Here is a 57,671-nt window from a genome sequence, read left to right on the forward strand (position 1 = left end):
CCTGGGAGGTCCCGGCGCGCAGCCGCCTCACCGTGAGCGTGAACGACGCGGTGGGGCCGGACAAGGACGTCTCCATGCGCGTCACCTCCGACTACGCGGTGGTGGCCGAGCGTCCCATGTATTTCGATTTCGCCGGCCATTTCCCCGGCGGCCATAACGTCATGGGGGCCGCCGCGCCCGCCACCTCCTGGTATTTCGCCGAGGGGACCACCCGCGCCGGCTTCGTGGAATACCTCACCCTGGCCAACCCCGGCGACGCGGGCGCTCAGGTCACGGTGGAGTACATGCTGGGGAGCGGGCAGGGGGACAACGTGGTCCAGACCTGGGAGGTCCCGGCGCGCAGCCGCCTCACCGTGAGCGTGAACGACGCGGTGGGGCCGGACAAGGACGTCTCCATGCGCGTCACCTCCGACTACGCGGTGGTGGCCGAGCGTCCCATGTATTTCGACTACGGGAGCGCGGTTTGGAGCGGCGGGAGCTGCGGGCCTGGGTACGACGCCGCCGGCGGGGCTTTTTAGGGCTGGAGGCGGGACCGATAGCGGATGACCGGGGGAGATGCGGCGGTATGGGAGTGTTGGAAAGGCATCACCGTGAGGGATGTGACGGCATGAAGGTTATAGGAGGGGCCTGCCGGACCAGTGCCCCGGCTGGCGAGCACGGGAGCGGCGCGGAAGGAAGCCCGCGCGCCAGCCGGGACCGGAGCGGCGCGGAAGGAAGCCCGGGCTCCGGTCGGCGGCCCGGCCTTTGGGTGGCGTTCCTGGTCCTGGGGCTGGCGGCGGTGCTGCTGCTCGTGCCCGCGGCGGAAGCGCGCGCCGACGAGGGCCGCATCGTGGTCGAGCTGCAGGGCTCTTCCGCCACCTCCACCCATACGGGCAGCAACATCAGCGGCACCAACAACATCACCCGGCAGCCGTACAAGTTCGTGCAGGAGCGCTGGGGGAGGGATTTCCATTACGTACTCAGCGGCCTCTCCCGCGGCTCCTACAGCATCGAGTTCAGTTTCTTAGAGCCGGTGTACGCCCCGGGTCAACGAAAGTTCACCGTCTACGCCAACGGCGACAAGATCCCGTCCCTTACCGATGTGGACATAGCGGCGAAGGTCGGCCTCAACGCCGCCTACCAGGTGACGGTGCCCATCGTGGACACCAGCGACGGCAGGCTGGACCTCTGGTTCAATTCCCTGGATGGGAGCAGGGAGGCCACCATCTGCAATATCAGGCTCATCACCGTCGGGGAGACGGCGCTGGAGATCAACGTCATGGAGAACCGCCACTGGAGCGCCTATCCGCTGCGTTTCGTGAACGGTGAGGGACAGGACGTGCACGAGGCCGTCCTCGGCCGCCTGGGCTCGCGCTTCATGATCAACCCCGTGCCGCAGCTGCTGGGCTGGCGCCAGTCCCCCCTGGGCACCTGGACCGAGGACCTCTCCGAGCTGGTTCTGGCCTTCAAGGACGCGCAGGGCGACATCCGCTGCCTCCCCTTCACCGACCGTTACCCCGTCTTCTCTGACATAGACCAGGAGTTGACCCTGACCGGGGTGTCCTACGCCTGCTCCGACCCGGCCCTGTCCTTCCAGGCCACCGTCACCCTCACCGCCCCCTTCTACCCGCAGGACGCCAAGCTCTCCTCGGCCCCCTTCTTCTACGTGACCATCGCGGTGCAGGGGGACCTCGGCGGCGGCGAGTTCATCCTGGTGCGGCCGCACAAGGACGACAACACCGGGGCCGCCGCCCCGGTGGCGCTGGGCGGGGCCTCCTCCGGGTACAAGTACCGCACCAGGTACTCTTACGCGGACGAGAGCCGCAACAACGACCCGGCCGCCTACGGCGTCAATTTCTGGGAGAGCGTGGCCGTGGACGACGCCACCGGCGTGGCGCTGAGCTATGCCGACATCACGGACACGGGCTGGATCTGGGACTCGCCGGCGGGATATCCCCTGCCCTACGCCCACAAGGTCTACACCTTCGAGCCCCAGGGCTACTCCGGCCTGCGCTGGACGCCCGGCGGTAGCAGTGACGAACTCACCGTGGTGCTGGCCAGCCACACCAACGCCAACGTGCTCACCGTGCGCAAGGGAGCCAGCGACGTCCCCCACTCCTTCCTCTACCGCAAAGCGGCGGGGCCGGACCTGGCCTCCATCGAGGAAGTGGCCGATTACGCCCTCGGGGCGGAGCGGACATCCATCGAGGACAAAACGGCCTTCTTCGACGGCATACTGTCCGATACCTACGTCTCCCCCATGCCGGAGTCGGAGCGCGACCTCGCCGCCTGCGCCCTGCAGAGCTTCATCATCAACGCCTGGTGGGTGAGCGACGTCGCGGGGGAGGAGTGGTTCAGTGTCTGGGAAGGAAACTGCATGTTCCATTCCACCATCGACGTCGAGTACAACGACGCCTGGTTCTACCTCTACTTCTGGCCCGACCTCCTGGGGAAACTGCTGCAAGAGTGGCCGGGATTCGAGAAGTCCAACGCACAGGGTAAGTACCTCTCCCACGATATGGGGTGGATACAGAACGTCACCGGTATGGCTTACTCGCACGATATGCCGGTGGAGGAGAACGCCGACTACATACTGCTGCTTTACTCCCACTGGAAGACCACGGGGGACAGCGCCTTCATGAGCGGCCTCTTCGCCGGGGTGAAACAGTACACCCGCTTTATCTGGAGCTGCGACAGCGACGGCGACGGCCTGCCCGACCTGAACGTGGCCAACACCGTCGACACCGGCTCTCCCGCCATCCAGAACGCACGCAACCAGACCTACCTGGGGGTGAAGGCGCTGGCCGCCTACCGGGCGGCGGCGGAGATGGCGCGGGCCCAGGCCTCCCCCGACAACGCCTTCATCGCCGCCTGCGAGCAAAGGATACGGCTGATCAACCTCACCCTGGAGCAGAAGCTGTGGCTGGGCGACCACTTCGCGGTATGCCTGGACCCCGACGTGCCGCGGCTCGACCGCGAGGCCTATTCCCTCTATGCCTCCAACGGGCTGCTCTACCTGCTCGCGGCGGGCCTGGACAGCGGGCTCACGGCGGACAACCTGGAGCGCTTCAAGCAGGATATCGCCACCGCCGCGTCCAGGACCGGGCGCCGTTATGGCGACGTGCATACCAGCATAGCCAACGAGAACCAGTGGGTGTCGCAGAACCTGTGGAGGGACGCCCTGGGCTACTGGCTGGGGACGGAAGGCTGGCCGCAAGGCCAGCAGGAACGCCTTGGCCAATACTGGGACCTTCAGCACTACTACGCCACCAAGAAAAACGGCGGGTTCTGGGACGTGATCCTCTACCGCGACTACTACTTCCACGGCACCAGCGAGGCGATGAGCCTCGGATTCGACGACCCCGCCCAGGCCGACGCCTACGTAAAGGAAGCCGGCATGGAGGCCGGGGGGGCGCGCGGCGCCTACAACATGGACTCCACCTACTGGCAGATCCTGGGTTATTACCCCCGGGGCACGGCGCTCTTCGCCTGCGTGAGCGCCCTGGGGCGCCTGCGCCTGGACCGCGCTTCCGGCTACCTGCTCTACGACCCCGCCCACACACCGGGGCGCGTGCCCGTCTTCTCCTGCGCGAATTGGGGTCTGCCCGAAGATAGGGCGGAGGAGCGCATCCCTGTGCTGGTCTTCGACGCCGCGGGGGGCGCGCAGAAGGTAAACGGCGGCCTGCTCCCGGCCCAGGTGGGCCGCTCGCAGTACCGGCCGGTGACCGGCCTTACGGCGCAGCCCTTCTCCTGCTCGCCCGGCTCCAGCGGCCCCCGCGGCCAGATCCAGGTGTCCTACAGCGACCCCACCGGAGCCATAGAGAGGGCGCTGGTACTGTCAGGCACGGAGACCATCAGGGAACTGACGCCCGGTCCCGCCGGGCTCACCTGGGACGGCAGGGACGCATGGGGCCAGCCCGCGCCGGACGGCACTTACACCCTCTACCTGGAGACAGAGTCGGCGGATCCAGCTGTTTATACCCCTCCCGCCACCCTGCGGCTGGGGGTGAACACCGACCTGCCCTCGCCCTCCGGAACGTGGTACCTGGCGGAGGGGTACACCGGCGCCAACGCCACGGGGGGAGAATTCGACACCTTCGTGCTCATCCAGAACCCCGGCGACATCGTCGCCACCATCGAGGTAACCTTCATGCAGCCCGGCGGCGGCAACACCCCGCGCTCCTATTCCCTGCCGCCCCATTCCCGCTTCACCATCCACGTGGACGCCATCCTGCCCGCGGCGGAGGTGTCCACCTTCATCGCATCCGACCAGCCCGTGGTGGCCGAGCGGGCGGTGTACTTCAACGGATGGCTGGCAGGCCACGACACCATCGGCGTGAACTCTCCCTCCACCACCTGGTACCTGGCCGAGGGGTTCACCGGCGCCGACTTCGACGAATGGGTACTCATCCAGAACCCGGGCAACGCGGACGCCGCGGTGAATGTGCAGTTCCAGACCCAGGGCCAGGGCGTGGTTGACCGTTCCTACACCCTGCCGCCGCGCTCGCGCTTCACCATCCACGTGGACGATATCCTGCCCGACGCCAACGTAAGCACCTTCGTGAGCGCCAATCAGCCGGTGGTGGTGGAGCGGGCCCAGTACCTCAACTTCATGCGCAGCGGCACCTGCTCCATCGGAGCGCGGTCCCCCTCCTATACCTGGTATTTCGCCGAGGGCTACTCGGGGTCCGGTTTCGAGGAATGGCTGCTGCTGCAGAACCCCTGGGACACCGATACCTCCGTCGACCTCTTCTTCATGCAGCCGGACGGGACCAACAGCACCCTGCGCGTCGTCGTTCCCGCGCGCAGCCGCTACTCCGTGCCCGTGCACGCGGAACTCCCCGGCGTGGAGGTCTCCGTATCCGTCTCGTCACAACGGCCGGTGGTGGCCGAACGCGCCATGTACTGGAACGGCCGCAGCGACGGCCACGCCACCCTGGGCACTCCCACGCCCGAAAACACCTGGTATTTCGCCGAGGGCTACACGGCCGAGGGCTACGAGGAGTGGCTGCTGGTGCAGAACCCCTGGGAAGGCAAGGCCACGGTGAGGATCGATTTCATGCTCACCGGGGGGGAGACAGACAGCACCACCGTGGAGGTGGCGGGGCGCTCGCGCTTCACCCTCAACGTGGGCAGCGTGGTGGGGGCCGCGGAGGTGAGCATCAAGCTTTCCTCGGATTTGCCGGTAGTCGGCGAGCGGGCCATGTACTTCCGGGAGCGTTCCGGCGGCCACTGCTCAATAGGAGCTATCGAATAGTCTATCTTCTTGCTTCTTCTTCAGCGAGGAGCACCATCTACGAGGACTACATCCAGTTAAGAGGGCCGTTCTGGGATCGCCCCATCGCCATAGATTTGCTTACCAAACCAACGTCACGCTGGTGCTTGTCCAACAGGCTTGTGAGCTTTTTAATAGCTATTTCACACAGGCGCTTTCGTATTGATGATTTCTATTCAAAATGTCCTATTCTTCGATCTTGTCCTTGTATCCCCTGGGTGTCACCAACCTTCTTCGATAAGGGATATTTAAATAGCTGGCTATTCTTCTATGCTTTTCTAGAATATTTTGAGGCATCTCTTTGTATACTGGCCACCACAGATCACGAAATACGATTTTGTACAACATGGGCCTCCATCGTTTCTCGAGAATACTCTCCTCCTCGACCCTAACAAATATCAGGTATTTATCCATCCTTAGGGAGTAATTTGAATGCACGAAGCAGAGTTCAGCTATTTGATCGATCCTGCAAGTGATCTTCTTCCCGGGCAACCATGGCCCCACTCTCCTCAGAGTGACCATTCTAGACCCCTTATCAATCACCAATATGTTTAACAATCTACCCTCTGAGTAAGCGCCTATCACCAGGAGAACCATTGTAACTGGGATGAGCCATAACAGTTCATATGAATCCCTGGAAATAAGAGACAGGATCGCAGCTGTCAATCCTGCAAGAATAATAAGAATTACTATGTACGATATGATTGCATCGTACAAGCAACATCTTATTACCATCCTTTCTTCAGACTCTTCAACAATTTGAATCTTGTACATAGGCCAACCTATTCATTCAAATATTATGTCAAGCACTAGACTACCAACATCTGCCATGTTACCGATATTGCCAGGGATTAAGCCAACACCATTCGCTATTGTCTTTGACCAATATTCCTCAGCGCTCATATCATGGAGTATCCAATAATGGATACTATCCTTAGCAATGGATGCTACACCGCAGGCAACTGAGAGGGGCGTGCATATCACATCTCCAATTAGACACCCTGCATCAAACGCGTAACCAAGGATTGAGTCGAGTATACCACCACCACGCTTTTTTACGTGAGCATGGGGAAGGGCACACCCTAAACCATAAGAGAGCTGACTCATTACGTGCTCTAGTGATCCTGTTACAACCCCGCCTCTTATCCCCACCGAGGCCAGGCTGCCCCAGTTGAAGCCAGCGAGGCCAGAGACGCCACCACCTGCGCCACTCGCGCCGTTCAGTGCCAAGTCCACGCCCGCCAGCATGCTCCTCATACCGGCCCGGGCGGCGTTGATGCCGGCGATGGCGGCTTGGATGCCGGCATTGGCGGCGTTGATGCCGGCGATCGCCTGGCGGATGCCCTGGTTCGCCATGGCCAAGCCAGCGGCGATCTGGGCTTGTCCGAAATCGCCCATGCCAGCCAGCATGGAGAAATCGATGTTTATATTCATGGAAGATTGCCCCGTGGGGTCCACGCTGTTTATAGGGTTGTTCCCGCAGTACTGGTAGGGGTTTAAAGTGATGGGGCGGGATTTCGCGCCCGGGTGGGGGTCCTTGGTGAGGAACCTGCGCATCTCGGGTGAGTAGTACCTGGCGGGCATGTAGTAGAGGCCGGTCTCGGAATCTCGGAAGTAGCCGGCGTAGGCGTAAGGGCAGAAGAGTGAGTCGTAACCGGTACGGGAGGTCTCCTATGTGACCCTGCCCCAGGGGTCGTAGGTGAACCTCTTTGCCCAGTTCATGTTCTCGTCGGTTACGTAGATGACGTCTCCACGGGCGTTTGAGTGCAGGAAGAAGGTCTTCTGGCCCGCGCCCAGGTCCTGGGTCATGGCCACGGGGTGGCCCGAGAGGTCGTAGGCGTAGGAGCGGATGAGGTTTCCTGCCGCATCCGTCTCCGCGAGCACGTTTCCGCCCGCGTCGTAGTGGTAGAAGACGGCGTAGGTCTGCACGGTGTACTGCCCCTGTGCGTCTCTTTCGTAGGCGCACTTGGAGCAGCGCCTGCCCCGGGGGTCGTAGCCGAAGGCGAGCTTTATGTTCTGCGTATCATTGGTGGCGGAGGCGAGCCTGGTCCCCCGCTCATAGGCATAGGCCCACTCCCCGTCCGAGGTGAGGTTTCCGCATGTGTCATAGGTGAAGCCGGTGTCCGTGCACTGGTTGGCGGCGTCGTAGGCGTGGGTCTCGCCTCCTCCCAGCGTATCTACCGCGGTTAGGTTGCCGTTGCCGTCGTAGAAGTACTTCTCGCTTGCCGTGATCAGACCGGCCGTCTTCTCGGTCCAGGAGGTGAGGCGGCAGAGCTCGTCGTAGGCATAGAGGTTCCTTATGTTTCCCTGCACCATGCAGGTGACGTTGCCGATGGCGTCGTACGTGTATTCGGTGAGCGAGCCTGAGTCTGCGAAGGCGGAGGATACGCTGGCCACCCTTCCCGCCGCGTCGTAGGTGAGGGAGGTCGGATAGGATACGTTCGGGCTTGTGGGGACGCTGTTATGAAGCGTGGACAGCCTGCCCTGGTCGTCGTAGGCGTATGAGATGGCGCCATGACCAGCGGGAAGGGTGAGGGAAGCCTGTTCGCCCGTGTCCCGGTAGGCGTAGGTCACCTGCGTGCCGCTTCCCCAGCCGCTCTTGGAGTAGCCGAGCGAGGTGAGTCTGCCCGCCTTGGTGTAGGCGTAGGTGCTGGTAAACCCCCCGGCGTAGCTGGAGGAGCCGGATAGCAGGCGCGAGGCCTTGTCGAAGGAGAAGTTTAGGGTGATGCCGGTTGCCGAGTCGCTCACCTGGGTCATCCTGCCCGCCCCGTCGTAGGTGAAGGCGTAGGGGTTGGTGAGGTTGCCCTGGGGGTCGCGGAAGGCAACCTTGTCCAGGGTGCCATTCTTGCGGTAGGCGTAGTAGACCTCCCAGCTCAGGAGGGGATTGTTAGGGCCATCGGGGTCGGGGTAGGTCACCTTCTTCACCCCGCCCACCTCGTTGTATTCGACCTGGACCTGTCTTGCCAGGGCGTCGGTCTTTTCCGTCACCTGGCCCAGGGGGTTGTATTCGTAGCTGGTCTCCTCCCCCTTGTTGTCGAGGAACCACAGCAGCCTTCCCGCCTTGTCGTAGTGGTCGTAGTCGGCAGTGTAGGCCTGGATATCCTCTCCGTCAGCGTCATGCACCAGAGGAGAGACCAGGCTGGTCAGCTGGGAGAGCTCGTTGTAGGAGTAGGTGAAGCAGTAGGTATTGTCGGTGGGACCATCCGAGCGGGCGTCCCGCGCTTTTCTCACGTTGCCCACCGGGTCGGTGGTCACGTAGGTGGTGGAGTAGCCCCCATCGGCATTGGGCGCGGTGACCTCATTCGCATAGTTCCCCCGGCTGTCGTAGGAGGTGGTTACGTCCTGCGGCATCTCGGTGAGGGAGACGTCGTAGAAGGTCGCCTGGGTGTAGTCGCCCGCGCACAGCTCCAGTTTGATCTCCAGAGTCGTAGCGTCCCCGCTGTCTATGATCTTGAAGGCGGTGGCGGGGGCATCGGGCACGCCGGGCGTGCCGGCGTCTCCTATGCCGTAATCGCTTCCGCCTATGTAGCCGCGCACGCTTCCCTCGCTGGCGTACTGCCCCCCGCATGATGCGCGCGCCCCTTCTCCCTCGCCAGCCGATTGGACCAGCAGGCGCACGAAGAAGAGATAGCGGGTGTTGGGCTTTACCTTGACGGTCTGGGTGGCGAAGTTGTCGCCGTCAAACGTCAACTCCGTGGGAGTGAAACCGTAGGCCGGCTTCAGGTAGTTCTGGTTGTCAATGCTCCAGCCCGTAGGACAGTCCCCGTCCCAGGTGCGGAAGGAGGAGTTCTCGACGGAGTTGAAGGAGGTGTCGCGAGTCCCGTAGAAGAGCTGCACGGCGTCGAACTCCGCCCAGGCGTCCTGGCCCGTCTCGGTCACCTTCATGACCAGCTTGACCTCGATGGAGTCTATGGGGGAGGACTTCTCGAAGGTCAGGCTGGTGCGGTTCCATTCGAGGGAAGGATTGAGCTTCACAGACCTCGCGGTGACTGGACTTCCCCCGGAATCGAGCACCCGGTATTCCAGCCACAGCTCCCGGTTCGCGCATGCGCTGTTGCGATAGGAAAAAGCGAGGGTGATATTCGCATCGTTTTCCATGATGCCAGGCAGGTCGACCTCTTGCTTTATGGCCATCTGCCCGGTATTTGTGTTTCCCTGGACTTCCAGCCTCTGCACCCTGCGCCCGGCGGCGGCACTGTCCGGGGGGTCTACGGTGTAGACCTGGTAGTCGGTAGCGCCCACTGGATTGAGATTCTCCTCGGCGGTCCAGCCGTCTGCCACTCCGCTTAAGTAGTCGTTATCCTTTTCCATGGAGGGGTTGGTGATGTGATTTATGTAAGGGGCGGGCAGGGCCACCGAGAGCCTGCTGTTCTCGGTGGCCTCGTCCCGCAAGACCACCGTCTGGGCGTCGTTTGCCTCCGTGGTCTTGAAGTAGCTCTGCCCGCCGCCGTATTCGATGCTCACCTTGTCCCCGTCGGGGGAGGTGACCTGGGTGGGGTTGTTCGAGGCGATGGCGGAGGCGGTGTAGTCGGTGGTTGCGGTGGCTTTTTCGGTGGAGTTCAAATCGTCCGTCAACCGGGTCACGTTGCCCCGGCCGTCGTAGAGCATGCTGGTGCTCCCCAGCGGGGTCGAGAGGTCTGAGTAGTCGGTCGTGCAGGTGACCTGGTGGCAGGCGTTCCAGGCGGTATCAGAGCGGCTGAGGCCGCCGGTGCCGTCCGGGTTCACTCCCCCGTACTTGCCCGTGGTGTGGCCGGCTGAATCGAACACGTATTTGGCGCAGATATTTATGCTCGGGGAGCCAACGTAGTTGCTGACGGAGGGGGAGGAGACGACGGTGCTGCCGCTGCCATAGGTGATGGTGGTCTTGTAGGTGTTATCGGCAGAGGAGGTGCTGCGGGGGTCGCGGTAGGCGGTGAGCTTGCCGTCCGAATAAGCGTAATAGGACTTGCGGGTGAGGTCCGTGTCCAGGCGGGTCTCTACCTGGCTTACGAGCTTGGGGTTGTAGGAGTGGTAGGAGATGGCCGTCCAGTGGCCGCCGGGGCTCAGGGTGACCTTGGAGAGCCTGCCCCCGGCGCCCGCGTACTCGTAGCTCACGCTGCGGGGGTCATGCCCGCCCTCATCCGCCCAGCTCACGCCCTCTAAGGCCTGGGTTATCTTTGCCCCGGATACCCATATGGGAAAGGTGCGTCCCGAGGCTTCGGTCACCAGGATGTCGTCATTCGCGGCGCCCCCATCGAAGTTCTTGCCGTACTCTATCTTCGTCTTATTCACATAGTTGCCGGTGCCGCCGTCCGCGCGGGCTGGGCCGGCGAAGTAGATGAGCTTGCCGTTCCCGTCGAAGAACTGCATGCCGCCGCTTGTCCCGATGACGCGGTAGCGCCAGTTCTTGTTGTCGTCGGTATCTGCGGGGTCGGTGTAGTCGGGGTTTTTCTCCACCCGGAAGTAAGCGCCCTCGGGACAGACGAAGAGGTTGGCTTTCTGCGCTTCACAGAGGAGGTAGGAAGTGCCTCCTGAGTCCCAGTAGGCCAGCCAGCCGTTCCCGTAGTCTTTTACCTTGGTATCCAGGTTCGAGAACCATCCGGGGCCGAAGAGGGTTGCCTGGCCCGACGGGGCCCCGCTGTTGTAGGTGCGGGCAAGGGAGAAGGCGCCCCGGCCGGAGACCGCGAGGTCGGTGGCGGATGCGGTGGCGTTTCCGGTCACCAGGTTCGCCGCGAGCCCTCCCATGCGCGCGTGGCTCATCCAGGAGGGGCCGGAGAGGCGGGCCGAGTCGGTCCTCTCTGCGTCGGTGGGCAGCTGAGCGGGGGCGACCACGGTGATATTTCCCTCTCCCGGGTCCACGCCTTTCTCGTCGAACAGGTACTGATCTTTCTTCTGCATGGAAAGGCTGAGTTCGTAGGTGTTTGCTATGGTCGGGGCGGTTATAGGAAGGCTTATGGAGATGGTCTCGCCCGGCAGCACGTCCCGGGGGAGGTCGATGCTTCCCTCCCCGACCTTGGTGCCAGTCCACTCCGATATCTTGTATGAGAGCTGCATGGGATTAGTGGGATCTGAGGTCGAGCAGTACCAGATATTGGCCCCGGTGTTCTTCACGTAGACGCTGCAGGCCTTGGTATCCCCGGTTATGAACTTCGTGGGCGCTTCGTCTAAGCTGTAGAGACAGCCGAGGGAGGTATAGGACATCTCCAGGCGGGGATCATATGTAGCGCTCTCGCGCGCATCTATGCGGAGCGCGCCGTTTGCGCTCTCGTCTCTACGCAGCCCGAAGCCCCGGTTGCGCGCGCCGCCGTTCTCCTCTCCCCGCACCCACTCCTGGGCGAGGGAGGTCGCGTCGAAGCTCGCCCAGGAGCCCGCGCTTACACTCTGGGAGGAGATGAGGCTCGTCCCGGGACGGTTGTTCCAGGTGACGGCGTCTTCGGCCCAGTCGCCGTTCACGCGGTGCAGGTAGACGGTCATGGGATTGCCGGAGCTGGTGTAGTAGCAGTGAGCCTTGAAGGTGGCGGCCGAGACGTCCGCGCCCCTGTTGTAGGCGGAGTTATAGCCCATCTCGTGAATATGGTAGCGCACGTCGAAGCCGACCAGGCCGCGTGTGGTGTTCCCGGACGATATCCAGCGGCTGAGCGCCAGGTGGTAGCGGGAGTAGGTGGAGTCGTATGTATTGTATGGGGTGCCGAAGTTGGTCGTGGGGTATAGCTCCGAGACGTAGGCGTCTCCCCGCAGGAGGGTGCCGTCCGGGTTGCCGCTGTAATAGGGGTAGATGGCGGGGTCTATGAAGACGGGGTAGACGCGGGCGGGGTCCGCGAGCCAGGCGGGGTCCGCGGTGAGGGTAAGGTGGGCCTTGCCATCCTTGTCCTTGGTTATGTCCATCTCCACGCTGGTGCTCCGGGGGGCTCGCCCGTCTCTTTATCCCTGCTCGAGTCGCACATCAAAGGTGCGTAGATGGTGAAGAGCTTGCTCCCGTCCTCTTGGCTCAGGAAGTGAATGTTTCCAAGCTCGTCCCACTCTGCGTCCATGCCTTCCGTGTCCAGCTTGAAGTCGAAGGCGTTAGGGGATGCGGGGCTCTGGAGCTTGATCAGCTGCTCGATGGTGGAGGAAAAGTGGATAAACTCCAGGCTGTAGCCCTTTTTGCTATCGTAATAGTATGCCTGGTTGCCCTCGGCCACGCAGTCAAGCGCGGGGGGTGCTTCGGTAGCAGGGGTCTCCTCGCCGGTCTCGGGCACTCCGTCCTTTACCTTCTGGTCCTCTTCATTATCCCCTTTGTAGTCCTTCTTCGCATGGCCCGCTAGGTGGAGCTTGGCCTTCTTATCCCCTATCTCCAGGGAGCAGGTCTTGCCGGAGTCGGACGTCTGGGCGAGCCGGAAGGAAAAGAAGTTGGAGGCGTTGGCGAGAGCGTAGCCGTCCACTTCGTCCGGTACGAGGTTTGAATTTATCTCCCGCCAGCTGCCGTCCCCGTCCTGCCAGTTTATAGGGGCGGTGAAGATCTCCCGGGTGAAAGTGCCGTCTGGGTTCTGACGCGTCTTCGTATAGGGGTCGCTGGGTGCGGTCATCTCCTCCGCAGAGATAGCATCCGTCCCGGGGAAGATGTCCTCCCCCATGGTAGTCGAATCGATTATCTCGGTCGCTTGCGCATCCGCGCTTGTATCCGGCTGCACTTCCTGTGCCAGCTCCTGTGCCCTCGCTGCTGCGCCAGAAAACAGCGACAGTGGCGAGAGAAGGAGCAGCAGAATGACGGCGATAACGATACTGGACCTTGCGAATCCGCGGTTTTTCATCTCGACCCCCCATAGAATATGAAAGAACACGCCTGCCCGAGAATCGTGAGTGCAGTTTGCTTCCCCATACGCCCCATGTATGTCAGCTACCGGAGCAAGCCCGGTTCTGAAGATGAATATATATATGGGGGGTGGGTGTCAAGGGGGGATTATCCGATTTGCCTATCTGAAGGGACTTATCTTTTATCCAAGAACCGGGTGGCTTTCAGGGCCAGGGTGGGGTCGTAGATCTCCGGTGACTGCACGAACTCCACCCTGGGATCGATGCCGGTGGCCTCGCGCACGCGGCTGACCACCTCGGCCTCCAGGTCCTGGCGCATCCTTCCCGCCACGGAGAGGCGGATGATGAGGCGGTCGGGGCTGAAGTGATTGTCCGGCTCCTCCTTCTCCACCACCAGCTGGTATTCGACCATCCCCTTCACCCCCACAAGCTGGTTATGGATGGCCTCCGGGTTGACCAGCTGGCCCCCGACGCGGATGACCTCCTCGGCGCGGGCCGCGTAGGTCGAGCCCATGCGCACCACCAGCCGCCCGCCGCTGCGTCCGCAGTGCGGGCAGGTCCCTGTTTCCCAGGCCGCCAGGTCGCCCACGACGTAGCGCAGCAGCGCCGTCCCCCTGCGGTCTATATGGGTCACCGCGAGCAGGCCGACCTCGCCGTCGGGGAGGGGCTCGAGGCTGTCGGGGTCGAGGATCTCGACATGGTAAAGGTTGGGAGCGGGATTGTGGTTGCCCCCGAACTCGCAGCACTCCACGAACGAGCCCTGGCATTCCGTGGTGATGTAGCCGTTCATTACGAACACGTCGCGGGCGTCCGCGCCCAAGAGGTGCTCGCGCATCTCGTCGCGCATAGCCTCCGGCACGGTGTCGCCCAGGGCCATGATAATACGTATGGACGAGAGGTCGGTGCCGAGCTGCTCTCCGCGCAGGATGAGCCTGCGCTCGAAGCGTCCCAGACCCGCGAGCACGCTTACCTGGTGCATTTCCGCCAGTTCCAGCACTTCGTCTATGGTGCGATGCAGGGGAAAGCCGGGCGCGTCCTTACCCGCCACCGCGTTGACCAGCTTCATCCCCGCCGCCGAGGCGAGGTGGATGGCGCGGTAAAAACCAACATGGGGCAGGCTCCCATACGGGAAGAGGTTGAGCAGCGTATCCCGGGGCGTCAGCCAGGTGATCTCCGCCTTGCGGCGCTGCTGCAAACTGAGGTTAAACATATCGTAGGTGGTGTTGAAGAAGGGAGCGGGGGCGCCGGTGGTGGTCCCCGAGGTGTAGGTTATCTCGTAAGTGACGTCCAGGGGCTGCGGCTGGTCAAACACGGGCAGGAAGGCCAGGGGGTCGGAGAGATAGGATTCCTTGGAGGTCACGGGCAGGCGCCGCAGGTCCTCCAGGGTACGGATGCTGTCGACCGCGATCTTCTCGCGCCTGAACATCTCGCGGTAATAAGGGCTCCAGGCCGCAAGCATCTCCAGTTGCCGGCGCAGGTTGCGCTCCTGCAGCCCCTTGAGCTCCCCCGGGTCCAGCCACAGGGGGTTGTCCGAGTCGCGGGCATACATGGGCCAGTTCGCCACGAACTCCCTCACCCGCTGGGGCGATATCTCCCCGATCCTCATGGGCCGAGCTACCTCCCTGTGATCACGTCTGCTGCAACGGCATAATTATATATGTTTCGCTATGCGCATTTAACACGGATTGTGATGACATGTACCGGCCCGGGTGTCGTCTATATCAGAAATCCTTTCCCGAGACCCTGAGTTGATTGGGTAATGCCTTCATCTGCGCTATCCCTTGCCCGAGAACTACCGGGTCGGTCGCAGGAACCGCGCATAGGAGTGGCTAATGTGAAGAGCCTACGCCCGGGTGTCGTCTATATCAGAAATCCTTTCCCGAGACCCGGGTACAGCAGGTAGTGCCCTCGTCTGTGCTGCCACCAGCCCGGGGAACTACCGGGTCGGTCTCCGTGAGGCCTTGCGAGCGGGACCGTTACCCGGAGGCCCCGGGCCGGAAAAGCACCCTGGAGCATTACCCCCAGGCCCGGTCTCGGGAACCCTAGCGTTTCTTGAGGTCGCAAAGGAGGATGGTGAAGTCGTCCTCCACCTTGCCGCCGGTGAAGCCCTTGAGAGTATCCACCAGCCCGTCGACGAAGGCGCGCGGCGCCCGGGAGCCGGCGTGGCGGAGGTAGCGCCTGAGGCGGTTCTCCCCGAACATGCGCCGCCGCGAGTCCCGGCATTCGACCACCCCGTCGGTGTAGATGACGATGCGATCCCCGGGCTCGAGCTGGACCTCCTCCACGTCCAGGTCGGGTTCCTCGAAGGCCCCCAGTATGGTGCGCTTCTCGGAGCCCAGGGTCACCAGCTCGCCGTCGCCCCGGATGAGCAGGGGGTCGTTATGCCCCGCGTTGACGTACCGCAGCTTCAGGCTGCGCAAGTCGATCTCGCCGTAGAAGAGGGTGATGAAACGGTCCTCCAGGCGGTTGGGGACGATGGCGCGGTTGGCCTTGCTTACCACCTCCAGGACGTCGCCGCGCTCTTTCGCCTCCGCCCGGATGACGCTCATGGCCAGGGTGGCCAGGAGAGCGGCGGGTATACCGCTCCCGGTGGCGTCTCCGATGACCAGCATGAGGCGGCCACTCTCCTCCCAGAAATCGTACCAGTCCCCTCCCACGATGCGCGCCTGTTCCTGGTGGGCGAGGACCCGCGCCACGCGGTTCTCCAGTGGACCCTCGGGAAGGAGCGCCCCCTGGATATGTGAGGCGATGTCCAGCTCCTTGTCCACCAGGGCCAGGTGCTGCAACCGTTTCTCCTCGCTGATATCGCGAAAGACGCAGACCACGTTCTCGATCTGGCGCTTGCGGTTGCGGATCACCGAGAAGGAGCCGGCTATCCAGACCTTGCTGCCGTCCCGACGCTGGTATTCCATCTCCTTGACCCTCACCTTTTCGCCGCGGAAGGTGGCGCTCACAGGGCAGTCCTCGCGCGTGCAGGTGCCCGGCTCCAGCCCGGTCTCGCCGTAGAGTATGGCATGGACGTGCCTGCCCACCGCCTCGTCCTCGCCCCAGCCGAAGAGGGCGGCGGCTGCGGGGTTGAAGAGGGTGATGTTGCGGTCCCTGTCCACCATGAATATGGCGTCGGGGCTGGCTGAGATTATGACCTCGCTCCGTTCCCTCTCGACGAAGACGCGTTCGCTGGCCTCCAGCTCGCGCAACCTCCTCTCCCGCTCGCGCACGCGCTCCCGCAGCCTCACCTGCTCGATGGCGATGGTCACCTGGTCCAGGATGACCGCGATCATCTCCCGGTCCTCCTCCTCGAAGAGGCTGGTTTTCGCGTTGCTGCCGATGGCCAGCACGCCGCTCACCCTTCCGCCGTAGATGAGGGGCGCGATTATGCACGCCCGCAACTTCAGGAAACGGGCGTACCCGGCGTTGATCCTGGGATCGACGAGCGCGTCCTCGGTGGTTATCACCTCCTGGTTCTCTATAGCGAGTATGGTCGCCTCGTCCAGGTCCTCCAGGGTCCAGGTCTCGTTCTGGAGGTACTTGGTCATGGTGGAGGTCAAGCCGTAGCCGCGGGCGAAGTCGAGCTGCCCCGTCTCGGTATCGTAGAAGAAGAGCAGGCACTTGTCCGCCCCCGATATCATCACCAGGCTGCGCACCAGGATCCCCATGGCCTGGTTGAAGGACATGGCCCCGGCGATGGCCTCGGCCAGCTCTTTCAGCTCCACCGTCTGGCGCCGCCTCTTCCTCTCCATCTCGAAGAGCCGGGCGTTCTCGATGGCCACACCGGCCTGGGGCGCGAAAGCGGCAAGCAGTGCCATGTCCAGGCGGTTGTAGCTGCGCACCTCCACGTCGTAGAGCTCCAGCCCCCCGATGGGCTGGCCGTCCTTGAGGATGGGGCAGGAGAGCACTGAGCGCACCCTGCCCCCGCGCGCGGAAGAGGGCAGGCTAAGACCGCGCAGGCGGGTATCCAGGGCGGTTACGGGGGCGTTCTCCTCGATGGCCTGTGAGAGCAGCGAACGGGCGAGGAAGACGCGGCGCCCCTTGGCCCAGGGAGTGCCCAGACCTACCTGGGAGACCAGGCGCAGCTCCTCCTTCTCCTCGTCTAGCAGGTAGACGGCGCCCATGGGTGTCTGCATGATGCCCGCGGCCACCTCCAGTATCTGCAGGAAGACGCGGTCCAGGTCCATGGTGGAGGTGATGGTCATGCCCACCTCCAGCAGGCCGTGCAGCTCGCGGAGCTGCCGGTTGATCATCTCGTCCTTGGTCTCCGAGTAGGCGGCCGAGAGCGCCGCGATCAGGTTTGAGTTGAGTTCGCTCTGGGTGTCCAGCAGCCTGCGTAGCTCCTGGGGCTCCAGGTCCATCTGCTGCACGTCCGGTATGACCCGGTTCCAGATGATCGACTCCACCAGGTATATGGCCCGCACCAGGTCTGCGAAGGGGATGCTCTGCAGGGAACGGTCCCGGCCGATGGTGCGGGCGAAGGCGTAGAGGTCCTCGCGTCCCGCGCCGGCCTCGGCCATGAACTGGGTGGTGCGCAATGCCAGCTTCTTGATGAGTTCCTGGATGTCCTTCTTGGCTTCGGGCGACAGCCCCGCATAGGTGGGCAGGTTGGCCTCGAAGGCCTCCTGCATCTCCCCGACCAGGGCGTCGAGATGCGCGGAAATGGTGCTAGACAGTTCCTTGAGCATCATTGTGAACCACCTTGGAGAGAAGACTTCGTCCTCTAAGAAGTATATATCATGTATGCGGTATGCATATACGTCTGCCAGGCCGTGTTCCTATGCCTCCATGAAGTCCCGCGGATACGGCCTCGCCTCCAGGTGGCCGAATAGATCGATACCTGAAGTGATGGAAGTCTTTCTTGCCATAGAGGGAAGCATATAATCATGCGCCAGTATTCAGATCGCCTGCTGGCAACAATCCTGGAAACAGGTGGTCTTTGAGAAGGAAGGGGGCGCTCATACATAGTCCCGGGAGAGAGATCGAGGTTTGCGGTCTTCGGATCTGGTACCAGCGTAAGGGCGAGGGGCCGGCGCTCGTGCTCCTGCATGGCGCTTTAAGCGACAGCAGGGAATGGCGCAGGCAGCTTGATGGATTGTCCGATGATTTCACGGTAGTAGCCTGGGATGCCCCGGGCTGTGGCCGCTCATCTGATCCCCCGGATACCTTCCGGTTGCCCGACTACGCCGATTGCCTGATGGGGTTCATCGATGAACTGGGCATGGAACGGCCGCACGTGCTGGGACTGTCGTTCGGTAGCAGCCTTGTCCTGGAGTTCTACCGCCGCTACCCGGACGTCCCCGGGAAGCTCGTGCTGGCCTCGGCATATGCAGGATGGGCGGGATCTCTTCCTCACGAGGTGGTTGAAGAGCGTCTGAAAATGGCGCTGGAGGATTCAGAGAAGCCGCCCGGGCAGGTCGTCGACGCATTCATCCCGACCATGTTCTCGGGACCGGTATCCGCCGAGGTGATGGAAGAGACCGCGGCCATCATGTCCGGTTTTCATCCTGCCGGTTTGCGTGCGATGGCCAGGTCTTTCGCGGAGGCGGACCTGCGAGACGTATTCCCGCATATCGATTCACCGACCTTGTTCATCCATGGTGAAGAAGATAAACGTTCTCCATTGCAGGTGGTCAGAGGGTTCCATGCCAGCATGCCCGCATCAGAGCTGGTAATCATCCCCGGCGTCGGCCATGCGGTCAACGTGGAGGCACCCGAAGCCTTCAACGCCGCGGTGCGCGGCTTTCTCCTCGAGCCGGATCCCCGCGCATGATCAGCGGAGGCTGGAACGGGCATTATTGGTGGCTAATAGGGAATGAGCCCGCCCGGGTGTCCCCTATTATTAAACCCCCGGCCCGGGTATTGTGTGCTCGGGCATGCCCTCATCTGCGCTGCCCCTCGCCCAGCAATTATTAGGTCGGTAACAACTGAGGGTTGGTGGTTTAAATCTGGAACGGGCATTATTGGTGGCTAAGAAGAAAAATCTCCCCCGGGGTGTCGCTTATAATACCCAACCAGCCCGAGAACTGGGAGCCGGTCCGAAGCGATTCGCTTGTGCTACCCCTGCCCAGGAACTACAGGGTCGGTCTCCGCGAGTCCGCGAGCGGGACCGTTACCCTGAGGCCTGGGCCGGAAGCGCACCGCGGTGAGAGGACCGTTACCCCTGGGCTCGGGCCGCCTCCTCCTGCATGGACTTGATCTTCATGAGCTGGGTGCGGTAGGAGCGCTCCATCTCGTCCAGCTTCATGGTGATATAGGTCACCGTCTCCTCCAGGGAGGGGATGAGCACGTATTCCAGGGCGTTGACGCGGCGGCGGGTCTTCTCGATCTCGATGGCCAGCAGGCGGATGTTGTTCTCCAGCTCCGCCAGGGAGACCAGCATGGGGATAAGCTCGCGGTAGTGCTGCAGGGCCGCATCGAAGGCCATGGGGGTGGTGGCCAGGCCGTAACAGCCGTAGCCCCCTTCCATCTCGACCTCGAAGTGCGGCACCTTCACGCCCATGATGCGGTTGTCCTCGATGCCCAGGAAGAGGGTGGCGCAGGGCACCGCCAGCGCCTCCTCCACCTCCTCCGTGGTCACCTCGGAGCGGGCGATGGAAAAGACGGTATAGGCCTCCATGAGCTTCCCCTCGACCTCGTCGCGCAAGCCCGCGCTCTCCTTGATCAGGCCCATGAACCGCTTCATCAGCTCGTCGAGCTTGTCCTTGAGCAGCTTGTGGCCGCGCCTGGCGATGGCCGTGCGCCGCCGCAGCTTGAGCAGCTCCATACGGTTGGGGTTTACGTTGATCCGCGCCAACTAGCGGCTCACCCCCGCCTCCATGTACTTGTTTATCTGTTCATCCTTGACGCGCTTCAGCTCGGAGCGCGGCAGAATCTTCAGCAGCTCCCATCCGATGGCCAGGGTCTCCTCGATGGTGCGGTTCTCGTATTCCCCCTGCCGGATGAAGCGCTCCTCGAAGGCGTCGGAGAACTGCACGTACAGTTTGTCCTCCACCGACAGGGCCGCCTCGCCCAGGATGACCGACAGCTCCCTGGCCTCCTTCCCCCGGGCATAGGCCGAGAAGAGCTGGTTGGAGAGGCCGGAGTGGTCCTCCCTGGTCTTGCCCTCGCCGATGCCCTTCTCCTTGAGGCGCGACAGCGACGGCAGCACGTCCAGGGGCGGATATATGCCCCGGCGCTGCAGGTCGCGCGAGAGGATGATCTGCCCCTCGGTGATGTAGCCGGTGAGGTCCGGGATGGGGTGGGTCTTGTCATCGTCGGGCATGGAGAGCACGGGTATCTGGGTGATGGAGCCCTTGGCCCCCTTTATCCGGCCCGCCCGCTCGTAGATGCTGGCGAGGTCGGTATAGAGGTACCCGGGATAGCCGCGGCGCCCCGGCACCTCCTTGCGCGCCGCCGATATCTCGCGCAGGGCCTCGCAGTAATAGGTCATATCGGTTAGCAGCACCAGCACCTGCATGTCCTGCTCGTAGGCCAGGTACTCCGCCGCGGTGAGGGCCATGCGCGGGGTGGCGATGCGCTCGATGGCGGGGTCGTCGGCCAGGTTGATGAAGAGCACGGCACGCTCCAGGGCCGCCTGGGTGCGGAACTCGCGGATGAAGAAATCCGCCTCCTCGAAGGTGATGCCCATGGTCGCGAAGACCACCGCGAAGTCCTCCGTCTCCCCCAGCACGCCGGACTGGCGGGCGATCTGGGCCGCGATGCGGTTGTGCGGCAGGCCGGCCCCGGAGAAGATGGGCAGCTTCTGCCCGCGCACCAGGGGGTTCAGGCCGTCTATGGCCGAGATGCCGGTCTGGATGAAGTCGGTGGGATAGTCCCGCGCGAAGGGGTTTATGGGGCTGCCGTTGATGTCCAGCTTCTTCTCCGGGATGACGCGGGGACCTTTGTCGATGGGGCGCCCCAGGCCGTCGAAGACCCTGCCCAGGATGTCCTTGCATACCGGCAGCTCCAGGCTGCGCCCGGTGAAACGCACCCGCGTGCCCGCGATGTTCAGGCCGCTGGTGGTCTCGAAGGACTGCAGCAGCACCACGTCCTCCTCCACCTCCAGCACGTTGCCCAGCCCGATGGAGCCGTCCGGGAACTCCACCTCCACCAGCTCGTTGTATTTCGCTCCCTCCACCCCCTGCAGGAGGATGAGGGGGCCTACGATCTCCTTGACCGTGAGATATTCCTTTACCATGGGTGGTCTCCTTCCCCCGCTGCCTCAGCCCGCCGCCTGGACCTGGGCGCCCTCCGGCTCCGTGTCCGCGGCCCGTGCGGTCAACTGGCTCGCGACCTCTTCCTCCAGCGCGGCGAACCTGTCCAGCTCCTCCTCGGGGATGAACTTCGCCCGCGCTATCTCCTCCTGTACCGGCAGTCCCAGCAGCTCATCTACGCTCCTGCCCTTCGCCAGTTCCTGTCCCGCCACGGTATGGAACCTCATGATCAGTTTGAGGAGCAGGAACTGCTTGCGCAGCGAGGTGAAGGCGTCGGCGTCGTCGAAGGCGTTCTGCTGCAGGAAGTCCTCGCGCAATGACTTGGCCGTCTCCATGAGCAGCCTCTCGACGTCCGAGAGGGCTTCCACGCCGATGAGGCGCACTATCTCCTGCAGTTCCGCCTCGCGTTGCAGGATGGACATGGCCTCTTCGCGCAGGGACGCGTAGGTGGTGTCCACCTCGGTCTCCCAGTATTCCTCCGTCTGGTCCATATAGAGGCTGTAGCTGTTCAGCCAGCTGATGGCGGGGAAGTGGCGGGCGAAGGCCAGGCGGTCCTCCAGGGCCCAGAAGACCTTGACCACGCGCAGGGTCGCCTGGGTCACCGGCTCGGAGAGGTCGCCGCCGGGCGGGGAGACCGAGCCGATGGCGCAGATGGAGCCCTCCCTGCGTTCCTTGCCCAGGCAGACCACGCGGCCGGACCTCTCATAGAAGGCCGCGAGGCGCGTCCCCAGGTAAGCGGGATAGCCCTCCTCCCCGGGCATCTCCTCCAGGCGGCCGGATATCTCGCGCAGCGCTTCGGCCCAGCGGGAGCTGGAGTCGGCCTGCAGGGTGACGTCGTAGCCCATGTCCCGGTAGTACTCCGCCAGCGTTATCCCCGTGTACACCGATGCCTCGCGGGCCGCCACCGGCATGTTGGAGGTGTTGGCGATGAGCACGGTGCGCAGCATCAGCGGCTCTCCGGAGTAGGGGTCGGTCAGCTCAGGGAACTCCTGCAGCACGTCGGTCATCTCGTTCCCCCGCTCCCCGCAGCCCACGAAGACCACGATCTGGGAGTTGGCCCACTTGGCGATGGCGTGCTGCAGCACCGTCTTGCCGGAACCGAAGGGCCCCGGGACGCACGCCGTGCCGCCCTTGGCTATGGGGAAGAAAGTGTCCACGATGCGCTGCCCGGTGACCAGGGGTTCGGTGGGGGGCCGCTTCTCGACGTAGAGGCGCGCCCGGCGCACCGGCCAGCGCTGCATCATCTTCACCGCGACCTCTCCGGACGGCGTCTCCACCGCCGCCACCGTGTCCTCGACCGTGAACTCTCCCTCCACGATGTGGGTTATCTTCCCCTCCACGCCGACCGGCACCATGATGCGGTGGGTGATGACCTTGGTCTCCGGTACCGTGCCCAGGACGTCTCCCGCCTCCACCGCGTCGCCGACCTTGGCCAGAGCCCGGAACGGCCACTTGCGCTCCCTCGCCAGCCCTGGCTCCTCCACGCCGCGCGTGACGTAGTTGCCGTATTTATCCATGATCGTGTCCAGGGGCCGCTGCACGCCGTCGTAGATGGAGGTGAGGAGGCCGGGGCCCAGCTCCACGCTGAGCGGCTCCCCAGTAGTGACCACCTCGTCCCCGGGGCCGATGCCCGAGGTCTCCTCGTAGACCTGTATGGAGACGCGGTCCCCGCGCAGCTCGATGATCTCACCCATCAGCCGGTCGCTCCCCACCTTGACCAAGTCATACATCTTGGGATCGGGAAGCCCCCGGGCAACCACGAGCGGACCTGCCACCTTAACTACGTGTCCCTCGCTCATTAGCTTTGCTCCTAATCTCTGTCTCTCGCTCTTAATGCCTATGGATAAGGCCCCGCGAACAGCGGCCGTTCAGTCCTCGATCACGGAACCCAGCGCTTTCTCCACCCTCTTCCTTATCCTCGTCTTGCTCAAGCCCGTCGATCCGCTTACGGACGGCACCGCGAGCACCACCGGCAGGTCCTCGAGGGCCGGGAAGTCCGGCACCCTCTCCAGCAGGACCTCGTAAACGGGCTCGGTTATCATCACCACCGCGTAGTCCTCGCTGGCCAGCGCGCTCCAGGCCTCCGGCCCGTCCTGCGGCGAGGCGACGGGGTAGACGTCCACCCCCAGGGCCCGGAAGCCCGCGACGGAGGTGAACCCGCCGATCATCGCCACCTTCGATTTCTCCATGCATCTTCCTCTTCCGCCGCCATTGCGCCTGGCGGCATCACTCGATATACAGTTTCCGCAGCGTCCTCTCCAGCGTGTCGGGAGAGATGTTGTGCAGCTTGGCGACGAGGATCATGCGCACGATAAGCACCTCGTTCTCCCGCGCCCGCAGGTACGCGAAGATGGGCTCCACGCCCACCGACACCCTCTTCATGCCCCGCACCAGGTCCATGAGCAGGTCGTCGCTCCTGCGGTCGAAGTCCGTGAGCCTCACCAGCTTGTCCGGGCTCTCCGCGATCTCGATCAATTGCGAGTAATAGGTGTTGGCCTCGAGCTTCTTCGCCATGACCTCCGGGGGGTCGCTATAGAGGTCCAGGAGGTCGGAGGCGGGGACGAAACCACCCTTGACAATCGTTTTCTCGAGGAATTCCCTGTCCTTCGAGAGCAGCCGCGCCCTGATCACCAGCTTGAGGTTGGAGAGGTCGATGGACGCGCGGGCGTAATCGATGACAAAGGGGCTGCCCTCGCGCCTGGCGAGGAACAACCGGTATGAAAGATAGTGGCTTTCCAGCAGGGTATCCAGCTGCTGGGGCGAGGGCTGCTCCAGCGCCTCCTCCATGGCTTCCTTGTAGGGCGAGGGCAGCAGCGCGGGGTCTTCCAGGCCCCGCTGCAGTGCTTCCAGCCCCACCGTCCCCAGGCCCTCGAGCAGCCCCTGTGGCGCGCCCTCTCCGAGCTTCGCCTTCAAGAGCGCCTTGAGGTTGTGGAAGTCGTAACGGCAGAGGAAGAAGTCCATGATCGCCGAATCCCCGGGCAGGGACTCCTCCAGGGTCGCATACACCTGGCGCAGGAAGGCGGTGAGCCCCGCGTCGATGTCCCGCGCCAGCCTGGCTCCGGCCAGATAGGCCCCGATGTCCATCTCCTCGAGGATGTTCAAGGCGTCCTCGAGATCGGCATCGACCAGCCTGTCCATGCGCTGGGTGTTGAGCATCTGCATCTCCAGGGCCCTGATCCTTCCCACGGCGTAGCCGTAGCGCGTGGTGTCGTGGAAGGGTTTTATGCGCCTCAGGTCCACCTTGAGAAAGTCGGGCAGGCCCTTCGTCCTGCCCTCCCTGAAGTGGGAGGATGCGCCGGCCTTGATGGGGTTGAGCCCGGCACTATCCTTCATGCTCATGTGTGGCACCCCGTACGTCCGCCTCGCCGAAGAGCATCTTCAACACTTCCTCCTCGTATTCGTCCCTCACCTCGCGCATGAGCGTATCCAGCGAGAGGTTGTTCACGAACTGTTGACCCGTAAGGATAACGCCGCGCTCGAAATCCGCTTCCTCCGCGGCCAGGCTCAACTTGCCCGTGCGCCCGCTTCCCGCGAGTGCCTTGTTGACCTCCGCGAGTAGGCCGTCCTCCAGCAGGCGGCGGTCGTAAGGAGCCGCCACGATGACCTCGTCGCCACTGGTCACGTTCTCTGAGATGATCCGCAGGAGCCAGGCGCGGTAGCGCTCTTCCGGCAGGTCCTCGAAGAGGCGCATGGCCTCGGTGAAGGCCTCCTCGAATAGCTTGTCCTGTGCGGCCAGGAAGGCGGCGCGGCTCTCCGCCAGGGCCTCGCTCATGATCTTGGTGCGCTCTCTCTCGCCGCGCTCACGGAACGTCTTGCGGATGGCCGCCGCCGCGCGGCGGGCCTCCTCTCCGCCCTCAGCCGTGATGCGCTCCGCTTCCTGCTTGGCGGCGTCGACTATGCCCCGCCCGCCCAGCCGGGCGTCGTCCTCGATCTTTTCCAGCAGCCTCTCCAGGGACATATGAACTCCTAACCCATCACCGTCATCGCCGGCACGTCAACCGGCTAGTTTGTCTATCTGCGGCGCGATGACCGTGAAGAAGATGAGGATGGTCACGATGAGTGAGAGCACCGCGTAGGTCTCCACCAGGGCCGGGAGCACCAGGGCGCGCCCCATCTCCTCGCGCCGCTTGGCCACCATCCCCGCCGCCCCGGCCGAGGTCAACCCCTGGTAGGCGCCGGAGGAGAAGCACACGAAGGCCACCGGCAGGCAGGCCAGGAAGATCTGGAAGCCCAGGAGGCCCGGCAGGGCTTCCCAGCCCGCGCCGGGTTCCATGACGAAGATGACCAGGACCCCCGTGATGAAACCGTAGATGCCCTGCGTGCCCGGGATGACCACCAGGGGGAGCAGGGGACCGAAGCGGTCCGGCAGCTCGGTGAGGATGCCGCCGGCTACGTTGGCGATGTAGGTGATGCCCATGGAGGAGCCCGTGCCCCCCCCGATCACCGCCACCGCCGCGCCCAGCAGCGCCCAGTGCAAGCCGGACAGTCCGCCAAAAGTCTCGACCATGCTTAACCTCCTCTATTCCTCGTCCACGACCGTCTTGCGCGTTTCCAGAGCGAGGGGAGCGAAGGGCTCGCCGCCGTCCTCGTAGAACTTGCCGAAGAACTCGACGTACTGCAGCCTCAGGGGGTGCACGAAGGCGCCCAGGAAGTTGACGAGCAGGTTGAAGACGTGCCCGCCGAGAAGGACCACGAGCATGAAGAGGATGCCCAGGACGGGCACGCCCAGGACCATCCCGGCCATGAGGTTGACCACGAAGCCGATGGCCACGGTGGCCAGGCCCAGGGCGTAGAGCCTGAGGTACGAGGCCACGTCGCCGATGGTCCCCCCGAAGAGGCCGTAGAGGTTGAAGAGCCCGCCGAAGAACTTGCCGGCCAGCGACTTGCTGGAGATGTTGGAGAGGAAGACGATCCCCACCGCTCCCGCCAGCATCACGTACAGGCCCCCGGTCTTGATCGGTCCCACGCCGGCGGCCATCCCCACGCCGAGAACCGCGATCCCGAACCACAGCAGCAGCGTGGTGCCCTGCTCGCAGAAGCCCAGCCACCACGAGTTGTTGCGGGCGTTGTCCCACATCTCGATGGCCATTCCCACGGAGATGTGGATCAGGCCCAGGGCCACGCAGATGAGCATCAGCGGCTTGGGATTCTTGATGATGTCGATGGTCCCCGGGAACTTGAGGAACCCCGGCAGCACCTCGCCGTCGATCCCGAAATAGCCGCGCGTGAACACGCCGACCACGATGGTCGCGAGGCCGCAGTAGAAGAAGAGGCGAAGGAAGCTCTTGGTGGTCCGGGACAGGTCGAGTTTTTTCATGGCCAGCCAGAAGGCGAAGGCCAGGATGAGACCGTATCCCAGGTCGCCGATGCACATGGCGAAGAAGAGGATGAAGAAGGGGGCGACGAAGGGCGTAGGGTCGGTCTCCTCGTGGTTGGGGATGCCGAAGAGGTTGATGAGGTTCTCCGCCGGCTGGATGCGGCGGCGGTTGACCATGAGGGTGGGCGGTATGTCGTCTTCTTCGGGGGCGGCGAACTCCACGTCCGCCTTCTGCCCCAGCCATACAAGCCCCTGCCGCACCTCCTCGACCCTGCTCTCCTCCACCCATCCCTCCAGGGCCACCACGCTCCGCGTGTGCAGGAGCTTCCCCTTCGTCTCCTCCTTCACGAGGCGGTTATAGAGGAAGTCGCTCAGGGCCATGACCCTGGGCATGATCGGCAGCCTCCCCTTGATCTCCGCCTCCACCGCCGCCCTGCTCTCCTCCTCCTGCTTCAGCCTCTCCTTCGCGCCCGCTGTCTCCTCCGCGACGGTCCCGGTCTTGCCGGTGAACTGCACCTGCTCCATGCCGCGCTCCGCCAGCAGGGCGTCGAGTTCCGCGAGGTTGTCCGCGTGGACGATGATCGCCAGGTAGATCCCTGTCTTATCGTGGTTGACCTCCTGCAAGGCAGTGTACGGGCAGCGCTCCTCCAGCTCGCTCTCCCAGCCGGCGATGGCTCCCTCGTCCGCGATCACCAGCCTGTAAGCGATGGAGTTGGCCGCGCCCATCGCGCCCAGGGGACAATCCAGGCCGCTCCAGGGGGCCATCGCCTTCAGGTCCTCCTGCAGTTCGGCGATGGTGCTCTCGGTATGCCTGAAGCGTATGTCGAGGTCTTCCAGCTCGCGGTATACGCCCTCCAGGTCGATCTCCCTCTCGGCCTCCGTGAATTCCTCGTAGGTGAGATGGACCCTCGGAGCGAGGATACCGGAGATCATCCCCTTCTTCTTCCCCTCGAACCTTGTGAGCAGGTCGATGATGAAGTCGCACTTGGCCAGGGTGAGTCGCAGGAGCCTGGTCTCGGGCTCGAAGGGGTCGTGAAGGGGCTTCAGCTCCTCGTCATCCGCGGCGGCCGCGGCGACGTCGACGACGTGGACGGTCCCCATGCGGTGCAACTGGTCCAGCAGCTCTTCCCGCATGTCGCGCGGGGCCAGAACGGAGACCTTGGCCATCCTCGCAATGGGCATACCCTACCCCTGCTTCCGCGTCTCTACTCGCCCTTCTCCAGTTTCTCTACCAAGAAAGCCACCGCTTCTTTACGCTTCTCCACCACAACCGCCAGCAGCCTCATCCTGTCGTACATGTATTCCACCCGGAGTTCCTCGGCCTCTGCCCTGGCGTGTTCGATGATCTCGCGCATCTCCTGCTCGCCCTCCTCCCGGGCCCTCTCCTCCGCCTCGATCCTGGCTTTCTCGGCCCCGTCCCGGGCGGCGGCGATGGTCTCCTCCGCCATCCTGCGGTAGTAATCGACGACCTGTTCCGCCTTTTTCTCGGTCTCCCTGACCATGCCCAGCTTTTCCGCCATGGTAGTCATGTCCGTCTTTCCTCCCGCATCAAGACCGCGCTCCGGCGACATCCTCTCCCGTCGTCCCAGGCCCCGGGCCCGCCACCGATGTTCATTTCCCGTAGCCGTTTTATAACCTAAAAAACCATATTTCGGACTCTGAAATTTTATTTTAGCTTTTCCTAATAATATGTTTTCCTCGATCACTTTTCAAGGTCGGAAGGTGGCGAAACCGGGGTATGGCTTTCCGCCCCTTATTCCGCTTCGCGCCACCGCAAGCGGCGCAGCCCTCCCTGCCACACGTGCCCTTGCCGTGGGAACATCTTCCCGGACTCCACGATGCTCTTCAGGTGTTGCGGATAGTGGTGCGAGATCCGGGCCTTGCCCCGGGCAAGGCTCCGGACGGTCAGGAATGTTGAATCTGCGCCATTATATCACGTGTGGCGGGACATTGTAGCCATGCCGGAGAGGATCATCCGACCAGGGCACGCCTCAGTTCCGCCTCCTTGTCCGGCGAGGTCACGGCGATGATGGTGTCGCCCGGCTCGAGGGTGGTATCACCCCTGGGGATGATGACGTCGTCCCCCCGGATGACGGATACCAGGATGCTGCCCCGGGGCAGCCCCAGGTCGCGCAGTGGCCTTCCGCAACAGCGGCAGCGGTCATCCGGCAGGCTCAGTTCCACCACCACCAGCCTGCCCTTCTTCAGGGTATACAGGTCGACGACCTCCCCCGCCGTGGTCTGCTCCTCGATGACCTGGGCGATGACCGAGGTCGACGATATGCCCTCCACCCCGAGCTTCCTGAAAACGCCTTCGTTGCGGGGGTTGTTGATCCTCGCCACCACATGGGGAACGCGGAAGTAAGTCTTGACCAGTTGGCAGGCGACGAGGTTGTCGTCGTCGTCCCCGGTGACCGCCGCGAAGACCCCCGCATCTCCCACGTCCGCCTCCTCCAGGTAGCGCAGGTCGCAGCCGTCGCCGAGGACCACCGCGGCCTCCGTTTCCACCGCCAGGCGCTCCCCGGTCTCGCGGCTGCGTTCGATCACCGCCACGCGCCGCCCCCTGGCAATAAGGTCCCGCGCCAGGAACGAACCTACCTTGCCGCCGCCCATGATCACTATCCTGATGGCCGCTCACCCACCTTCCCTCATGCCTTACGGCCCGACCTGATTCCGCCCGGCTTCCACGGTCATCTCCTCCTGGCCGGGCTCAGTGACGAGATCACCCTTTTCCTCCATATGCTCCCGAGGACGAGCGCGGCTGCCGCCAGGGCCAGGACCAGGACCAGCTTCCACCATGCGAAGGGATGGGAGAACGGGTATCCCTGCTCCAGCACCTGCAGCGAGGTGGCGTGGATATCGGTATCCCCGCCGTGCTCCGGGCAGGCGCGGTTGAACACACCCGTCACGCTCACCCGGTCGCCCTTGTTTTTATATCCTCCCAGTACCTCGATCTGCTCCAGATCGCCCCTTGACGCCCATACCGCGATCCCGATATTCGAATACCCGGACAGCTCGCCGCCTTCCTCTATGCTGCGCGTGGCATAGATGTCGTCGTTCACCGTCACCCAGCCATAGCCGTCCCGCAACATGACGTCCCCTATGGCTTCCCCGGTGATGGTGACCTCCTTGCCGTCATACGCGGGCATGTCGTTGATGAGTTCCTCGGTGGTCACCTCCTCCGCGGCCATGGCGTACCCGCCCCAGGTGGCCAGAAGGACCGCGATGGCGGCGATGACGCATGCGGCCGTGCTCAAGCGTCTCATCCTCTCACCTTCCTCGCGGTCCCGCGGCCCCGCAGCAGCGCTCCCCCGAAGGCGAAGAGAGCGATGATGGACATGAACTCCAGGCGCCCCGCCCACATGGCGAAGATGTAATAGACCTTCATCGCCGCGGGCATGAGCGGTGACGTGAGCCCGGCCGAGAGTCCGGTGTTGCTCCCCGCCGAGACGGCATCGAAGATGGCCACGTTGGGATCGAAACCGTAGAGCACGCCCAGCATCCCCCCCAGGGCATAGATGACCACGTAGCAGATGATGATGAACATGGCCCCCTTGACCATGGCATCGTCCAGCCAGGTGTCGTGGATATGGTGGATCTTCTCCGCCACCACGGCCGACTCCGGGGAAGCCAGCCTGCGAACCTCCCCCCGCAGGAAGCGGAAGACGATGCCCATGCGCAATCCCTTGAAGCCGCCGCCGGTGGAGCAGGCGCTGGCGCCGATGGCCATGGTCAGGATCACGGCCCACATGGCGATGAAACCGAAGTCCTTCCAGAAGGAGACGGCGTAGATGGTGCTGTTCCCCGTGGTGGTGTGGGCGGAGGCCAGGTTGTAGAAGCCCTTGCGGAAGAACTCCCCCAGGCTTCCGAAGAGCCCGAACTTGCCGAAGCCGATGGAGAGCATGAACGTCCCCAGCAGGACGGTGGTGGTGAACGACCTCGTCTCTACGTTGCGGTAGACCTCCCGGTGGTCCCCGGTCCATACCGCGTAGTGCAGGGCGAAGTTGAAGGACCCGATGACGAAGATGACCAGGGTCACCAGCTCGATCAGGAGGCTGTGGTAGTAGAGGAGGTTGAGGCTCTGGGGGGCGAACCCCCCGGTGGACCAGGCGCCCATGAACAGCCACACCGCGTGCAGCCCGCCCCTCGCCAACGGCATGCCCTCCTCGAGCAGGGAGGCCCAGAGGAAGAGGCTCCCCACCACCAGGTAGGTGAGGCTGATCATCCAGATGGCCCGCGCCGTGCCCAGGACGTTGGGCAGCAGTTTCTCCTCCTTGCCCTCGCTGACGTAGATCTTGAAGGCGCCCGCCGTGCCCGCGAAGAGGAAGGTGAGGGCGATGACGATGATCCCCTGCCCTCCGGCGTAGGTGAGCAGGTGCCTCCACATGTTGAGGCCGTGGGAGGCATGGTCCAGGTCCTGCATGAGGAAGAGCCCGGTGGTGGTGTAGCCGCTCATGAGGTCGAAACACGCGTCCAGGAACGATTTGAAATGCCCGGAGAGGAAGTGCGGTATGGCCCCGAATACCATGGCCACCAGCCAGCCCCCCGAGGCGATGATGAGGCCGTGGAACCACCCCAGGTCCCGTTCGCTCCTGCAGGTCAGCTCCATGACCAGCCAGAAGGTGACACAGGCGAGCATGCCCACCAGGAAGTCGAGGACGGTCTCCCACTCCGTGGCCATGATGGATACCGCGAGGGGGATGGTCATGATCAGCCCCACGCCCAGGATGACGCGCCCGATGCCCCAGCCGATGAGCTTGACGTCTTCCCGTCCCGGCCTGAGGATCATGTCACCAGCGCCTTTACGAGGAACATCAGCCCCAGTGCCGCCAGGGAGATCGCCCCCACGGCGGCCGCCTCGATGAACATGCCCAGCGCGTAGCCTGCCCAGCGGCGCCAGCGGCTTTCTCCTGCACCCCCTCCGCGCATGTCATCTCCCCTCATGTTTCTCCCCTCTCTCCCCGTACGGCGCCCCTTTTCCCCAGGAGCGCCCGGCGCAGCTCTTCCTCCTGGTCCACGAAGGTGAGCGCGATCACCACGTCCCCCGCCTGCAGGCGGTCCCCTCCCCGGGGGATGATGACCTCCTCGCCCCGCGAGATGGAGACGAGGACACAACCGGGGGGAAGCTTGAGTTCTTCTATGACGCAGCCGCACGCTTCGCCACCCTCCGTTGGCATATCCAGCTCCACCATGGCCACCTTCCCCTTGTGTAGAGTGCGCAGAGTAGTGATGTCGCCCGCTTCGGTCAGTCCCTCTATCAGCCCCGCGATGACGGAGGTGCTGGAGACGGCGTCTATGCCCATCAACCCGAATATCTCCTCGTTCTTGGGGTTGTTCACCCTGGCCACCAGGCGGGGTACCTTGAAATGGGTGCGGGCGAGCTGGCAGGCTACCAGGTTGTCGTCGTCATCACCCGTGACGGCGGCGAATACGTCAGCCCGCCCCGTCTGTGCTTCTTCCTGGTAGCGCCAGTTGCAGGCATCGCCGTGGAGGATGATGGCATCAAGGGAGGTGGCCAGCTCCCGGCATGCCGCTCCGTCCTTCTCGATCACCGCGACCGCATGACCCCTTGAGGCCAGCTTGCCGGCGAGGTAGCTCCCCACTCTGCCGCCGCCGCTGATCACGATGTAGATACGCCCTCACCTCCTCCCCCGGTCTCTGAGATACCTCTCAAGCCTCCGCGCTGCGCCCTCCCGTGCAAGGGCGGTGATCTCGTCCCCCGCCTCCAGGATGGTGTCTGGACCCGGCAGCACGGCCTCTCCCTCCCTCACCAGGTACGCTATCCAGAGGGGCGACACCTTCTCGCACCAGGCCATGGTGCGCCCCGCCCATCTTGGGGGGCAGTCGAACTCGACCAGGCTCAGGCTGCCATCACAGCAGGTCCCCCGGTGGCGGACCAGGGGGACGAGGACCATCTCCATGACGGTTCGTGCGATGAGTTCCGTTCCCACCACATAGTCCAGCCCCAGGGCCCGGTAGGTCTCCTGTTTGTCCGGGTTGTAGATGCGGGATACCACCCGTGGCACCCCGAAGACCTCTCTCGCAACCTCGGCGCTCATGAGGTTGGCGTTGTCGTAGTTGGTCACCGCCGCGAAGGCGTCCGCCTCCTCGATGCCCGCCTCCCTCAGCGTATCTATATCGAAGGACATCCCCTCCACGGCCCGGCCGGGGAACATCTTGAACAGCCTCTGGAAGGAGGCGGCGTCCCTGTCGATGACCGTGACCTCGTGACCGTCCAGCGAGAGCATCTCGGCGAGCTGAGCCCCTACACGGCCGCAACCTGCTATTACCGCTTTCGATCTCCTCTTCTCCCGCCTCTGCCGCACCCCCCACAGGAACGACGCCCCCTTGCGGCCTTTGCCCGGACGAAATCCCGTCCATCCTACCTCCACGTCACTCCATGCCTCGCGCCTGGCGGCCAGGACCAGGCGGTCTCCCCCCCTGAGTGCGGTGTCGCGGTCCCACCGGATCTGCGTGCCCGCCCGCGCCAGGGAAAGGATGCGCGTGGAGGCACCGTCCTCAAAGTTACCGGCGAAGACCTCTCCGGTCTCGGGGGGGATTGAGAACTCCACCACCCTGATGCCCGCGTCCAGGCGCTCCTGGCGCATGATGAGGTCGTGCTGCAGGAGTTTGCCCATGACCGCCTGCGCCACCAGCGCGGTGCCGCAGACGTGGTCGACGCCAAGACGGTTGAATATATAACGTTTTTCCGGATTGTAGAGGCGCGCCACCGCGGGCACGCCGTATATACGCCGGGCTATCTCCGCGACCATGAGGTTGGTGTTGTCGAAGTTGGTGACGGCGGCGACGGCCCCCGCCCTCTCGATGCCCGCCTCTTTGAGCAGTCCCTCGTCGAAGGCGACGCCGGTGAGGGTGACGCCGTTGAAGGTCCCGCCCAGGCGCGCGAAGGAGCCCTCGTCCCTGTCGATGACGACCACGTCATGGCTTTCGTAGGCGAAAAACTGGGCCAGTTGCGACCCTACCCTGCCGCAACCCGTGATGATGACGCGCATCGTGATCGGCTTTCCCGGGATGCCCCCGCTTTGATCCTCGCTCTATAATATCCCGTATTACTCCTATGACATCGCCGTGTCAACGGGTTTGTAGCGGGTTTGTAGCGGGGGTTTCAGAAAGAAAAGACCGGCGGTTCACGGCAGGCCTGAAGCGAGGCGATGGCTTCGCCGCATCCCACCCTTTCCTTGCCCGCGGGGATGGATTATTGTAGATAGGATCGACCGTGGTTCTATGACCTGAGGACGGCCATTGGATAGCAAGATATATACGGTCCCTGAAGCGCAGGTATTCGAGCTTCTTGCCTCCAACCCGGAAGGGCTTGCCCCTGCGGAAGCCGCGCGGCGCCTGGAGCAGGAGGGCCGCAACGAGATCGAGAAGAAGCGCGGTACTCCCCTCTGGCGCAAGCTGCTTGTTAACTTCACCCACTTCTTCGCCATCATGCTCTGGTTCGCGGCGGTCCTCTCCTTCATTGCCGATATGCCGGAACTCGGTATCGCCTGCATAGCCGTGATCGTCATCAACGGCATCTTCACCTTCTGGCAGGAATTCAAAGCGGAGCGGGCCATCGAGAGCCTGCAGAAGATCCTGCCCAGAAGAGCCAGGGTGGTGAGGGGCGGTGTGGAGCAGGAGGTAGACGCCGAGGAGCTGGTGCCGGGAGAACTCGTGCTCCTGGAGGCGGGAAACAGCATCAGCGCCGACGCCCGCCTTATAGAAGCAAGAGAGATGCGGGTCAACAACTCCGCCCTCACCGGGGAATCCGAGCCCCAGATAAGGATCTCGGAGGCCCTGGGGGGAGGAAAGGCCGGCCTGGCCGACCTTCCCAATCTCATCTTCGCCGGCACCAGCGTGGTGGCGGGGAGCGGCAGGGCGGTGGTCTATGCCACGGGCATGAACACGGAGCTGGGCAAGATCGCCACCCTTACCCAGGAGGTGAAGGAGGCGCCCAGCCCCCTGCAGAAGGAGATGAGCAAGGTCATCAAGATCCTCTCCATCATCGCGGTCAGCCTGGGGGTGTTGTTCTTCTGTCTGGGCGCCTTCGTGATGAAGATGGGGGGGAGCAAATCCCTCATGTTCGGCATCGGTATCATCGTCGCCAACGTGCCCGAGGGCCTGTTGCCCACCGTGACCCTGGCCCTGGCCATGGGCACGCAACGCATGGCCAGCCGTAACGCCCTGATCAAGAAGCTGTCCTCGGTGGAGACCCTGGGTTGCACCACCGTCATCTGCACCGACAAGACGGGAACCCTGACCACCAACGAGATGACCGTGCGCGAGATCTGGGTCGCTGGACGAAAGGTCCGGGTCGAAGGCGTTGGTTACACCCCGACGGGCGAGTTCACCCGGGACGGTAAGCCCCTCGACGACGAGGATGGCCAGAGCCTGCTCAAACTGCTGCGCATCGCCAGTTTCTGTAACAACGCGCGCCTGATGCCGCCGGGCGAGGACGAGGAATCCTGGAGCATCCTGGGCGACCCCACCGAGGCGGCGCTGCTGGTCTCGGCATGGAAGTTCAACTACAACTACGAGACCGAACTGAAGCTCCAGCCCCGTTATTACGAGATCCCCTTCGATTCGCGGCGCAAGCGCATGACCACGGTGCATACGGTGGTGTCGGGCATGGAGGCACTGGTCAAGGGCGCGCCCATGGAGGTGCTGGCTTTATGCACCAAGTTGTGGGAACCCACCGGCATCCGCGAAATAACCGACGAGGACCGCAAGAGAGTCGCGGACATGAACGACGAATACGCCCTGCAGGCTTTACGGGTCATCGGCTTCGCCTACCGCGACGACCTGCCGGTGCAGAAGCACTACGAGATGGATGAGGTCGAGCGGGACCTCGTCTTCGTCGGCCTGGCGGGCATGCTGGATCCCCCTCGGCCGGAGGTCGAGAAGGCCATCGACGAATGCCGCACCGCCGGCATCAAGGTGATCATGATCACCGGGGACTACGGGGTCACCGCGGAGTCCATCGCCCGGCGCATCGGGCTGGTGCGCGGCAGGGACGCGCGGGTGATCACCGGCCTGGACATCGACGAGATGAGCGACGAGGAGCTGGGTGCCGTCCTCAAGGAGCCGGAGGTCATCTTCGCCCGCGTGTCGCCGGAGCACAAGATGCGGGTAGCCCTGGTCCTGAAGAGCCAGGACGAGATAGTGGCCATGACCGGGGACGGGGTCAACGACGCCCCCGCCCTCAAGGCGGCGGACATCGGCGTGGCCATGGGCATCACCGGCACCGACGTGGCCAAGGACGCGGCGGAGATGATCCTCACCGACGACAACTTCGCCTCCATCGTCAACGCCATCGAGGAGGGCCGTGCCGTCTACACCAATATCCGGCGTTTCGTCACCTACATCCTGGCCAGCAACATCCCGGAGATACTCCCCTTCCTCGTCTTCGTCATCTTCAAGGTACCCCTCCCCCTCACCGTCATGCAGATCCTCGCCGTGGACCTGGGCACCGACCTGCTCCCCGCCCTGGCCCTCGGCACCGAAAAACCGGAGCCGGGGATAATGGCCAAGCCCCCGCGGCCTCGCGACGAGAGACTGTTGAACACGAACCTGCTGGCACGTGCATACGGCTTTCTGGGCATGATCGAAGGGATCCTGAGCCTCGCGGCTTTCTTCTTCGTCTACCTGCTGGAGGGATGGCGGCCGGCCATGGGAATATCCGCCATGGCCGTCAGCGGCAGCGTCTACGTAATGGCCACCACCGCGTGCCACCATACCATCGTCACCACCCAGATAGGCAACGGCTTTGCGTGCCGGACCGAGCGGGAATCCATATTCAAGGTTGGCTTTTTCTCCAATACCTTCTACCTGTGGGGCATCCTGTCCGAGGTCATCATCCTCCTGGTCTTCGTGTACGTGCCGCCGTTCCCGAATTTCTTCGGGTTCGAGCCGGTGAGTGGATGGGTATGGCTGTTCATGTACGCATGCGCGCCGGCCTGCCTTGTCGCCGACGAGATCAGAAAAGCGATCATGCGGCGTTACGAGGCGGGAAAGGGCGGCACCACCGTTGATGTATCATTGGGGGAGGCGGCTTGATATGGGCTATCTGTCCGGGCGATGCGGTTGCTCGAGCTTATAGGGAGATGATGCGTTATGCACGTGGTGATCATGGGATGCGGCAGGGTCGGGTCCCGCCTGGCGCGGCGGCTGGAGCGGCAGGGGCACAGCGTCGGAGTCATCGATAAGGACCCGAGGGCTTTCCACCTGCTGGACGTGGACTTCAAGGGTATCAAGGTGGAGGGGATCGGATTCGACTCCGAAGCCATGGAGAAAGCGGGCATCCAGCGCGCCGACGTCTTCGTGGCCGTGAGCAGCGGTGACAACTCCAACTTCGTCTCCTGCAAGATCGCTAAAGACCACTACCGCGTGCCCAAGGTGCTGGCACGCATCTACGACCCGCGCCGTGCGCAGATCTACCGCCGTTCCGGCGTCCCCACCGTAGCGCCCGTAGCCTGGGCGACCAGCAAGATATCCGACCTCATCTTCCTCAAGCAGTCGTATTCCCGCGACACCTTCGGGAGCGGCGAAGTCGAGCTCATCGAGTTCGAACTGCCCGCCATGCTCGAAGGCAGGATGGTGCGGGAGTTCAAGATCTCCGGCGAGGTCCATATCGTCACCATCGAGAGGGAGGGCGGTGCGTTCATCCCCGTGTCCGGCACCACCCTGATGAAGGGCGATATCATCAACGCGCTGGTGCTGAGGTCCAGTATCCCCAAGTTCAAGAAGATGTTCTTCATGGACTAGAAAGCCAGGGAGGTTAAGAACATGAAGGCTTTGATCGTGGGAGGCGGGATGGTCGGGTCGTTCCTGGCCGACGTCCTCTCGCAGAAGAACCAGGTGACCCTGGTGGAAAAGGAGCCCGACAAGGTAGCCTCCCTCGCCGAGAGGCACAAGTCCGCGCGCATCGTCAACGAGGACGGTTGCGAACCCTGGGTGCTGGAGTTCGCCGGGGTGAGCGATGCCGACATCGTGCTGGCGGTCACCGGGGACGACGAGGATAACCTGGTGGTATCCTACCTCGCAAAATTCGAATACGAGGTGCCGCGCATCATCGCCAGGGTCAACAACCCCAGGAACCGATGGCTCTACAACAAGGAGTTCGGCGTGGACGTGGAGGTGAGCGCTCCCGATATCATCGCCACCATCGTGGAGGAGGAGACCTCCCTGGGGGAGATGATCACGGTCATGAAGCTGCAGTCCGGCGATATAGCGCTGGTGGAGATAACCGTGCCCGCGGACAGCCGCGCCGTGAACCACGCCCTCTCCGAGCTGGCTCTGCCCCCGGAGACCCTCATCGTCACCGTGGTCAGGGAGGACGCCATGCGCATCCCCACCGCGGATATGGTGCTCCAGAAGGGGGACAAGGTCCTGGCTATCACCAGCATGAACAACAAGACGGCCCTGGAGGCCCTCCTCGGCCACTGACCTCCAACCGTGTGCCCGCATGTCCTCAACCCGCGTGGAATACAGGCCGACAGAACCATAGGACGGATTCACCATAAGCCCTCGGAGGGCACGGACGGCAGGGAGCCACATGCGGAGGACGGAAAGGGCCGCGATCGTCGCGGCCGTGGTCTATATCCTGCTCGCGATAGCGATGGTTCTCAGCGCGGTGTTGCTGGTGAAGAGCGTGGCTATGTTCGCCGGCGGCATTCATACCGTGGTCAGGGCGGCCGCCTGTTTTCTGGTCTTCCTGGGCCTCAGGCTATCCCGGCGCCGCAGTGCCGATTTCCCCCTCGGCCTCTATAAACTGGAGAACCTGGTCGGCGTCATCGTGGGCCTTCTCATCCTCTTCGGCGCATACGAGGTGGCCAAGGAAGCCGTGGAGCTCATCGGGCCGGAGTCTGAAGCCATCTCCGATGTATGGATCCCCATCATGATCCTGGTTATCTGCGCAATGCTCGCCGGGATGCTGGCCTGGTATAAATGGCATGTCGGGAAGGGGGAGAACTCCCCCTCCCTCAAGGCGGAAGCCCGCCATTCCCTGGGCAGCATGTGCGCCTGCCTGCTCCTGGTGCTCGGATTGGGCATGGAGGAGGCCGGCGTCCCGGACATGGGCGCCGTGGTCGCCTTGCTGGTGGTGGCCCTGCTGGCCTGGTTCGGCGTGTCAATAGCCCTTGACGGCCTGAAAGTCCTCCTGGACGCCTCGGTGGAAAAAGAGGTCCTGGAGAAGGTGAGGTCCATCGCCGAAGGCGACGGCCGCATAAGCGAGGTGTACGAGGTGGAGGGGAGGAACTCCGGCAGCTTCCGCTTTATCGACCTGGACCTCGCCGTGGCTACCCACGACCTGAGGGAAGCGAACGCGGTCTCGCGGGAGTTGGAGGAGAGGATCCGCGAAGAGGTCGAGAACGTCGACCATATCACGGTGGAGTTCTCGCCCGAGACCACTCGCAGCCGCATATGCGCCGTTCCACTCGCGGACTCGGGGACAAGCCTGGCCGCTGACCTGTGGAAGGCGAAGAGGCTGGCCATCCTGGCCATCGACCCGGGCGGCGACAGGGTGGCTGCGAGGCGGACCCTCGCCATCCCCCACGAGAAGGACATGCCGGGCAGAGAGATACGCCTGGCGGCGTTCGTCGGCATGCAGGGGGTCGACGTTCTGCTCGAGGGCGGCGGGCGGCCCGGGGAAGCGCCGGCCGCGGACAGAGCTTCCATGCCATGTAACGGGCAGGAGACGGCCATGCGCGAGGCCCGGGACGTCCTCTCGGTATACGGCGTGGAGACCTTCCGGCTCACCGCGGCGATGACCCTGGACGACGCCGAGAAGGAGGCGCTCGAGCGCTTTTCCCTGGCCGCGCGGGAGGGCGGTGGATAGCATGCGCAAGACCGAAAAAGCGGCGCTGGTCTCCAGCCTGGCCTCGGCCGGAATGGCCGCGGCGATGCTCGCAGCCGGGTCAGTGTCGGGCAGCGTGGCCATCATCGCCATGGGTATAGACTCCACCGTGGATGTCTTTGCGTCCGCCGCGGTCTTTGCGGGCCTGCGCCTCTCGGAGCACCATACGCGCAGCTTCCCTGCCGGCCTGTACAAGCTCGAAAACCTTATCTCGGTGCTCATCGGGTTGATGATACTGTTCACATCGTATGAGCTGATCCGCGAATCCATCGACAAGATCTTCCGCAGCGGTGAGGAATTAGAGTCGGTCTGGCTGGTACTCCTGGTCATGGCGGCATCTACGGCGGTGACCCTGTTGGTGGCGAGATACAAGCGCCGCATAGGCAGGGAAGAGAACTCGCCCAGCCTGGTGGCGGACGCGGAGCGCTCGTGGGGAGACGTGATATCCGGGACCGCGGTGATGGTCGGGGTTAGCCTGGAGGCGCTGGGAGTGCCGGATATGGACGCTGTCGCCGGCCTGGTGGTGGCGCTCTATCTGGCTTGGGAAGGGATCCAGGTAGGCCTGGAGGGCTTGAGGGTACTTCTGGACGTCTCGGTGGAGAAAGACGTGCTGGAGCTGGCGCGGGAGGCGGCACAAGCGACCCCGGGGGTAAGGGAAGTGTACGATGTGCTGGGGCGCAACTCGGGCAGCTATCGCTTCCTGACCGTCTCGGTGGTGCCCACCTCCTACGATCTCCGTGCGACAGGCGAGGTCTCGGCCCGGGTCAGGGAGGCGGTCGAGGAGGCCGTCGAGAAGGTTGACCGCGTACAGGTGGAGTTCGTCGCGGAGATGGAGGGGCGAGCCCTCTGCGCCGTGCCCTTGCTGGACGACGGTGTGACCATCGCCGGGCGCCTCGAGGACGCGGTGTCCTTTGCCCTCCTCGAGCTGGATGAGGGGGACAAAGGGGTCCTGTCGCGCGATGTAACCCTCAACCCCTATGCCGATGATCCCGGGGGCGGGGGGGTGAAAACGGCGGCGTTCCTCTCCCTGCGCGGCGTGGATGCCCTGTTCACCAGGGATTCATTGCACGGCAGGGGGGCGGGATACGTCCTGGAGGAGAACGGCGTGATGCTGGTCGAGGACCCGGATGCGGGCGACCTCGCCGCCGCCGAGCGGGCGCTCCTTTCAGCCGTGACTGCAAACCGCGGCGGCGGCACGGGTCATGGCGCGGTACCGGGTGATGAAGGTGGGCGGGCCTAGACAGGCTGCAGGGCCAGGCGCGTTTCTCGTCCATCCGCGCGGCGGCGGAATCGCGCCAGGTCGGTGAAGGCCTCCAGGCGGGTGGCGACGCCCGCGCGGCCGGTCATCTCGTCTATGACCAGGGAGAGGACCGGTATGCCCAGGTCGCGCGAGACCTGGGGCAGGATGCTCTTGGCGATGGTCTCGGGCATGCAGGTGAAGGGCATGAGCTGCACCACGCCGTCAAACCCTAGGTCGTTATAGAGGACGGTATCCCCCACCGTGAACATGCCTTCCCCCCCCACCTTGTGGGTGAGGTAGGGCGCGGCCAGGCGCTCGGACCCGTGCTCGTGGTGCCCCAGCACCGGCCTCTCGCCGGAGGGACGCAGCCAGTCGGTGAGGTAGATGTTGCGCTCGACGAAGGCCCCCAGGTCGCCCAGCTGTTCCTCCACGTTGAGGTTGAAGAAGGGCTCCAGCACCAGGTAGAACTCGCCTACGATGCCGATCTTGATCTCCTCCCGCTCCACCCGTGGGACGGACTGCAGTAACGCGAACCCCTCCTCCTCCACCCCGGCGAGGGAGGCGTAGGAGTCCGTGTCCCACACCATCTCGTAGCAGCGCTTGAGGGCCGCGGTGGTCGCCCCCCGGTCGCGGTCCAGGTAGCGCTGGTGCAGCGCCTGGCGCTCCAGGCGGTCGATGAGGTGGGCCTTGGTGAGGGCGAACTTGAAGGCGCGGTAGAGCGAAGCCCAGGACCTGCCCTGCTTCAGGCGGTTGAGGTTGCGGATGGTCGCCGGTATGCGGGAGAGTTCGAACTCCAGGGGGACCATGGTGAACTCGTAGCCGGCTTCCTCGAGGATACGGCGCTGGGTCTCGGCATAGAACCCGAAACGGCAGGGGCCGCGCCCGGCCACCATGATCAGGGTGTCCGCCCCGTTCTCGATGGCCTCGATGAAGTTGCCCAGGGTGGTCTTGAGGGGGAAACAGGCGAACTCCGGTCCGTGGCGGGCTCCCAGCTCGAGGGTGCGCTGCGAATTGGGGGGCGGCAGTACATAGTCCACCCCCATCTCCTCGAAGAGGCTGCCCATGACGAACTCCAGGCTGCCCATGTGCGGCCAGCTTATCTTCATACCGCCACCGCCTCCCACGCCTCCTCAGACTGGCTCTTCTTGCGTCGCAGCATGTCCACGAAGGCCTCGATGCGGGTGAGGAAGCCTCCTTCCCCGGTATGTTCGTCCATGATCAGGGTGAGCATGGGCACTCCTCCCATGGCCTTGTTCTCCTGCTCGCAGAGGACGCGGATGATGGAATCGGGCCCGCAGGGAAAGGAGATCATGAAGATGATGCCGTCCACCAGCCGGTGCCTGGTGCAGGCGAGTATCGCCCCCGCTATCTCCTGCTCGTAGCTCCAGTAGATATCCTTGGGCAGGCGTTTGCATTCCTCGTCGCGGAGCTTCTCCGGCACCATGTCCGCGGTGACCACGTCAACGCCCATGGACCCAAGACGCTCGAGCAGGGACATGGTGGTAAAGGTGTCGTAGACGTTGTAATGGTGGCCGATGACCCCGACGCGCAACTCGCGCCCCTCGCACAGCAGGCGGTCCGCCTCTCCACGCAGCGCTCCCTTGTGGTCAAGGCCCAGGGTCAGCCGCTCCAGGTAGAGGCGGTGCTCCCGCCAGGCGGTCACTCCCGCCCCGATTATGCGCAGGGGGTCCACGGTGAACAGCCTTCCCAGGGCGTAGACGGCGCGGTAGTTGTGCCACAACCCCGACTGGAAGTCTATGGTCGGAGAGATGACCGGGACAGCGTCCCCCACCGCCACCCGCGCCAGGTCCGGGAGCCCCAGCATCTTGGGGCAGGTGTGGGTCCGCTTCTTCACGCTCACCAGTCGAGGCACGAACAGGGCGTCTACTTCACCTTTTAGCGCCAGGACGTGCCCGTAAAAGACCTTGACCGGCAGGCAGCTCTCGTTCTCCGCCTTGCTCACACCCGAGGTAAGGATAGAGCGGGTGGTCTCCCCCGACTCCACCACCTCCGCCCCCAGGGCGCGCAGGAAAGAATTCCACAAACGGCCATAGCGGTAATAGAGCAACCCGCCCGGGATGCCAACTCTCATTATTCTACCTGGTTCATCTGCTCATGCAGCGGCTTTGCGCAGGATAAGGTCCACCGCGTCCCCTACGGTCTCTATCTCCGCCGCGTCCTCGTCAGACACCTTGAATCCGAAGCGCTGCTCCATCTCCAGCAGCAGCTCCACCAGGTCCAGGGAATCGGCCTCCAGGTCATCCTCGAAGAGCGATCCCTCTTTGATCTCTTCCTCCGGCAGCTCCAGCGCTTCCGCCAGGGCTGCCCTTACCAATGCGAAAACCTCTTTACGGTCCATGTTCCCTCGCTGACACGACCGTCCGTCTACACGCCTACGGGCAGTGCCCTTCTCTGCAGCATATGCCTCCTTATAGCATATGCCGCCACCCCCACGAAAGGAAGCGCGGAGAATATGGCCACGTCGATTATGATCCGCCTGTGGCTATCCTCCCCTCCGACGCTCTCGCTGTCGAAGAGTTCCCGGGCACCCATGCTCTCGCAGAGTTCCTCCAGGTGCCGGGAGAATTCCGGCCCCGGCTCCAGGGGCTGGAGCGCGCTCCTGAGCGCGTTCACGGTATCCCGGTAGCGCCTGCCCCTGGCGCTCTTTTGCGTCCCGCTGCTCTCCATATCTTTCATCGCCCATCCTCCTTTTCGGAAAGGCCGCGGTGCAGGCTTATAAGGGAGCGGTGGATGAGCACCTTGACCGCCCCGGTGCTCTTGCCCATCACTTCCCCGATCTCCTTGTGCTTCATCCCCTCCGCGTAGCGCAGGATAAGGGCCTGCTGGCGCTCCTCCGGGAGGGTGCTCAACAGGGCGCGGATCTCGCGCCTCTCCTCCTCTCCCTCCACCTCCTCCTCGGGCGTGGGAGAGGTGTCCTGCAGGGGTTCCGTGGAATCAAGGTCCACGGTGCGGCGCCGTTTCGAGTTGCGATACCAGTTGGCCACGAGGTTGTGAGCTATACGCAGAAGCCAGGCAGAGAAGGGGATGCCCCGGTCCTGGTAACGGTCGAGATGGACGAGGGCGTGCAGGAAGACGCTCTCGGTGATGTCCTCGGCGTCTTCCGTGTTGCCAACGCGGTAATAGACATAGGTATACACCTTCTTGAGGTACTTGGTGTACAGGGCCTCGAAGGCCTCCCGCTCCTCTTTGGCCTTGCGGACCAGGGCACCGTCCTCATGGTGCGTCTTCTCGCTCGGGCTCCCGCTCGTCAACTGGCTCTCCCTTTCTCCATGACAGCTCCACATCCGTTATTATAAACACTCACGCCCACCCCTGGTTACCCACCCGCCTTCCCCCCCGCTCCGCCCGTAACCCATCAGTCCTCCCGCTCCGCCCCGTCTTTTCCTGTAGGGTGTGGGCCAGCATTTATACTGGCCCCGGTCGCCATTACAGATGGCTCCCGATCTGTAACCTGTAGGTCCTCCCGCTCCGCCCCGTCTCTTCCCCGTGGGGGGTCAGGCCTCGAGCCCTGCTGGATATGGGCATATTTTTTCAACGGAGGCTGGCAGCAAGACCAGAGAAGGGCCTGACCCCACTTTCCATTACCTGAGACCCGGCTTTCGGCAGAGCTAACCGCAAACGACTACCTACAACAGCACAATAATATGTTAGCATTGCCTTAAAAGGTCTCTATCAGGAGGTACAGATGGGAAACGTTCCCGGCGCCTATTGTCCTTTCCGCGTCTCCGCCATCGCGGGAGCCCTGTCGCCCTGTAACGACGAATGCTCTCTCTATATACCATCGTCCAAGATGCCGGCCCAGAAGAGCTGCGCCATATCCGTCCTGGGCATTTACGCCCTGCAGAGGATAATCTTCAAACAGCAGGATGAGACGGCGCCCCAGGGCCAGGGGCCGAGCATGCCGCCGCAGGCACAGTCCGAACTGTGAGCGACCGGAAACAGGCGGTAATAGCGCGATGAAAAGAGCGACAGTGCCCAAGCCCGGGGGGAAACTGCCCCACCACGTGGCCATCATCATGGACGGCAACGGGAGGTGGGCAGAGCGCCGCAACCTCCCGCGCATCGCCGGACACAAGGCCGGCGAGGAGTCCATAACGGAGATCGTACGCACGGCATCGGAATGGGGCCTGGGGGCGATAACCCTCTTTGCCTTCTCAACGGAGAACTGGAACCGCCCCGCCAATGAGGTCGAGTTCCTGATGAGCTTCAACCGCAACCTCCTCAACAACAGGGTGAACGAGTTCCACGAACGCAATATACACATACGGCACATGGGGCGCAGGGACAATATCCCCCGTTCCACCCTGCGGGCCATCGACAATGCCATGGAACTCACCAGGGACAACACGGGCATGACCTTGAACATCGCCTTCAACTACGGGGGCAGGGCCGAGATCGTCGACGCCGCACGCGGACTGGGCGCTGATATCTCTTCCGGCAAGGTCGCGCCGGATGAAGTGGATGAAGAGAAGTTCCGCTCCTATCTCTATGTGCCCGACGTCCCCGACCCGGACCTCCTGGTCCGCACGGCGGGAGAGATGCGTATAAGCAATTTCCTCTTATGGGAACTGGCCTATACGGAGCTGTACGTCACCGAGGTCCTCTGGCCCGATTTTCGCGCCCAGGACCTCGCGGACGCCATAACCGAGTTCCAATCGAGGGAACGCCGTTTCGGGAGCATCCAGGAGGAGTAGGCCGCCTTGGCCACCTACAAGGAAGAGGCGGTCGTCCTGCGCGCTCACGACCTGGGCGAGGCCGACCGCATATTGACCCTTATAACCGCCGGGCGCGGGCTGCGCCGCGCCGTGGCCAAGGGGATAAAGCGCACCAGGAGCAAGTTCGGAGGGCGCCTGGAGCCATTCACGCACCTCTCCGCCGTGCTCCATGAGGGCAGGAACCTGGATACGGTGGGACAGGCGGAGATCATCCGTTCCCATGCCCGCCTGCGAGCGGATTTCTCCAAGTTCCTCTACGGGGAGGCCATGCTCGAGATGATCGAGAAGTCCCTGCACGAGAACCAGAGCATCCCCCGCCTCTTCGACGCCCTCTGCTTGACCCTGGACATCCTGGAGGGCGACGTCTCCGACCCGGCGCTGCTCCTTGCCGCGTTCGAGCTCAAGGTTTGCGCCCTCATCGGCTACCATCCTCATCTGGACCACTGCCTGCATTGCGGGAGGAGGATCGAGGGGGAGCGCGTGTGCATGGACCTGTCCGGAGGCGGCATCAGCTGCGGCGCATGCTCCGGCGGGCTGGAGAGGCGCCTTGACGTCTCCCCCGAGAACCTGGCGCTCATGCGCAGCCTGCTGCGCGAGGACATGGCGACGGTGGCCTGCCGCGAGGAGAGCCCCCGTGCGTGCCGCGACGTGCTGATCACCGCTTTCCGCTTCTCCGAGAGCTTCCTCGACCGCCCCCTGAAGACACGGCAGGTGGTTCTGAGATACCTGAACGGCGGATAAAGACACGTCCGCCATTCTCTCCGCTTCAAAGAACCCGGGATTTCCCCGACTTTTTCTAAAACCCCAGCTAAATCGCTATTGACGCACTAATACCAAAGTAGTAGTGTAGTAATTGACCCCGAGAAGCTGGAGGCGAGACCAGCGGGGCGACTGGAAGGAAGAACCGGACGGCGCAAGCCGGATGGGGGAGCCGGAAGGGAGTTCTAAAGGACGAGCCAAGGGTTACTCGGGGTCACTTTTTCCTTTCATTCAGCGAACCGCATCCGGAACAGCCCAGACCACCCGCTGCGGTGTCCACGGATACAATCCCCGCCCGGAAACCCGTGGTGTTCCGCTGCCAGCGTCCTGCCCATTAACCCCTATTAAAACATAGGGCCGCATCGGGACCAGCCCGGACCTCCGTCGATAGCATGTACGCGTTTAAACCTCCGCCAGGAGATGCGTGGTGTTCCGCTGCCAGCGATGGGGAGGCGATTTGGGTGTTGCCGATCCCTTTGCGTCCCGGGACAGAGCGTGGTCTCTGTTGCTTATGCCCTATGCGAGGGCATAAGAGAATATCGCAACGTCCGAACTGGTCCGGTCCTAGCCCTTATTCCATGGCAGGAGGCGGAGGTATTCGTGCAGGATCTCCGTGGCGGAGCTGGTCCCGATGCGGTTCGCCCCCGCTCTAACCATGGTGATGACCGCTGCCAGGTCGCGGATGCCCCCGCTGGCTTTTACCCCGAACCCCGGTCCCACCACCTCGCGCAGGAAAGCGACGTCCGCTGCGGTGGCGCCGGCGGGGCCGAACCCCGTCGAGGTCTTCACGAAATCCGCGCCGGCGTCCCTGGCCAGGAGGGCCCCCTGCCGCATGTCCTCCCGGTTCAGGTAACACGTCTCCAGGATCACCTTCACCACGATATGGCCTTCCCCCTTGCCGGTGTCGTAGCGCCGTGCGAGGCCGACCACGGCGGCGATATCCTCCCTTACCCTTTCATACCTGCGGGAGCGAAGGGCCGAGACGTTGATCACCATGTCCAGCTCGCCCGCCCCCTGCTGCAGTGCGAACACCGCCTCCGCCCGCTTGTCGTCGGTGGAGACGTACCCGAAAGGGAAGCCGATGGGCGCCCCCAGGGTCACGCCGCTGCCCTCCAGCTCCATGCGGGCCATTGGAAGGTAGTAGGACGGCACGAAAACGCTCCTGAAGCGCGCATCGGCCGCTTCGCGCAGGAATTCGAGATAGTCACGCTCCGCGGCCTCGGGACGCAGCATGGTGGCGTCGATAATGCGCAGGAGATGGCCCACTGTGGGGAACATCTCCAGTGATTCGTCCATGTCCATCTCCCGCTCTCAGATCATGGTTATACCCACCGCGAAGAAGACCGCCAGCCCCAGGATGTCCATGGCCGTGGCCAGGAAAGGCTGCGAGGCCTTGGAGGGGTCCCTGCCCATGGCCTTTAGCAGCAGGGGCAGCAGGGAACCGAAGAGGGATGCGCAGACCACCGTGCATGCCATGGCCACCCCCACGATGATGCCGAGGCGGGTATCTCCCTGTATGGACCAGGCGAAGACGGAGATTATGGCGCCACTACAAACGGCGATGACCAGACCGATGCCAAGCTCAGCCGCGGTAATCCTGATGTAACTCCGCCTTGCCGTCCCCTCACCCAGCACGTCCAGGGACATGCGCGCCGCGCTCTGCAGGGAGACCGTGCCCCCCATGGCGAGGATGGCGGGGATGAAAAAGACCAGCGCGATATGCTCCTGCATGGTATCGGAGAAGGCGCGTAGAATGCCCCCGGCGACCAGCAGCTCCAGGGCCAGGGCGATGAGCACCCACGGCAGCCTCCCCACGATGGCGGCGGTGAAGGGAGCGTGTGCCCTGCTCTCCTCCGCTTCCCAGCTCCCCGCCAGGCTGTAGATGTCCTCCCTGGCCTCCTCTTCCAGCACGTCCATGACGTCGTCGACGGTCACTATGCCCAGCAGCCTGCCCTCGCCGTCCACCACGGGCACCGCCAGGAGGTCGTAACGGTCGATCATCGATGCCACCTTCTCCTGGTCTTCATCGGGGCCCACAGACCTCACATTGCGGTGCATGGTCTCCCTGACCTGCGCCTCCGGGTCCGCGATGATCAGCTCGCGCAGGGAGCAGACGCCGGTTAGACGGTTCTTCTCATCGTGGAAATAGAGGTAGTAGATCATCTCCACGTTCTCAGGCGCCTCGCGCAGCCGCTCCAGCACCCCGGCCACGGTGAGCTCCTCGCTGAGGCGCATGGCCTCCGGGGTCATCAACCCGCCCGCCGTATCTTCGCCATGCGCGAGCAGGCGGCGAAGTTGACCCGCCTTGAGGGGGCTCATGGATGCGAGGATCCCCTCGGAGGTCTTGTCGGGCAGGTCAGCCAGGAGGTCCACGGCGTCGTCGGGGGGCATCTCGGAGATGATCCGCGTAGCGAGTCCGCGGGCGAGCCCCTGCATCACCTCTACCTGGCCGTCCTCGGACATCTCCAGGAGGGCATCGGACGATTCCCCGACGTCCCATGCCTTGAAGATCCGCAGCCTCTCGCCGTAAGGAACGCTCTCCAGGACCTCGGCCGCATCCGCCGGCTGCAGGCCGTCGAGGAGCGCCAGCGCCGCCTGCATCTTCCCCTGCCCCAGGAGGCCGCTCAGGCTCTCCCCCAGCACCCGGTTTCTCTCGTCCATCCCACCATGGCTCCTCGTTCGGGGCTCAATACCCCATCCTCTTCAACATCTCGGGCTTCTTCGACCAGTCTTTCTCCACCGCCACCTGCAGCCTGAGAAAGACCCTGTTCCCCAGCAGTGGCTCGATCTCCGCCCGTGCCCGGGTGCCTATCTCCTTGAGCATCCTGCCGCCTTTGCCGATGATGATGCCCTTCTGGGAATCGCGCTCGACGTAGATGGCTGCGTCGATGTCCGCGAGGTCGCCCCCCTCCCTCATCTCGATACCCTCCACGACCACGGCGACGCTGTGGGGGACCTCCTCCCGGGTGAGTTGCAGCACCTTCTCGCGGATGAGTTCGGCGACGATGAAGGTAGCGGGCTGGTCCGTGAGGGTATCCTCGGGGTAATATCTCGGACCTTCCGGCAGGGTCTCCACGATGCGCTCGATGACCGCATGCACGTTTTCCCCCGTCTTGGCGGAGATGGGGATGATACCCGCGAAATCACCCAGCTTCTCCGCCACCGCCACCTGCGCTTCCACCTGGTCGGGGGTGAGGCGGTCCATCTTGTTCAGCACCACCACCACGGGGGTGTCCAGCTCAGCCAGCTCCGAGGCGATGAAGATATCCCCACTGCCGATAGACTTGGTGCCGTCCAGGATGAAGACGATGGTATCCACTTCCGAGAAGGTCTCGCGCACCGCCCGGTTGAGGCGCTCGCCCAGCGCACCCTTGGGCTTGTGAAACCCCGGGGTATCCACGAAGACCACCTGGGCGTCATCCCGCGTCAATATGCAGCGGATCTTGTTCCTGGTGGTCTGGGGTTTTTCGGAGATGATGGCCAGCTTGCGGTGCATGAGGTTGTTCAGCAGTGTGGATTTTCCGACGTTCGGGCGGCCAACGATACCAACGAACCCGGACCTGTGCTTCGCTTCGGGCTCCAAACTGTCCCCCTTACGCTGTCCTCAACACCCACTCCCGGTGCTCTCCCGGCCCCCGGCCGCCGCGGCGGGAGCCGATAAAAACCCTGTTAAGATTCTAACATCAATGCGGTGCACGGTTCTCCACGGGATTAATTGCTATAATTAACCATTATATGACTATATCTGGGAGAAGCGGCGCATGTGTATGTTGGTGAGCAGGCCGATGGCCGCCAGGCTGACGATGAGGCTGTTGCCCCCGAAGCTGATGAACGGCAAGGGGATGCCGGTTATGGGCATGATCCCCATGGTCATGCCCACGTTCACGACCACCTGGAAGCCGAACATGATCACGATCCCGTAGGCGATCATGGTGCCGTAAAAATCCCGCGCGTTGTTGGCTATGCGCACGCCCCGCCACAGCAGCAGGCAGAAGGCCCCGATGAGGATGAGAGCGCCGATGAGGCCCAGTTCCTCGCCGATGACCGCGAAGATGAAGTCGGTGTGGTGAGCGGGCAGGAAGTTCAGGTTGGTCTGGGTTCCCTGCATGAGGCCCTTGCCCACCAGCTGCCCGGAACCGATAGCGATCTTCGACTGCAGCAGGTGGTATCCGGCCTCCTGGATGTTGGACCCCTGTTTGAGGAAGGCCGTGAAACGCTCGAGCTGGTAGGGCTTGAAGATATGGAAGACGAACCCCAGGGTGAAGGCGATGGCCCCCGCGGCCACGAAACCGATCCAGTAGCGCATACGGCAACCCACCAGGAATAGCATACCCAGGAGGATGGCGACGAGCACCAGGGTCGTGCCCAGGTCGGGCTGCAGGAAGATGAGGAGCATGAAGGGCAGAGCCCACAACAGTGGGATCATGAAACTGCGCAGCGAGTCCGGCTCGGCCTTGTTGTCGGAGAAGAAGTTCGCCAGCACCAGGACGAGCACCAGCTTGCAGTACTCCGACGGCTGGAAATCGATGGGTCCCAACGAGATCCAGCGCGCGGAGCCCATGACCCGCTCGAAGAAGAGGACGACGATGAGGAAGAAGAGAAAGGCCCCGTAGACGAAGGGCGTGGCCACTTTCAGCCGCCGGTAGTCGAAACTGAGCATCACCCCCATGAAGATGAGTCCTATTAGCAGGCTGATGGAGGTCCGGAGCACGTAATAAGTGGGGTTGCCGGGGGTATCGTCCCGGGTGGCGCTGTACTGCATGAGCATGCCGAAGGCGATGAGGAAGAAGGTGATGGCCAGCAGAGTCCAGTCGATGTGCCGCATGGGCAGCCCGCTGAGGCGCCGGGCGACCTCATCGGTCTGCCTCCTCTCCGTGACCTTGGGTGCCAGCACCCTGCCCAGACGTTCCGGCATGTATGCTCCTTAGTCTCCGGCGATACCGCTCTGAACCTGGCCCGGCGGGATGCCGAAGACGTGCTCGAGGATGCGCCGGGCTACCGGAGCGGCCATGGCGCCCCCGAAACCGCCCTCCTCGATCATCACCACCACCACGTACTGAGGGTTATTGGCGGGCGCGTAACAGGCGAACCACGCGCAGGGCTGCTTGCCCTGCACCTCCGCCGTCCCCGTCTTGCCCGCCACGGGGATCTGCGCCAGGGGAAACCCTGAAAAGGCCCCCGCCGCGGTACCGCCGCCCCAGGTGACCCCGGTAAGGGCGGAACGCACGACGTTCAGGTTGGCGGGGTCCACGGCGATGCCCAAGGGGTTGTCCCTGTTGGTGATGTCGCCGATCTGCTGCGGCTGGATGACCTCAAACGTCTCGCCCTGCCATGTCAGGACCTCCTTGCCCACGTGGGGGCGGAAGAAGGGGCCGCCGTTGGCGATGGCGGCGTAGGCGTTGGCGAGTTGCAGGGGGGTGACCAGGATGTCGCCCTGCCCCACCGCCATGTTGACCGTGTCCCCGGGATACCAGCGCTGGTAGTCGGGATTACCCTGGTTGAACTCCCACTTCCACTGCGGCGTCGGCACTCTGCCCTCGAACTCGTTCGGCAGGTCCACCCCGGTCTGCGACCCCAGACCGGCCAGCACCGAGTAATCCTGCAGGCGGGTCACCCAGCCGTCGCGCTCGCGGTTCTCGTAGAAAGAGTAGCCTAGATCGTAGAAGGTGACGTCGCACGACTCGATGATCGCGTTGGTAAAATCGATGCTTCCGTGGGTGCCCCAGCAGGTCTTGGGGAAGTCCTTGAACTCGCCGCGGTTGAAGACGTGGTTGCAGTAGAAGGGGGTGTAGGCGGTCACGCCCAGGTCTTGCAGGGCGGCCATGGCGGTGATCAACTTAAAAGTGGACCCCGGGGGGTACTGGCCCACGATGGCCCGGTTGTTCAGGGGGGCGTTGTTGGCGGGGTCGTTCAACTGTTCCCACTCCTGCTCGTCGATGCCCCCCACGAAGCTCTCCAGATTGAAGGTGGGCTCGCTGGCCATGGCCAGGATCTCCCCGTTGCGCGGGTCGAGCACCACCGCCGCGCCGGCCGGCGCATTGTAGTTCTTGCCCCTCTCTTTGTCGTAGAAGGTGCGTGCGCGGGCCATCCCGTCCCGCAGCGCCTGCTCCGTCACCTTCTGCAGTTCCTTGTCCAGGGTAAGCACCACCGACTTGCCGGGGTTACACTCCTCCTCCCCCAGCATCTGCAGGGGCATCCCCGCCGCGTCCACCTCCCATATCTTCTTGCCGTCCACGCCGCGCAGGATGTCCTCGTAGAAGGCCTCCACGCCGGAGGTCCCCACGATGTCCCCCGCCTTGTAGCCCTTCTCCTGCAGGGTTTCCAGCTGTTCTTCCGTGATCTCTCCCAGGTAACCAAGGACGTGCGCCGCCAGGGTCTCCTCGCCCTCCTTATACTCGCGCACCGGCATCTCGTCCGCCTGCACCCAGGGGAAATGGACTTGCCTCTCCGAGATGTAGAAATAGACCTGAGGGTCGACGTCTTTCTTGATCAGCACCGGCTCGTGGGGCTGGACGTCCTCTCCCTGCACCTTGTCCATGATCTCCTGCGGTTCCATGCCCAGCATCTCCGCGAGGCGGGCCACCTCACCCTCCTTGTCCTCCAGTCTCTCGAACTCGGTGGGGAGCACGAAGACAGAGAGCGCCTGGCGGTTGATGACCATCTCCTGGTTGTTGCGGTCGAGGATGTTGCCGCGGCTCGCCTCGAGGGCCACCTCGCGGATGCGGTTGCCCTCGGCCATGGCGCTGTAGTTGTCGCCCTGTACCACCTGCAGGAACCACAACCGCACCACCAGCACGGCCACCAGCGCGCCCACGAACAGCACGAAGAGCGTGAAGCGGTGGACCATGGCCCCTTTCTGCTGCGGGTTTATGGCCATGTCCTTATCACCTCACCGAGATCATGGGAACATCAACGCCCTGTCCTCCTGGCCCGTGAAGTGCCTTATCACCGGGTAGATGACCAGGGTGATCAGGGCGTTGTAAAGGGCCAGGCCGGCGATGACGCCGAAACTGAACGGGGGCCGCGGCTCCAGGCCCACCAGGGCCCAGGTGGCGAACTTCATTAACTCCTGCAGGATGGAGCCGAAGAAGACGATGATCATCGGCCAGATCACCGATTTGGAGATGACCCTCTGGCGCAGTTCCCCGCTGAAATAGCCGACGATGATCTTGGCGAAGGCCGAGACACCCACCACCGCGGTGGAGAAGATATCCTCCAGCAGGCCCGCACAGAAACCGAAGAGCGCCCCCTGTCCCGGGCCCTCGAAGAGCGCCCAGCAGATGGTGGCCACCAGCAGGATGTCCGGTTTCACCGCGCCTATGCCTATCTCCGGGGATACCGTGAGCTGGATGAGCAGGGCCACTACCAGCACCACGAAGAAGGTCAGCCTGCGGTGGACCATGCTATCCTCCCCCCTCGGCCGCCAGTGGCGTCGTGCTCGGTGGCGGCGAGACCACCACCATCACCCGGTCAAGGCGGGTCAGGCTCGCCCTGGGATCGATGACGATGCCCACGGAGAGGTCGGCGCGGCGTTCGCTGATCTCGGTGATGGTCCCGATGGGTATGCCGGAGGGGCAGGTCCCCCCGAGGCCTGATGTGACCACCACGTCCCCCGTCTTTACGTCCGCATCCTGGTTGAGGAGCTCGAGCCGCACGCCTCCCCTCCCCTCGCCTTTCACCACGCCCATCTCCGCGTTGGCCTGGAGCATGGCGCCCACCGAGCTCTTGTCGTCGGTGATCAGTTGCACCACCGACGCCTCGGAAGTACAGAGGATTATGCGCCCCACCAGGCTGCCGTCCTCGCTCAGGACCGCCATGTATTCCTGCAGGCCGTCGGAGTAACCGGCGCCTATCTGGATGGTCTGCTCCCATATGTCCGGGTTGGCCCCGATGACGTCCACCACCAGGAACCCCAGGTCGGACCGGCTCTCCTTCACGGCGATCATACTCTTGAGAGTCTCGTTCTCCAGCTTCAGTTCCTCGCCCTCGTCCACTTCCTTCTGCAGCTTCTCGACCTCTTCGGCCAGGCGGTTCCGCTCGCTGTTTGCGTCTCCCAGGTCGGCCAGGTAGCCAAAGCCGTCTTTGACCGGACTCAGGACCTTGCTCATGCCCTTCTGCAGGGGGGAGACGATGTCCAGGGAGAAACGCTGCAGGCGGTGGAAGAGCCCGTCCTTGCTCTCCCGCGAATACACGGTGACCAGGAGCACGCAGATGATTATCAGGGTGATTATCAATACGCGCTGTCTGCGGTTCTGTCTTTCGACCATGATATCTCAGCCCCGGTTTAATGCCGGGACGAGGAGATCAACACCTTCTTCATGATCTCGAACTCCTCGAGGCACTTCCCGGACCCGATGGCCACGTCCGAGAGCGGTGAACCGGTGACCTCCACCGGCATGGCCGTCTCATGGCGGAGCCTCTCGTCAAGCCCGGTCAGCAGGGCCCCTCCTCCCGTCAGCATTATCCCCCGGTCCATGATGTCCGATGCCAGCTCCGGGGGAGTCTTGTCCAGCGTGGTCTTGACCGCGTCGACGATGGCCGAGATGGGTTCCTCTATGGCCTCCCGTATCTCCTCTGCCAGGACCACGATGGTCTTGGGGAGGCCGGTTACCAGGTCCCTCCCCCTTATCTCGGCGTTTATCTCGTCGCCCATGGGGAAGGCCGAACCGATCTGGATCTTGAGCTCCTCTGACGTCCTCTCCCCGATCATCAGGTTGTATTCCCTCTTGATGTAGTTGATGACCGATTCGTCCAGTTCATCTCCGCCTATGCGGATGGACTCGCTAGTCACTATGCCTCCCAGAGAGATGACCGCCACTTCGGTGGTGCCTCCCCCGATGTCCACGACCATGTTCCCGGTGGGCTCGTGGATGGGAAGGCCCGCTCCGATGGCCGCCGCCATGGGCTCCTCGATGATATAGGCGGCCCTTGCCCCGGCCTGGATGCAGGCCTCCTCCACCGCCCTCTGCTCCACTCCGGTGGTGCCGGAGGGCACGCAGACTACCACGCGCGGCCGGGCAAAAAGCCTCCTCTTGTGTACCTTCTGGATGAAATACCGCAACATCTTCTCGGTGACGTCGAAGTCCGCGATGACCCCGTCCCTCAGGGGACGTACGGCCACGATGTGTCCGGGCGTGCGGCCGATCATCCTCTTGGCCTCCGCGCCCACCGCCAGGATGGCCCCATTGGAGGTGTTGATGGCCACCACTGAGGGCTCGTTGAGGACAATGCCCTTCCCGCGTACGTAAACCAGGGTATTGGCTGTCCCCAGGTCTATGGCCATGTCCCTTCCGAGCATCTCCCACGAAGAGAACACGTGGTTCACCTTTCCATCATATATTTGACGGCCCGAAGGCCGCCTCTGTGCTTCAAATTATTCTATCATACACGGCTGATTACCCTCGTGACCTGCAATGATATTCGACGGCCCGCTCTACTTATCCTTGTTAGAGTGGCGAACCGCCCGGCCGGCCACAAGGGGATAGACGGGGCCCGCCAGATCGTTGTTCCCCCGGAGATTACAGTTCCGGGAAGAACAGCGCCACCTCCCGGGCGGCGCTCTCCGGCCCGTCGGACCCATGTACGATGTTCTCGGTTATCTCGAGCCCGTAGTCTCCTCTTATGGTCCCCGGTGGGGCATCGGCGGGATCGGTGGGGCCCATGAGTTTCCTGACCACGGCGATGGCCGTTTCGCCCTCCAGCACCATGGCCACCACCTCACCCGAGGTGATGAAGGAGACCAGTTCGGGATAGAATGGCTTGTCTATATGCTCGGCATAGTGGCGGGAGGCCAGCTCCTCGTCCACCTGCAGCAGCCGCATGGCTACGATCTTCAGGCCGAGGCGTTCGAAGCGCGAGATCACCTCCCCAGCCAGTCCCCTCCTCACGCCGTCCGGCTTTACCAGCACCAGGGTCCTCTCGCTCGGCATATAAACCTCCGTTGTCTATAGCTTCCAGCAATAACTGTTCCGTGCGTACCCGTGCCAGGCCCGGCCGATCGGAATCGGCCGGGCGACTGGCACCGCCGCGTCGCCCTCCGGGCGCCGCTGTCGCCTACGCGCTTACGCGATGCAATCTATCGTAACCTATTTTAGTAGTAGTTAGCGTTTATTCTGGGCGTAGCCCGAGGGCGCCGCGCGCCTCCCCCACCGTGTACAGCGAGCCGGTCACGCAGACCATGTCCGACACCGTCGCCATAGTGCGCGCGAACTTCACCGCCTCCGCCACGTCTTCCACCACCACGCAGTCATGCCCCATCTCCTTCACCAGGGCCGCCAGAGCGTGCGCCGGCATGGCGCGCTCGTCCGCGCTCTGAGTGACCACCGCCGTGGAGGCCAGGGGGAGGAGAAGCTCCAGCATGTTCCGCGCGTCCTTGTCCTCGAGTATTCCCACCACCAGGATGAGGTCGTCGTAGTCGAGGTCGTTGCTGATAACGTGCGCCAGCCTGCTCGCGCCGTCAGGGTTATGGGCCCCGTCGAGGAGTACCAGGGGATCGAGGGAGACCACCTCGAGGCGCCCCGGCGACTTCACCCTCTTCATCCCGGCCTCCACCTCCGTGGAGGACAGGGCCGAGAGCGAGCCCGCGTACGTCTCGCATGCCGCCACGGCACAGGCGGCGTTCATCGCCTGGTGCTCCCCCAGCAGGGGCACGAATAGTTCAGGATATTCCCGCAACAGGCCCTGGATGCCCACGGCCTGGCCTATTCTGCCCGTCTCCAGGCCGTAGGTCAGGTTATAGAGGAGCTGGAAGTCCCGGCCGAAGAGCCGGAGGGTGCTCCCCTTTTCATCGCAGGTTCGGGAGATCACCTCCAGGGCTGCCGGGTCGCTAACCGCGGAGATGACGTAACTGTCCTCCTTGATGATGCCCGCCTTCTCGCAGGCGATCTTCTCCAGGGTCCCGCCCAGTTCGGCCACGTGGTCAAGGGCCACGCCAGTGATCACCTGCAGGTGCGAATCGACCAGGGTGGTGGCGTCCCACCTGCCCCCCAGCCCCACCTCGATCACGCCGACATCCACTTTGAGCGCCGCGAAGTGCACGAAGGCCATGGCCGTGGTGACCTCGAAATAGCTCAGTGGGTCGCCGGTCTCCGCGTCCGTCTCCTCCACCTGCGGGATGATCCTCTCCAGCAGCGCCGCGAAATCGCGCTCCGGCACCGGCCTGCCGTTTATGCAGATGCGCTCGGTCACGGACTGCATGTGCGGCGACGTATAGCGAGCCACCTTCTTCCCGCTCACCTCGAGGATGGAGGAGATCATGCGCGCGGTGGAGGTCTTGCCGTTGGTGCCGGTTATATGGATGGAGGGGAACTCCAGCTGCGGCTCCCCCAGCTTGGAGCAGAGCAGCCGAATACGGTCCAGGCTGGGCTTGATGCCGTGCCGGGCCGCCTGCCCCAGATACCGCTCCGCCGCCTTGAAATCCACCATCAACCTCTCTTATGGCGTTTATGGGGTCGGTTCTTGGATTTTGGATACTCCGGTATGTTTGCGATCAGCACAGAAAAACACCGCTTCCATACAGGCACTTTGCTTTAGATACCATATTATGGAATCCAAGAT

47 protein-coding genes and 1 pseudogene are annotated in these 57,671 nt (G+C 63.5%); 11 read left to right on the top strand and 37 right to left on the bottom strand.

Going from position 1 to position 57,671, the window contains the following annotated elements:
* Both AB1384_04385 and AB1384_04390 read left to right on the top strand, forming a co-directional pair.
* Positions 1-518 (top strand): DUF5719 family protein (locus AB1384_04385; protein ID MEW6553510.1); only part of this gene is annotated, 518 nt, incomplete at its 5' end.
* An 89-nt stretch (positions 519-607) separates the two neighbouring features.
* A complete protein-coding gene (locus AB1384_04390) occupies positions 608-5,236 on the top strand; it encodes a DUF4965 domain-containing protein (protein ID MEW6553511.1) in 4,629 nt (1,542 codons plus the stop codon).
* Positions 5,237-5,440: 204 nt separating this feature from the next.
* On the opposite strand, the gene AB1384_04395 is transcribed toward AB1384_04390, so the two are convergent.
* The 7 genes and pseudogenes from AB1384_04395 to AB1384_04425 form a co-directional block, all read right to left on the bottom strand.
* Complete coding sequence (locus tag AB1384_04395; GenBank protein ID MEW6553512.1) at positions 5,441-6,028, bottom strand: hypothetical protein; 588 nt, start codon at positions 6,026-6,028, stop codon at positions 5,441-5,443.
* A gap of 12 nt (positions 6,029-6,040) precedes the next feature.
* Complete coding sequence (locus AB1384_04400; GenBank protein ID MEW6553513.1) at positions 6,041-6,688, bottom strand: hypothetical protein; 648 nt, start codon at positions 6,686-6,688, stop codon at positions 6,041-6,043.
* 18 nt (positions 6,689-6,706) lie between these two features.
* Positions 6,707-6,880 (bottom strand): annotated as a pseudogene (locus tag AB1384_04405) (RHS repeat-associated core domain-containing protein).
* A 45-nt stretch (positions 6,881-6,925) separates the two neighbouring features.
* Complete coding sequence (locus AB1384_04410; protein ID MEW6553514.1) at positions 6,926-12,118, bottom strand: DNRLRE domain-containing protein; 5,193 nt, start codon at positions 12,116-12,118, stop codon at positions 6,926-6,928.
* A complete protein-coding gene (locus tag AB1384_04415; GenBank protein ID MEW6553515.1) occupies positions 12,109-13,023 on the bottom strand; it encodes a hypothetical protein in 915 nt (304 codons plus the stop codon). The genes AB1384_04410 and AB1384_04415 overlap by 10 nt, the downstream gene beginning before the upstream one ends.
* A 176-nt stretch (positions 13,024-13,199) precedes the next feature.
* The gene (locus tag AB1384_04420) at positions 13,200-14,630 is read right to left on the bottom strand and encodes an AMP-binding protein (protein ID MEW6553516.1); all 1,431 of its coding nucleotides are present in this window, start codon (positions 14,628-14,630) and stop codon (positions 13,200-13,202) included.
* 436 nt (positions 14,631-15,066) lie between these two features.
* On the bottom strand, positions 15,067-17,703 hold the full coding sequence (locus AB1384_04425; GenBank protein MEW6553517.1) for a SpoIIE family protein phosphatase: 2,637 nt from the start codon (positions 17,701-17,703) through the stop codon (positions 15,067-15,069).
* A gap of 347 nt (positions 17,704-18,050) precedes the next feature.
* Between AB1384_04425 and AB1384_04430 the strand changes: the two genes are divergently transcribed.
* Entirely contained in the window at positions 18,051-18,785 is a 735-nt protein-coding gene (locus AB1384_04430; protein ID MEW6553518.1) for an alpha/beta hydrolase, read from the top strand.
* Positions 18,786-19,169: 384 nt separating this feature from the next.
* Here AB1384_04430 and AB1384_04435 read toward each other — a convergent pair whose 3' ends face one another.
* The 15 genes from AB1384_04435 to AB1384_04505 all read right to left on the bottom strand — a co-directional run bounded on the left by AB1384_04435 (position 19,170) and on the right by AB1384_04505 (position 33,537).
* Entirely contained in the window at positions 19,170-19,808 is a 639-nt protein-coding gene (locus AB1384_04435; protein MEW6553519.1) for a V-type ATP synthase subunit D, read from the bottom strand.
* Positions 19,809-21,191 (bottom strand): V-type ATP synthase subunit B, encoded by a 1,383-nt coding sequence (locus AB1384_04440; protein MEW6553520.1) that lies wholly within the window; start codon positions 21,189-21,191, stop codon positions 19,809-19,811.
* Between the two features lie 24 nt (positions 21,192-21,215).
* Entirely contained in the window at positions 21,216-23,006 is a 1,791-nt protein-coding gene (locus AB1384_04445; protein ID MEW6553521.1) for a V-type ATP synthase subunit A, read from the bottom strand.
* A gap of 69 nt (positions 23,007-23,075) precedes the next feature.
* Positions 23,076-23,396 carry a V-type ATP synthase subunit F gene (locus tag AB1384_04450; GenBank protein ID MEW6553522.1) on the bottom strand — a complete coding sequence of 107 codons (321 nt, stop codon included), beginning with the start codon at positions 23,394-23,396 and terminating at the stop codon, positions 23,076-23,078.
* A gap of 37 nt (positions 23,397-23,433) precedes the next feature.
* Complete coding sequence (locus AB1384_04455; protein ID MEW6553523.1) at positions 23,434-24,546, bottom strand: V-type ATPase subunit; 1,113 nt, start codon at positions 24,544-24,546, stop codon at positions 23,434-23,436.
* Positions 24,530-25,165 (bottom strand): V-type ATP synthase subunit E, encoded by a 636-nt coding sequence (locus AB1384_04460; protein MEW6553524.1) that lies wholly within the window; start codon positions 25,163-25,165, stop codon positions 24,530-24,532. The genes AB1384_04455 and AB1384_04460 overlap by 17 nt, the downstream gene beginning before the upstream one ends.
* A gap of 36 nt (positions 25,166-25,201) precedes the next feature.
* Positions 25,202-25,714: a V-type ATP synthase subunit K gene (locus AB1384_04465; protein MEW6553525.1), complete on the bottom strand. Its 513-nt coding sequence runs from the start codon at positions 25,712-25,714 to the stop codon at positions 25,202-25,204.
* 12 nt (positions 25,715-25,726) lie between these two features.
* Positions 25,727-27,706 carry a V-type ATP synthase subunit I gene (locus AB1384_04470; protein ID MEW6553526.1) on the bottom strand — a complete coding sequence of 660 codons (1,980 nt, stop codon included), beginning with the start codon at positions 27,704-27,706 and terminating at the stop codon, positions 25,727-25,729.
* Positions 27,707-27,729: 23 nt separating this feature from the next.
* On the bottom strand, positions 27,730-28,095 hold the full coding sequence (locus AB1384_04475; protein MEW6553527.1) for a hypothetical protein: 366 nt from the start codon (positions 28,093-28,095) through the stop codon (positions 27,730-27,732).
* Between the two features lie 400 nt (positions 28,096-28,495).
* Positions 28,496-29,137, bottom strand: a complete 642-nt coding sequence (locus AB1384_04480) for a TrkA family potassium uptake protein (protein MEW6553528.1) — start codon at positions 29,135-29,137, stop codon at positions 28,496-28,498.
* A gap of 77 nt (positions 29,138-29,214) precedes the next feature.
* Positions 29,215-29,781 (bottom strand): hypothetical protein, encoded by a 567-nt coding sequence (locus AB1384_04485; protein MEW6553529.1) that lies wholly within the window; start codon positions 29,779-29,781, stop codon positions 29,215-29,217.
* Positions 29,782-29,786: 5 nt separating this feature from the next.
* The gene (locus AB1384_04490; GenBank protein ID MEW6553530.1) at positions 29,787-31,313 is read right to left on the bottom strand and encodes a potassium transporter TrkG; all 1,527 of its coding nucleotides are present in this window, start codon (positions 31,311-31,313) and stop codon (positions 29,787-29,789) included.
* Positions 31,310-31,468: a hypothetical protein gene (locus AB1384_04495; GenBank protein MEW6553531.1), complete on the bottom strand. Its 159-nt coding sequence runs from the start codon at positions 31,466-31,468 to the stop codon at positions 31,310-31,312. Before AB1384_04495 ends, AB1384_04490 begins: the two co-directional genes overlap by 4 nt.
* Positions 31,465-32,148 (bottom strand): TrkA family potassium uptake protein, encoded by a 684-nt coding sequence (locus AB1384_04500; protein MEW6553532.1) that lies wholly within the window; start codon positions 32,146-32,148, stop codon positions 31,465-31,467. The genes AB1384_04495 and AB1384_04500 overlap by 4 nt, the downstream gene beginning before the upstream one ends.
* Positions 32,149-32,163: 15 nt before the next feature.
* Positions 32,164-33,537, bottom strand: a complete 1,374-nt coding sequence (locus AB1384_04505; protein ID MEW6553533.1) for an NAD-binding protein — start codon at positions 33,535-33,537, stop codon at positions 32,164-32,166.
* A gap of 250 nt (positions 33,538-33,787) precedes the next feature.
* Here AB1384_04505 and AB1384_04510 point away from each other — a divergent pair, with 250 nt between their 5' ends.
* The 5 genes from AB1384_04510 (at position 33,788) to AB1384_04530 (ending at position 40,620) form a co-directional block, all read left to right on the top strand.
* Complete coding sequence (locus AB1384_04510) at positions 33,788-36,583, top strand: cation-transporting P-type ATPase (protein MEW6553534.1); 2,796 nt, start codon at positions 33,788-33,790, stop codon at positions 36,581-36,583.
* 57 nt (positions 36,584-36,640) lie between these two features.
* On the top strand, positions 36,641-37,291 hold the full coding sequence (locus tag AB1384_04515) for a TrkA family potassium uptake protein (protein ID MEW6553535.1): 651 nt from the start codon (positions 36,641-36,643) through the stop codon (positions 37,289-37,291).
* Positions 37,292-37,312: 21 nt separating this feature from the next.
* Positions 37,313-37,972, top strand: coding sequence for an NAD-binding protein (locus tag AB1384_04520; GenBank protein MEW6553536.1), 660 nt, complete (start codon positions 37,313-37,315; stop codon positions 37,970-37,972).
* Positions 37,973-38,081: 109 nt separating this feature from the next.
* Positions 38,082-39,362, top strand: coding sequence for a cation diffusion facilitator family transporter (locus AB1384_04525; GenBank protein MEW6553537.1), 1,281 nt, complete (start codon positions 38,082-38,084; stop codon positions 39,360-39,362).
* Position 39,363: 1 nt separating this feature from the next.
* Positions 39,364-40,620 (top strand): cation diffusion facilitator family transporter, encoded by a 1,257-nt coding sequence (locus AB1384_04530; protein MEW6553538.1) that lies wholly within the window; start codon positions 39,364-39,366, stop codon positions 40,618-40,620.
* Here the strand turns inward: AB1384_04530 and AB1384_04535 are convergent.
* Genes AB1384_04535 through AB1384_04555 form a run of 5 tightly spaced genes read right to left on the bottom strand, consistent with a single transcriptional unit; the run spans position 40,617 to position 43,892 of the window.
* Positions 40,617-41,726: a CoA protein activase gene (locus AB1384_04535; protein MEW6553539.1), complete on the bottom strand. Its 1,110-nt coding sequence runs from the start codon at positions 41,724-41,726 to the stop codon at positions 40,617-40,619. The genes AB1384_04530 and AB1384_04535 overlap by 4 nt on opposite strands.
* Positions 41,723-42,712: an acyl-CoA dehydratase activase-related protein gene (locus AB1384_04540; protein ID MEW6553540.1), complete on the bottom strand. Its 990-nt coding sequence runs from the start codon at positions 42,710-42,712 to the stop codon at positions 41,723-41,725. The genes AB1384_04535 and AB1384_04540 overlap by 4 nt, the downstream gene beginning before the upstream one ends.
* Positions 42,713-42,733: 21 nt before the next feature.
* Positions 42,734-42,979 carry an acyl carrier protein gene (gene acpP, locus AB1384_04545; protein ID MEW6553541.1) on the bottom strand — a complete coding sequence of 82 codons (246 nt, stop codon included), beginning with the start codon at positions 42,977-42,979 and terminating at the stop codon, positions 42,734-42,736.
* Positions 42,980-43,005: 26 nt separating this feature from the next.
* Positions 43,006-43,317 (bottom strand): hypothetical protein, encoded by a 312-nt coding sequence (locus tag AB1384_04550; protein ID MEW6553542.1) that lies wholly within the window; start codon positions 43,315-43,317, stop codon positions 43,006-43,008.
* Complete coding sequence (locus tag AB1384_04555; GenBank protein MEW6553543.1) at positions 43,314-43,892, bottom strand: sigma-70 family RNA polymerase sigma factor; 579 nt, start codon at positions 43,890-43,892, stop codon at positions 43,314-43,316. The genes AB1384_04550 and AB1384_04555 overlap by 4 nt, the downstream gene beginning before the upstream one ends.
* A gap of 434 nt (positions 43,893-44,326) precedes the next feature.
* Here AB1384_04555 and AB1384_04560 point away from each other — a divergent pair, with 434 nt between their 5' ends.
* Genes AB1384_04560 through recO form a run of 3 tightly spaced genes read left to right on the top strand, consistent with a single transcriptional unit; the run spans position 44,327 to position 46,097 of the window.
* A complete protein-coding gene (locus tag AB1384_04560; GenBank protein MEW6553544.1) occupies positions 44,327-44,569 on the top strand; it encodes a hypothetical protein in 243 nt (80 codons plus the stop codon).
* A gap of 28 nt (positions 44,570-44,597) precedes the next feature.
* Entirely contained in the window at positions 44,598-45,335 is a 738-nt protein-coding gene (locus tag AB1384_04565; GenBank protein ID MEW6553545.1) for an isoprenyl transferase, read from the top strand.
* A 6-nt stretch (positions 45,336-45,341) separates the two neighbouring features.
* Positions 45,342-46,097 (top strand): DNA repair protein RecO, encoded by a 756-nt coding sequence (gene recO / locus AB1384_04570; protein MEW6553546.1) that lies wholly within the window; start codon positions 45,342-45,344, stop codon positions 46,095-46,097.
* Between the two features lie 582 nt (positions 46,098-46,679).
* Here recO and deoC read toward each other — a convergent pair.
* The 10 genes from deoC to AB1384_04620 all read right to left on the bottom strand — a co-directional run bounded on the left by deoC (position 46,680) and on the right by AB1384_04620 (position 57,539).
* Positions 46,680-47,411 carry a deoxyribose-phosphate aldolase gene (deoC, locus tag AB1384_04575; protein ID MEW6553547.1) on the bottom strand — a complete coding sequence of 244 codons (732 nt, stop codon included), beginning with the start codon at positions 47,409-47,411 and terminating at the stop codon, positions 46,680-46,682.
* A gap of 15 nt (positions 47,412-47,426) precedes the next feature.
* Positions 47,427-48,776 carry a magnesium transporter gene (gene mgtE, locus AB1384_04580; GenBank protein ID MEW6553548.1) on the bottom strand — a complete coding sequence of 450 codons (1,350 nt, stop codon included), beginning with the start codon at positions 48,774-48,776 and terminating at the stop codon, positions 47,427-47,429.
* A gap of 25 nt (positions 48,777-48,801) precedes the next feature.
* Positions 48,802-49,698, bottom strand: coding sequence for a GTPase Era (gene era, locus AB1384_04585; protein ID MEW6553549.1), 897 nt, complete (start codon positions 49,696-49,698; stop codon positions 48,802-48,804).
* 156 nt (positions 49,699-49,854) lie between these two features.
* Positions 49,855-51,030 (bottom strand): rod shape-determining protein RodA, encoded by a 1,176-nt coding sequence (gene rodA, locus AB1384_04590; GenBank protein MEW6553550.1) that lies wholly within the window; start codon positions 51,028-51,030, stop codon positions 49,855-49,857.
* 9 nt (positions 51,031-51,039) lie between these two features.
* Positions 51,040-52,992 (bottom strand): penicillin-binding protein 2, encoded by a 1,953-nt coding sequence (gene mrdA / locus AB1384_04595; protein MEW6553551.1) that lies wholly within the window; start codon positions 52,990-52,992, stop codon positions 51,040-51,042.
* A gap of 21 nt (positions 52,993-53,013) precedes the next feature.
* A complete protein-coding gene (mreD, locus tag AB1384_04600; protein MEW6553552.1) occupies positions 53,014-53,517 on the bottom strand; it encodes a rod shape-determining protein MreD in 504 nt (167 codons plus the stop codon).
* Position 53,518: 1 nt separating this feature from the next.
* On the bottom strand, positions 53,519-54,382 hold the full coding sequence (gene mreC / locus AB1384_04605) for a rod shape-determining protein MreC (protein MEW6553553.1): 864 nt from the start codon (positions 54,380-54,382) through the stop codon (positions 53,519-53,521).
* Between the two features lie 17 nt (positions 54,383-54,399).
* Entirely contained in the window at positions 54,400-55,413 is a 1,014-nt protein-coding gene (locus AB1384_04610) for a rod shape-determining protein (GenBank protein MEW6553554.1), read from the bottom strand.
* Positions 55,414-55,633: 220 nt separating this feature from the next.
* Positions 55,634-56,044 (bottom strand): nucleoside-diphosphate kinase, encoded by a 411-nt coding sequence (gene ndk / locus AB1384_04615; protein ID MEW6553555.1) that lies wholly within the window; start codon positions 56,042-56,044, stop codon positions 55,634-55,636.
* Between the two features lie 178 nt (positions 56,045-56,222).
* Complete coding sequence (locus AB1384_04620) at positions 56,223-57,539, bottom strand: folylpolyglutamate synthase/dihydrofolate synthase family protein (GenBank protein ID MEW6553556.1); 1,317 nt, start codon at positions 57,537-57,539, stop codon at positions 56,223-56,225.
* Positions 57,540-57,671: the final 132 nt, after the last annotated feature.

The sequence above is a fragment of the Actinomycetota bacterium genome (assembly GCA_040757835.1).
Taxonomy (GTDB): domain Bacteria; phylum Actinomycetota; class Geothermincolia; order Geothermincolales; family RBG-13-55-18; genus SURF-21.

Excerpts from the sequence above, each read along its gene's own strand:
- AB1384_04550 (MEW6553542.1), bottom strand. The coding sequence starts at position 43,317 with ATGAAAGATATGGAGAGCAGCGGGACGCAAAAGAGCGCCAGGGGCAGG.
- AB1384_04445 (MEW6553521.1), bottom strand. The coding sequence starts at position 23,006 with ATGAGCGAGGGACACGTAGTTAAGGTGGCAGGTCCGCTCGTGGTTGCC.
- AB1384_04440 (MEW6553520.1), bottom strand. The coding sequence starts at position 21,191 with ATGGTAAAGGAATATCTCACGGTCAAGGAGATCGTAGGCCCCCTCATC.
- deoC (MEW6553547.1), bottom strand. The coding sequence starts at position 47,411 with ATGGACGAATCACTGGAGATGTTCCCCACAGTGGGCCATCTCCTGCGC.
- AB1384_04525 (MEW6553537.1), top strand. The coding sequence starts at position 38,082 with ATGCGGAGGACGGAAAGGGCCGCGATCGTCGCGGCCGTGGTCTATATC.
- AB1384_04415 (MEW6553515.1), bottom strand. The coding sequence starts at position 13,023 with ATGAAAAACCGCGGATTCGCAAGGTCCAGTATCGTTATCGCCGTCATT.
- AB1384_04470 (MEW6553526.1), bottom strand. The coding sequence starts at position 27,706 with ATGCCCATTGCGAGGATGGCCAAGGTCTCCGTTCTGGCCCCGCGCGAC.
- AB1384_04560 (MEW6553544.1), top strand. The coding sequence starts at position 44,327 with ATGGGAAACGTTCCCGGCGCCTATTGTCCTTTCCGCGTCTCCGCCATC.
- mrdA (MEW6553551.1), bottom strand. The coding sequence starts at position 52,992 with ATGGCCATAAACCCGCAGCAGAAAGGGGCCATGGTCCACCGCTTCACG.
- ndk (MEW6553555.1), bottom strand. The coding sequence starts at position 56,044 with ATGCCGAGCGAGAGGACCCTGGTGCTGGTAAAGCCGGACGGCGTGAGG.
- rodA (MEW6553550.1), bottom strand. The coding sequence starts at position 51,030 with ATGCCGGAACGTCTGGGCAGGGTGCTGGCACCCAAGGTCACGGAGAGG.
- AB1384_04490 (MEW6553530.1), bottom strand. The coding sequence starts at position 31,313 with ATGATCCTCAGGCCGGGACGGGAAGACGTCAAGCTCATCGGCTGGGGC.
- AB1384_04400 (MEW6553513.1), bottom strand. The coding sequence starts at position 6,688 with ATGAATATAAACATCGATTTCTCCATGCTGGCTGGCATGGGCGATTTC.
- AB1384_04455 (MEW6553523.1), bottom strand. The coding sequence starts at position 24,546 with ATGAGCATGAAGGATAGTGCCGGGCTCAACCCCATCAAGGCCGGCGCA.
- AB1384_04450 (MEW6553522.1), bottom strand. The coding sequence starts at position 23,396 with ATGGAGAAATCGAAGGTGGCGATGATCGGCGGGTTCACCTCCGTCGCG.
- AB1384_04610 (MEW6553554.1), bottom strand. The coding sequence starts at position 55,413 with ATGCTCGGAAGGGACATGGCCATAGACCTGGGGACAGCCAATACCCTG.
- AB1384_04390 (MEW6553511.1), top strand. The coding sequence starts at position 608 with ATGAAGGTTATAGGAGGGGCCTGCCGGACCAGTGCCCCGGCTGGCGAG.
- AB1384_04465 (MEW6553525.1), bottom strand. The coding sequence starts at position 25,714 with ATGGTCGAGACTTTTGGCGGACTGTCCGGCTTGCACTGGGCGCTGCTG.
- AB1384_04425 (MEW6553517.1), bottom strand. The coding sequence starts at position 17,703 with ATGATGCTCAAGGAACTGTCTAGCACCATTTCCGCGCATCTCGACGCC.
- AB1384_04460 (MEW6553524.1), bottom strand. The coding sequence starts at position 25,165 with ATGTCCCTGGAGAGGCTGCTGGAAAAGATCGAGGACGACGCCCGGCTG.
- mgtE (MEW6553548.1), bottom strand. The coding sequence starts at position 48,776 with ATGGACGAGAGAAACCGGGTGCTGGGGGAGAGCCTGAGCGGCCTCCTG.
- AB1384_04480 (MEW6553528.1), bottom strand. The coding sequence starts at position 29,137 with ATGGGCGGCGGCAAGGTAGGTTCGTTCCTGGCGCGGGACCTTATTGCC.
- AB1384_04515 (MEW6553535.1), top strand. The coding sequence starts at position 36,641 with ATGCACGTGGTGATCATGGGATGCGGCAGGGTCGGGTCCCGCCTGGCG.
- AB1384_04535 (MEW6553539.1), bottom strand. The coding sequence starts at position 41,726 with ATGAAGATAAGCTGGCCGCACATGGGCAGCCTGGAGTTCGTCATGGGC.
- AB1384_04505 (MEW6553533.1), bottom strand. The coding sequence starts at position 33,537 with ATGCGCGTCATCATCACGGGTTGCGGCAGGGTAGGGTCGCAACTGGCC.
- AB1384_04520 (MEW6553536.1), top strand. The coding sequence starts at position 37,313 with ATGAAGGCTTTGATCGTGGGAGGCGGGATGGTCGGGTCGTTCCTGGCC.
- acpP (MEW6553541.1), bottom strand. The coding sequence starts at position 42,979 with ATGGACCGTAAAGAGGTTTTCGCATTGGTAAGGGCAGCCCTGGCGGAA.
- AB1384_04410 (MEW6553514.1), bottom strand. The coding sequence starts at position 12,118 with ATGGACATAACCAAGGACAAGGATGGCAAGGCCCACCTTACCCTCACC.
- mreD (MEW6553552.1), bottom strand. The coding sequence starts at position 53,517 with ATGGTCCACCGCAGGCTGACCTTCTTCGTGGTGCTGGTAGTGGCCCTG.
- AB1384_04530 (MEW6553538.1), top strand. The coding sequence starts at position 39,364 with ATGCGCAAGACCGAAAAAGCGGCGCTGGTCTCCAGCCTGGCCTCGGCC.
- AB1384_04565 (MEW6553545.1), top strand. The coding sequence starts at position 44,598 with ATGAAAAGAGCGACAGTGCCCAAGCCCGGGGGGAAACTGCCCCACCAC.
- mreC (MEW6553553.1), bottom strand. The coding sequence starts at position 54,382 with ATGGTCGAAAGACAGAACCGCAGACAGCGCGTATTGATAATCACCCTG.
- AB1384_04540 (MEW6553540.1), bottom strand. The coding sequence starts at position 42,712 with ATGAGAGTTGGCATCCCGGGCGGGTTGCTCTATTACCGCTATGGCCGT.
- AB1384_04495 (MEW6553531.1), bottom strand. The coding sequence starts at position 31,468 with ATGAGGGGAGATGACATGCGCGGAGGGGGTGCAGGAGAAAGCCGCTGG.
- AB1384_04475 (MEW6553527.1), bottom strand. The coding sequence starts at position 28,095 with ATGTCGCCGGAGCGCGGTCTTGATGCGGGAGGAAAGACGGACATGACT.
- AB1384_04420 (MEW6553516.1), bottom strand. The coding sequence starts at position 14,630 with ATGAGGATCGGGGAGATATCGCCCCAGCGGGTGAGGGAGTTCGTGGCG.
- AB1384_04620 (MEW6553556.1), bottom strand. The coding sequence starts at position 57,539 with ATGGTGGATTTCAAGGCGGCGGAGCGGTATCTGGGGCAGGCGGCCCGG.
- AB1384_04395 (MEW6553512.1), bottom strand. The coding sequence starts at position 6,028 with ATGTACAAGATTCAAATTGTTGAAGAGTCTGAAGAAAGGATGGTAATA.